Here is a 56,734-nt window from a genome sequence, read left to right on the forward strand (position 1 = left end):
TGAGGACGTCACCGGCGGCGACCGACGTTCCCCGTGCGGGGTCGACGGACTTCCGTTCGGTCACGTTCGGGAGCGGTGTGCTCGTGCAGTTCGGGTCGCCCTCGACGCACTCGGCCGGGGGTTCCTCACCGGGGTTGAGCAGGAAGTTGTCTGCGGTGTCGTCACCGCGAGCGTCCTCCGCGTTCACTGTCACCGTGTAGGTGACCGTGACCGTCTCGCCCGCCGCGACGACGCCCGTGATCGTGATCGTGCCGTCCGTCACCTCGGACGCGGTGACACTCGCGTCGGACGAGACCGGCTGTGCGGTGACCGCCGCATCGTCGAGAACACCCGAGAGGTCGTCGATCTTATCGACCGAGACATCGGTGGCGGTGTCGTTGATGAACGAGAGCGTGTACGTGAGCGTCGTTCCCGCGACGATCGGGTCCGAGGACGCCTCGACGGACTTCGTCGTGGTCAGCTTTCCGATCGGGGTGATCGTGCAGTCGGGCTCCTCCCGATCGATCGGCTCGCAGACGGGTTCCGTCGGTGGGGTGTCTTCGGGGTCGAGGAGGAAGTTCGCCGCAATGTCGTCACCGCGCTCGCCATCGGCCTTGAGCGTGACGACATACGTCACCGTGGTGCTCTCGCCCGGTTCGAGCGAACCGGTGATCGCGATGCGCGCGCCGTTCCGGACGACGGTGAGGTCGTCGGAGGACGGCTCGACGGTCACGTCGGCGTCGTCGAGCACGTGGCTCAGGTCATCGACCCGGTCCACGTCGATCGCACCCTCGCCGCGGTTCTCGAAGTGCAACGTGTAGGTCAGCTCCGTGCCGGCGCCCACGGGCGTCTCCGACGCCTCGACCGTTTTCCAGTCGTGGAGTTCGCCGACGGGGTTCTCCGTGCAGAGGACGCTGCCCTCGATGCACTCGGTCGGTGGCTCGTCGCCGTCGACGACGAGGAAGTTGCCGAGTCGGTTGTCTCCGCGGTCGCCGTCGGCCCTGACCGTGACCTGGTAGGTGACCGTGACGGTCGCCCCGGCCGCGATCGGGCCCGAGACCGTGATCGTCTCGCCGTCGAGGACGGCGGCGACGTCGGGCGACGAGCTCGCCGGCTCCACCGTGATGTCCGCGTCGTCGAGCACCCGCTCGAGGACGTCGACGTGGTTCACGACACCGGCGGCGTCACCCTCGTTGACGAACGTCAGCGTGTAGGTGAGTATCTCGCCGGCGGCGACGGGCGTGCCGGATGACGGGTCGACGGACTTCGACGGGACGATGGAGGGGAGCTCCGTGACCGTGCAGACGTCGACCTCGGGGTCGCACTCGGCTGGCGGCTCCTCCCCGGGGGTCAGCACGAAGTTGAGGGCCTGGTTGTCGCCGCGATCGGCGTCCGGCCTCACGATGACCGTGTAGGTGATCGTGGCCGACTCTCCGGCCGCCAGCTCACCTCCGAGGCTGATGACGCCGTCGACGACGGGGGAAGCCGTCACGGTGGATGCCCCCGTGACGAACGGGACTTCGGTGACATCGGCGTCATCGAGCACGCCGGTCAGGTCGTCGATCCGGACGACGTCACCGGTGGCCGTTCCCACGTTCTCGGCGGTCACCGTGTACGTGAGTTCCGTGCCGGCCGCGATCGGATCGGTCGACGCCTCCACGGACTTCTCGTACACGATCTCCGGGATGAGGTTCACCGTGCAGTCGGCCTCCTCCCCGTCCGCAGGGTCGCACTCCGGGATGACGGGCGGTGGGACGTTCGGCGGCAGCAGGAAGTTGGCTGCGACGTTGTCTCCACGCTGGCTATCCGCCCGGACGGTGACCGTGTAGCTGACGGTGTAGGTCTCACCGACGGGAACGGATCCCGAGATCGCGATGCGGGCACCGGTCCGTTCGACAGTAAGCCCGTCGGAGGACGAGGGCTCGACGGTCACGTCGGCGTCGTCCAGGACGTGAGTGAGATCGTCGATGACGTCGACCGCCGCCGCGGTCTGTCCGTCGTTCTCGAAGTACAGCGTGTAATCGATCGTCGAGCCGGGGACGAGCGGATCGGAAGACGGTGTGGCCGTCTTCCAGTCCGACAGTCGTGCACCGGGAATCTCGTTGCTGTCGCAGGGGAGGTCGGGGGCCATGACCTCGTCGGCAGGAAGGCACGCGACGTTCGTGAGGACGTTGTCACCCTCGCCCGTGTAGCGCACCGAGTAGGAGACCCTCACCGACTGCCCCGGACCGACCGGGCCCGACCAAGACAGGGTGTTGCCCGTCACGGTCGCCTCGCCGGCGGAACTCGTGATGGACCCCTCGACCACGGTGGCGTCGTCGAGGACCTCGGAGAGGTCGTCCGAGAACGATCCCGGGAAGGCCGCGGTGTATGCGGCGTCCGACGGGTTCGTGACGGTCACCGTGTAGGTGACCTCCTCGCCGACCGCCGGCAGGTCCGTTCGGTCGGCCGACTTCGCGATCTGCAGGCGCGGCAGGTCGAACTCGACCTCGGCGCACTGCAGCCCCGTTTCGGGGTCGGCGCCGTCGACGGGCGGATCACATGCGGGCGGGTCGCCCGGATCGTGCGGGTCGGAGGGAGGACCTGGCGGCACCCACGCGACGTTCCGCGCATGTCCATCACCCGTCTCGGCGAGCTCCTCCGTGAACGTCACCGAATAGGTCAGGGTGACCGACTCCCCCGCGGGCAGCGCTCCGCCCCACGCGAGGATCGGTGCGTTGTAGACGATCTCTCCCGGACGGCTCGAGACCGCGTCATTGTTGTAGACGGCATCGTCGAGGACGCCGGTGATGTCGTCGGCGAAGACGGCGGGCACCAACTCCGTGTAGTCGCCCGTGCCCACGTTCGTTGCGGTCACCGTGTACGTGACCGTGTCGCCGACGCGCGTCGCCGTCGTGCGATCGGACGTCTTGTCGATGTCGAGGCACTGTCCGCCGAACGACACTTCCTCCGAGTCGTAGTCGACCGGGAGGTAGGCCCAGTCGTCGATGACGCGATTATTGCCCCAGCCGGTGGTTCCGCCGTAGGGCCAGCCGTGGACGCCATTGGTTACGTTGCTGTTGACACCGCCCGTGCCGTTGACGTTCGGGGTGAGCGTCATACCGGCCGTCGACAGTCCGCGGTCGTCCCAGTAAATCGTGTCCCGCCCCGCTGCGGCGCCGTCGAGGCGGCGGATGGAGATACCCTCGCGGCCTTCGACGTCGCCCTGCAGGATGTGGATCTCACCCAGTCGGTCGATGGAGACCCTCGCGTTCTGAGCGGCGCACGACGACACGGGGTTGCCGAGACCGTCGGTCCCGTCGTACTCGTACTCGTAGGAGCCGCTACCATCGGCCGTCCGCCGGATGGAGCGGTCCACGTCTTCGCCGTACACACCGTTGCCGTTCGTGTCGATCTCGAGCCGATATTCCCCGGTGAACCGCTCGTCGAGCGAGTAACGGAGTTCACCCGTCACCCCTCCCGGTTCGTCCGCGAGGAAGCGCAGGTCGTCGATTCGGATGTCCGTCGTGTTCAAGGGTGCCGGATTGACGGTCAGCATGCCGTCGGGCGAGGTGGTCCGTGCGGGCAACGCAGGGCTCGGTTCTTCGAAGAAGACCCGGTAAGTGGAGCCGCATCCGGTGCCGCCGACACCCTGCACGGAGCGGTAGGACGGAAGGCACTCGCCGTCGACCGTTGTCGTGGTGCCGAGCTCATTGGCCGTGATGTTCGAATTGATGCCGTTGTAGCCGAACAGCCGGACATCGTAGGTGTAGCCGCTGTCGTTGAGCATCCAGTAACGGAGGTCGCCCGTTGAAGCGACACCGTTTTGGAAGATCGCGTGCTTCGGGGTCCAGACCCGTCCGGGCTGTCGGATGCCTGCATCGAAGACGCTGACCGCCCAGTTGAGAGGGGAGTGTCCGGTCGCACTGTTGCTCGTCTGCACAACGTCGATCTTCCACGCGCCCTCGACCGCGCTCGTCAAACCCACCGGAGCGGTACACGCGGTTCCGGGCGGAGCGGCCGCCGCGATGGAGCACGTCCAACGCTGGGCGCCGGTCGGGTCCTGCATGACGATCGACGTGGCGATTCCTGTCGTGAGGAGAAGATCTTTCACGAAGCTCGTCCGGACCTCCTCACCCGCTTTCGCGAACGCGTAGAAGGTCTGGCTGCCCTCGATCGGGGCGATGGCGACATTCGACTCTGCGTTCGCCGGCTGCGCGACGAACGTACTCGTCATCGTGAGGAACGTCGCGACGAGGAGGAGGACGAGGGCAGCGGCCGTCGGACGCTGACCAGGACGTGTGAGCCCGTGTCGGCGGACCGACAGGCGCGTCACCATGTCCGTCCAGGTCAACGACGTTCTCCGATGGACGTGGTCCTGGCGGTCTGCACGCATCCCCATGGCGTTCATTGCGGTCCTCTCACCGATCGACGGGTAGTGGACGGCCGTTCCTCGCGAAGAATCGGGGCATCCGGTCTCACCCTGATGAAGAAGCGCGTCCGTTCCCCGGTCCGGGAGGCGGATTGGTCCGCGCACGTCGTCCCCCCTTTTTGTGGGGCACACGCTGCACGCATCCACGAGGATCACCGCAGAATCGGGTCAGTTCTCGGTACCCGGTGCGATCCTGGCGCGTCGGTGACGTCTCCCACGTGAGATACCCCGGTCGCCGCGTCGCCCCCGAACGGGGCACATGTCATCGTGACCACCGGTCGTCGCCACCGGATGACCGTGCGGCCCCGACGCGCGCCGAGCGCGTCGGGGCCGCACGGTCAGGCGTTTCCGCCTCCACATCCCGTGTCAGTGAGTCTCAGGGCTTCTCGCTCACGACGTAGTCGTCGAACTGCACGGTCGACGGACCCGCCGAAGACGCCGAGATGTAGAAGCCGAGGCCCACGGAGCCAGGCGCTTGCAGCGCCTCGGTCGTGTCCGTGGCAACGACATCCCATTGATCGGGTTGATCACCGGTCGTCCAGGCGACAGCGGACAACGTCGTCGTCCCCGACCCCTCGACACGCAGCCGCACATGCACCGCTTGTCCAGGCGCATAGGACAGGTCCGTGAGAGCGATGGACTTGAGAACCGTCGTCGATCGTCGGATCTCGAGGACGAGCGTCCCATTCGGCCGCACCACGATTCGAGCGTCATACGCGTCGGGGCCCACCTTTCGGCCGGTCACCATGACGAACTGGCCGTTGGCGGTCGGAGCTTCACTGATCGTGAACGACACGGTCGTGTCGGCTATCGCGGCAGCGGCATCCGGCAGCATCACCGTCCTGGTCCTCCCGGGCTCGTTGGTGATCCGTCCGTGCCCCTGTGAGACGGAGAAACCGGACGTGCCTCCTGACGTGATCCACGCACCGCCGACGTCCGCACTGCCCCACCCGGACGAGGCATTTCGGTCGAACGCGTCGGCACCACGCAGCCCCGCCGGGGGTGCGATGATCTCTACGACCGCCACCGACCGATGCAGCGCACCGCGATCGTCGGTCACCGTTAAGGCGACCGTGTAGCTCCCCGACGACTCGTAGCGGTGCGTTGCGGAGACCCCCGACCCGGTCGCGCCGTCGCCGAAATCCCATGCGTAGTTCGCGATCCGCCCATCAGCATCGAATGACGACGAGCCGCTCACCGAGAGATCAACCCCATGCACGGTGGCCGACAATGCCGCCGTGGGCGGGGCGTTGACCGGCGAGACGCCCTGCTTGTAGTGCGCGACGATGACGTCCGTCGAGATGACGCGTGAGTAGAGGGCGACGTTGGAGATGCGACCGGCGATGAAATCGCTCGACCCGCTGTGCCCCCACGCATGAACATGACCGCCGACGTTCCAATAGCCGTTCAGGATCCTGGCGGTGCCCGACGTGACAGCGGAGGACACGACCGGGCGCGCTCCGTCGACGAACAGTTCTATGCCGTTCGCTCCGAGACGTGTGACCACGTGGTGCCACTTGCCGTCGTTGAAGCCGGCCTTCGATGTGACGTATTTCACGCCGGTGGAGGCATGCCCGACGGCGTAGGTGATGCGGCCGGCATCGTCCATGGTGATCTGCCGGTCTACCGGGCCGGACGTCGGCTCGACGCCCCCCGCAAATCCGAACAGTCTGCCGCCCTTCGTCGACGTCGTCGTAAACCAGAGCTCAGACGAGAAGACGCGCGCCACGCCTGCGGGCGCCCGCGTGGTGGCGCGGCTCGACGTCGCCCCGTTGAAACGAGTGGAGCCATGTCCACTCTGCACGCCGATCGCGCCTCGGGCGGCGTTCGACAGAGTCATGTCATTTCCCCCTGCGAGGTCGATTGCCTTCCCTCCCCCCTTCTCCCCCAGCGGCCAGTACGCGGTTGGGTTGTCCTGAAGGATCCGCTTGTCGTACGCCGTGGTGGCGAGAAGTGGTTGGCCGACCGCCACCGCAGCGACCTCGGCGCCCCAGCTCGAGTTGCCGTAAGGGTCGACGGTCCGGATACGGTACGAGTAGGTCGCCCCAGCAACGAGCTCGGTATCGACGAACGTGAGCACCGGACGGCTCCAGAAGCGGCTCTCCCGGGTAAGCCGCCCGACGATCGTGGTCGTACCGCGCCCGCTGCGTTCGATCTCGTAAGTCAATCGGGCATTGTCCCGATCGTAGTTCGCGGTCCACTGCACCCGGACCGCACCGTAATCGAGCGGTGTCGCGGTCGGCTTCATGGCCTCACCATCGAGCTGGGGACCATCGTCATTGGGGGCGACCGCCGCGACGGCGAATCGAGCCAGCCCGCTGTGAGGCACACCGTTGACCGCCGGGAACTCGCCTCCGTAGAGGACGTAGTCGTCGGCCGCCGTGACGTCCCACGCCGCTTGAGTCATCCCCGTGAATGCTCCAGGGGTCAAGGAGGGGTACCAGTCGAGCAACGTGGGTGATGGCTGACCGCCGAAATCCGCCCGAGTGTCCGTCGGCCACGGGAGGAGCTTGTGTGTCGCCGCGCCGGAGAATGCGAGGGCGCGGTAGTACCCATCGGATCCGACGCTCTTGACGCCTTCACCGAACGCGCCGATGTTCCGGCAGGAGTGAGCGTGACTCGCCGTATAGGCCACCCCGCGGAACGGCACGATCGAATAGGAGTCCCCGTGGCAGTCGGCGAGCCACTCCAGGGTGCCGTCTTTCCACGATGCCTTGAATGTCCCTTCCGTCCACTTCGCGCCCCGGAGAGGCCCCGTCTTGTACGCGGCGCCGTAAACGGACGAGCCATCGCTCGTGAGATCCATGATCGTCGTCTCATCCGACCCGTTCTGGATGATCGAATTGACCTTCCATGGCAGAGACTTCGCGGTCACGGCGTCGAGAGCGGCCATTCCCCGGCCGGGGGTGCTCGAACCGTTCATCGATTCGAACCGACCGGCGACGACGATCTTGTCTCCCGAGGGCGACAAGACGAGCGACTTCCCCTCGAGCTTGGTCGTCCGGCCACCGATCGCCGGTTGCGGTGCCCACGGGAGCGTCTTTCCGGCCACCGGCTCGAAAGCAGCGAAACTCCGCCGCACCTCGTCGTTCGCCGCAGCGAAGATCCCCGCGACGTAGACGGCCGATCCCGACACGGCGACATCGCTGACTCGCGCGTTGATATACGGAGCAAAACCGGCGACGACCTTCTCGGTCGCGATGTCGATCGCGACCAGTCGGAAACGTGAGAGGCCGTCGACCTTCGTGAAATTACCGGCCGCGTACAGCGTCTTCTGATCAGGCGAGACGGCGAGGGATCGGATCTGAGCATTGAAACTGATCGCGGTATCACGGAGCTCACCGGTTCGCAGATCGTATGCGAGGAAGTTGGCCCGGTCGACCACGCTCTGCCCCGGTTTGGCCCCCGCGGGCCGCGCACGGGAGAAGTCGCCACCGACATACACGGTGTCGCCGACGACGAGCTGGTCCCAGACGACTCCGGTTCCTTCGATGTCCCCTCGCCCCTTCGACAACCCCGTACCGAGTTGCGGCACGGGAAGCGGGTCACTCGATACCGTCGGTGATATCGGCGATGTCGGCGCACTCGGCGGGCTCGTGTCCGCGTTGGCCGGAGCCGCAAGAACGAGCCCGCCGGACGCGATGGCGCCCACCAGCCCGATCGCGGAAATGATTGTTCGCATCCGTGAGTACGCGCCGAGACGTCGGCTCTCCTCCGGAGGCACAGCGAGTGTAGCCATGATCTTCTCTCTTGTCCGGATCGATGGGTCCGGACGTCCCCCTGTTGTCAGCGCGATTCCCCCGCACTTCGGCCCAGTGTGACAAATGCTCACTTTTGCATTCCAGACCTCGCGCCACCCCAGTTCGCGCATTCGTCTGGAGGGGGGTGACGGCCGCCGGCTCTGATCACTGACGCGATACGCGGCGACGACACCCGAGCCTGACCCCGGGCCGGGGATCAGGTCGTTGCTCGGCGCATTGCCGCTGCGACCGCGAACTCGCCTGACGAGTCCGCGGTCGCAGCGTGCCGTTATCCCGCGGATCCGGCCGAGAAGTCGCGGACGATGACCGTCGACGCCAGGGCGCTCGCCGAGAGATAGAACCGCACTCCCACGCTGCCCGCTTGCTGCAGCGTCGCCGTCGAGTCCGTCACGGACAGTTGCCACGACGACGGTTCCGTCGCCCCCGTCCATGCCATCGCGGACACCGTGGATGTTCCCGTCCCGGTGACCTGCACGCGCACGTTCACGACCTCACCCGGTTTGTACGCCGCCCCGGTCAGGGTGACCGTTTTGATGGTCGTTCCGCTGCGCAGGATCTGCAACTGCGGGTCGCCGGTGGCGCGCACGAGTACCCGTGCAGCGTAGTAGTCGGCACCCACCTGGCGACCGACGACGGACACCGATTGACCGCCACCCGACGGCGCTTCAGCGATCGAGAACGACGATCGAACATCGACCGCTGTCGAGGACACACCGGAGAGCACAGCGGATCTCGTTTGCCCGGGCCCTGCGGTCATGGTCCCCGACCCGTCGATTACGGAGAGTCCAGACGCCCCGTGGGCCGCCACCCAGTCGCCGCCGAACGGCGTGGAGCCCCACCCGACGTCAACGGAGCGCGCGAACAAGTCCTCGGCAAGGATTCCTGGCCTCGTCACCGTGATGGGTCGGGTGGTGGTGGCGGTCGCCCCTCGATCATCCGTTACCCTCAACGCCACCGTGTAGACGCCCGAGCCCGCGTAGTCGTGTGACACCTTCACTCCGCTGCCAGTGGTCCCGTCCCCGAAATCCCACTCGTACGACGTGATCGCTCCGTCCGGATCCACCGAAGCAGACGCGTCGACGGCCGCGGACAGGTTCGACAGGGATGGCGCGAATGAGGCAGTCGGACGCGCGTTGGGCGCAGGGGCGGTTCCCGCTTGGTAGTGGGCCTTCACCTCAGCCGCCGTGAGGGGACGGTCATACGCAGCGACATTGTCGATGGTGCCCGCGAAGTAGATGCTCGCTGGAATCGCCGGTCGCCCCGTGAGCTGGTGAGCACCGACGTGCCAGTAGGCGCCGGCGACGAGCGGAGCGCCGGTCCGCTGATCCGTCCGTGAGGACTGAAGCGCGCCGTCCACGTACAACCGGGCTCCCGCCGCACCGACCGTGGCCACGACGTGATGCCACTTGCCGTCGTTGAGACGCGACGTCGAGTTGACGGTCTTCACCGCGCCCGAATCGATGCTCGCGAAGTACACCTGACCGGTGTTGGCCATGTAGAGCTGCCGGTCGAAGGAGTCATTGGCCGTCGTGCGTGATGTCGACATCCCCATGAGGACTCCACCTCGCTTCGTGGTGGTCTTGATCCACGCCTCCTGGGAGAACGTCGGCTTCGCGGCGAGACGGACCGACGAAGCGGCATAGGTGTTCACGCCGTTGAACGAACCGGCACGTGCAGCCGGACTCGCTTCCACCCCGGCCACTCGCGGCGTGGTGATACTCGTCAGGTGGCTCGAGCCTGCCCAGTCGTAGGCGGCCTTCCCGGCTTCGTTCATGGGCCAGTACGCCGACGGCTGATCCTGCAGGACCGCTCGGTCGTATGGTGTCCACGCGAGCGGAACCGCCCCTGTCACCGTGTACGCCGCCGGCTCGCTTACCGTGGAATTCCCGAAGGGGTCGACCGTCCGAATCCGGTAGGTGTGCGTCGTACCGGGCGCCAACCGACCGTCGTTACCGTGCAGAGTGGTGCGCTCCCAGAACCTCGACGATCGGGTCGTCTCGAAGACGGGGTTCTCGAAGTCGTCGTCACGGATGACCTGGTACGTGAGGTACTCGTTGTCCCGGTCGTAGTTGCTCGGCCACGTGAGTTTGATGTGTGTCCCGAGGAAGCTCGTGAGCGTCGGCTTCATGTCCGCACCGCTCAACGCAGGGCCGTTCTTGTTGGGCGCCACGGCGGCTGTCGCGAATCGCGTGAGCCCCTGCTGCTTCGTTGACCCGATCTTTCGGAACTCACCGCCATACAGCACGAAACCCTGAGCAGAGGTGATCGTCCAGGGGCCCTGGCCGGAGAGGGGACCGATGTCGAAGTCCGGATACCAGTTCAGCAGCGTCGGAGCAGGGAGACCCTCGTAGTTCTGATAGCCCGCGGTCTCCTTGCGCGTCTTCTGCGTCGCGGCATCCGTGAAGGCGAGCGCTCGATACCACTTGGAGGGGGCGACGTAGTCCTCGAAACCACGGACGTTGCCGCAGTCGTGCGCGTGGCTCGCGGTGTAGACGACGTCACCGACCGGCTCGACATCGTAGGTGTCCCCATGGCAATCCGCGATCCAGCCGGGCGCGAGCGCCCCGTCGGTCCAGCTCGCCTTGAACGTGCCTTCGAACGCGGCGGGCCCCATGACGCCGTAGACGAATTCCCCGTCCGACTTGAGCGAGTACACCGAGACGTCGTACTTTTCCACGTGCGACCGTTTCGGGATGGCCCCGTTGACGTTCCATTTCAGCACCGTCGTACCGGTGATCGTGTCGGTCGCGCCCATGGTGTAGCCGGGATTCGACGACCCGTTCAGATTGCGGAATGCTCCGCCGAGCACGATCTTGGTCTCGTCGGGCGAAATGACCATCGACTCGACCTGCGCTTCACCGACGATGCGCGGGGACCACGGCAGGACGGTCGCGTCGGATGTCGTGAAAGCCGCGGCATAGGTCCGAGCTACCGCGGGAACGGGACCGCCCGTGCGCTGAGCGACGGTCTTGAAATTGCCCCCGACGAACACCGTCGTGTCGGTGACCACGAGTGTCTTGACGTAGGAGTTCACGTACGGACGGAATTCGGGAACGAGCGCTCCGCTCGCGACGTCGAACGCCGCGACCCGATAGCGGGAGACGCCGTCGACTTTCTGGAACAAGCCGCCGACGTAGAGGCGCGTGCCGTCGGGCGACACCGCGAGCGTACGGACCTGTGCATCGAACGAGGGCGCGAATGGCAGCAACTCACCCGAGTGCAGATCGTAGGCGAGGAAATTCGCTCGGGGCCGCTCGCCCTCACCCTTCGGCGCTCCGAAGGGTCGCGCCGACGAGAAGTTCCCCCCGACGTACACCGTGTTCCCGATGACGAGTTGTTCCCAGGCGACCCCGTCGATCTGCGGGGTGGGCAGTGGATCAACGGACACGGTCTCCGGTACTCCTGGAGCGACCGTGTCCGGTATCGCCGTGTCAGCGGTGGCCGCCGGTGCCGACTCGAGCGTCGCCACGCCCATTGAAGCCGCCACGATGGCGACAAAGGCGATGGTCGACCACCGACGACGGCGGCGACCCAGAGGTGGGCTGCCGGATGGCGCGACAAAGGTATTCACAGCGACTCTTTTCTGCCCGGTTCATCGGGCCCGGGCACCCCCCTTGAACGCGATTCCCCCGCGTTCTGGCCCAGTGTGACAGATGCTCACTTTCCGCTTCCACCCCCAGTTCGCGACTCAATCGGGAGGGGGTGACGAGGCCCGCCGCAAGAGAGAAGCTCGCAACGCGGGCGCCGAGGTGAGACGAATCCCGTGTCCTGGCGCGTCGTCGGCGGATCAGCGCCGACGCAGCATGGTGAAATGGGCGCATGTCCATCGAGACCGATTTGAGGGCCGCCGTGGCGGCCGAAGAGTGGGAGCGCGTTCACGAGATCATCGGCGCGAATTGGAGCGACCTCACCAACCACCACCGGGGGACGTTGGTCGCCGCCATGTCTTCCCTCCCACCGGACCTGCGCGCGTCGATGCCGCGATATGCGGCGTCCAAGGCCTATGGGGAGTTCATCCCCGTCGGCGGCCAGACCCGGTCGAGCCGGTTCACGTCGCCCGAGGCGGCTCCACGCGCGCTCATCGATTACCTCTCCATCCTCACCGCACGATCGGCCGCCGCCCGCATGCGTGGTCGCCACGCTCTCGCCGTCTCGGCGGCCCGGGAGGCTCGAGAGATGCTCGACGATGCGACCCCGGCGGCTCGAGCCGAGATCGCGAGTGTGCTCGCCGACCTGAAAGTGCAGTGGGGGATCGCGCTCCTCCTCGCGGGTGATCTCGAACGTGCACTCGGCGAGTTCTCTGCCGCGTACGATTCGGCGATCGCCGCAGAGAATCGACGCATGGCGGTGGAGTCGGCGGGTGACTGCGCGCTCGTCCTCGCTCTACAGGGGCTCGCGCCCGCTGCATCGGGCTGGATCGCGCGCATCCCCGAGGTCGACGACCCGACCGACACGGTGGCGGACTCCGGACATATCGCGACCGCACTCGTCGCGATCGACGCCGGCGATCGAGACAGAGCGGCACTCGCCATCTCACGCTTCCGGTCATCCTCCGACGAGGTGGACCACTGGGCGATCAGGCGATTCGCGGTCTCTCGTTTCACCACGACCTTCGGCTCGGATCCGGTCGCCGCCCTGTCGGCGCTGGCGGCGACGCGCGCCGAATACCCCGAACGCGAACGCACGACAGGCATCAATGGCGCCCTACTCGTGCTCGCCGAAGCGGAACTCCGCCTCCTGACCGGCGACCTCGACGCCGCGGAGGCCGTGTTGGAACTCAACCGGCGCACCGTCGTCCCCGCTTTCGCCAATGCCTTCACGGTCATGACGGCGCGTGTCGCCGCGTCGAGCGGCCACCGGGATCGCGCGCGACGACTTGCGGGTGCGGTCATCGCCAACGATCCCCTGCCTCGAGACGGTGCGGCGGCGCTCCTGCTGTCAGCGTCGCTCGACCCCTCGGCGGCGGAAGCCCCGACCCTCGCGTCCGCGCTCCGGCTCATGACGGAGTTCGGTCTCACGACGGTGGCGACGACCGTCCCCCTCGACGTCTGGACATCGCTTTCCTCTCAGAAGGCCTCACCGATCGACGTGCCGCTGGCGGTCGTCTTCGGCGCCCGCCACCCGGCATCCACCCCGACGCTGTCACGTCGGGAGGCGATCGTCCTCCGGGCCGCGAGCGCCGGCATGACGGTGCCCGAGATCGCCGCCGCCGAGCGGGTCTCCCCGCACACCGCGAAGAAGCAATTGCTCAGCGCCTATCACAAGCTCGGGGTCAGCAACCGGGCCGACGCCATCACCGCGCTCGCCGCGAGCCCATGGATCCTCGCAGCGGCCCCTCACGTCGACGAAGCCGTCGGCTGACCCCCTTCCCCCGTGTCGAGACCCGACGCTGGGCGTCTCACGGCGTCACTCCAGCCTCTCGCCGATCTGCTCGATCCATCGGAAGAAGGCGGCGCCTCCCGTCGTGGTCGTGTCGTACCGCCCGGAGAGCTCACGGAAGTGCGCCCCGCGCGCTCGCACTCGACGCATCACCTCCACGAGAGCGGGGATGCCGCGGGGTAGACGCTCGATCGCGGTGACGGTGAGGATATCGCCGATGCCGAGGTTCCCGATGCACTCGCCGAGCGCCGGATACCCCTCGCGACCCGCGCGCAGCCGATCGACGAAGACCCGGTCGACGCCGGCCTCCTCGAGTCGGGCGACCTGCTCGTCCAGGCTCGTCACGCTTCCCACCGCGCGTGCATAACCGATGACGGCCAACGATCCTCCTCGGATAGTCGTCGCAGCGTCCCGAGCATAGGCAGAGCGGACGGTATCCGGCTGGGGAGCGTCCGTCCCCTGTGGACAAATGTGGAGAGCGCCCGACGACGGTACGCGGACTCCAATACGCTGGCGCCATGCAGATCGCTCGCGTTCAGGATTTCCGCATCGCCGCGGGCGCGGTGCGTGCCGAACTCGCTCGCCGCAGCATCCCGCGCCGTGAGGCCGTGGCGGCACTCCAGGCAGGGACGTCCGGCCTGGGGCGCACGGCCGCCTACGAACGCATTGCGGGCCTCGTCCCATTCTCCTGGACGGAACTCGCGCTGCTCTCGGCGGCATTCGGCATCCCCGTCGAGGTCCTCTCCGGATCGCGCGCCCCAGACCCGGCCGCCGTCGAGATCTGATCGTACGACTCGTCGCAGGAGCCGCCGAGGGACCATGCCCCCGCACGACGAAGAAGGGCCCCGCCTGCCGGCGGGGCCCTTCTCACAGTGGTGCTACGTCTGTCGGACGACCGATCAGAGCGCGTTGACGTCGAGCGGGATGCCCGGGCCGAAGGTCGTCGAGACGGCGCCCTTCTGGATGTAGCGGCCCTTCGAGCTCGACGGCTTGAGGCGCTGGACCTCGTCGAGCGCCGCCGCGAGGTTCTGCTCGAGCTGCTCGGCCGTGAACTGCGCCTTGCCGACGACGAAGTGCACGTTGGCGTGCTTGTCGACGCGGAACTCGATCTTTCCGCCCTTGATCTCGGTGACGGCGCGTGCGACGTCGGGAGTCACAGTGCCGGTCTTCGGGTTGGGCATGAGGCCACGCGGGCCGAGCACCTTACCGAGTCGACCGACCTTGCCCATGAGCTCGGGCGTCGAGACGGCGGAATCGAACGACGTGTAGCCGCCCGCGACCTTCTCGATGAGCTCGTCGCCGCCGACCTCGTCGGCACCAGCGGCGATCGCGGCCTCGGCGGCCGGTCCCGTCGCGAACACGATGACGCGAGCGGTCTTACCCGTGCCGTGCGGCAGGATGACCGTTCCGCGGACCATCTGGTCAGCCTTGCGGGGGTCGACACCGAGCTTGAGGGCGACCTCGACGGTGCTGTTGAACTTGGACGAACCGGTCTCCTGGGCGAGAGCGACAGCCTCGGAGGGCGAGTAGAACTTGCCCTCTTCGATCTTCTCGGCCGCAGCCCGGTAGGCCTTTGACTTCTGTGCCATTTTTTTCTCCTGTGAGAATGTGGTCATCTGCGCCTGGCCGGCGCTGCCACGAATTTGCATACCCGGTCCGACAGGGACCGGGCGGGGATGTCTGGTGAGCGTCAGGCCTCGACGGTGATACCCATGGAGCGGGCGGTACCGGCGATGATCTTCGCCGCAGCGTCGATGTCGTTGGCGTTGAGGTCGGGCTGCTTGGTCTCGGCGATCTCGCGGACCTGAGCCTGCGTGAGCTTCGCGACCTTGACGGTGTGCGGCGTGGACGAACCCTTGCCGACGCCCGCAGCCTTCTTGATGAGCTCGGCGGCCGGCGGGGTCTTGAGGATGAACGTGAACGAGCGGTCCTCGTAGACGGTGATCTCGACCGGGATGACGTTTCCGCGCTGGGCTTCCGTCGCAGCGTTGTACGCCTTGCAGAACTCCATGATGTTGACGCCGTGCTGACCGAGCGCCGGTCCGATCGGCGGTGCGGGGTTGGCGGCGCCGGCCTTGATCTGAAGCTTAATCAGACCCGTGACCTTCTTCTTCGGTGCCATGTTTCTTCCTTCTTCGGTGGTTCGAACGCCATCGGATGATGTGCGCTCTCCCGCATGCCTCTGGGGCAGCGGTGGCTAGGGAACTAGAGCTTCGACACCTGGTCGAAGCTGAGCTCGACCGGCGTCTCGCGCTCGAACAGGGAGACGAGCACGGTGAGCTTTCCGCTCTCCGGCTTGATCTCGCTGATCGACCCGGGGAGACCCGCGAACGAGCCCTCCTTGATCGTGATCGTCTCGCCGATCTCGAAGTCGACCTCGGCGGGGATGGCACGCGACGTGGTCGCCGACCCCTTCTGGCCGCCCGACTTCGCCGGAGCGGTCTCCTGGATCTCGACGAGGCTCTTCAGCATGTTGAAGGCCTCCTCGAAACGGAGCGGCGTGGGGTTGTGCGAGTTGCCGACGAAGCCCGTGACGCCGGGCGTGTGACGCACGACGGACCACGAGTCCTCGTTGAGGTCCATGCGGACGAGCACGTAGCCGGGGATCCGGACGCGCGTGACCATCTTGCGCTGCCCGTTCTTGATCTCGACGACGTCCTCCATGGGGACCTCGACCTGGTAGATGTACTCCTCGACCTCGAGCGATCCCTTGCGCTGCTCGATGTTGGCCTTCACGCGACGCTCGAAGCCCGCGTAGGAGTGGATGACGTACCACTTGCCCGGAAGCGAACGCAGCTCCGCGCGGAACGCGTCGTAGGGGTCGACCTCGGCCGCATCCTCGTCCGCCGTGTCGATGTCGACACCCGTGTCATCGGGACGCTCGACGTCGACCCCGCCCTCATCCTCGGCCTCGATGATGTCGTCGAGGGCGGCGGAGACGTCCGCGACCTCGGCGTCGACATCGGGAACCGGACGGACGTCGTCACCGTCGTCGTCACCGTCCACGGGCTCGCCCGTGTAGGGGGAGTCGTCGTACTCGGAGGAATCGGCGGCCTCATCGGCCAGCTCGACCTCTTCCTCGTCCTCGATGGCCTCGGCCGCCGCCTCGACCTCGGCGGCCTCATCGATCTCGAGGGCGTCGTCGACGATCGCGTCGGCCTCGGGGTCGGGCGCCTCGGCGACCGCGTCGATGTCGTCGAACGCGGCGCTCGACTCGTCGTCGGTCTCGTCGTCGGGGACGACGTGGATGGCGTTGTGCTCTGCGCCGTCGACGGAGTGGATCTCGGCGTCGGCGACGTTGCCCTCCTGGGCCTCATCGACCTCGCTCGACTGCTCGGCAGCCGTCGACAGGTCGATGTCGTCGCGGTTTCTTTCAGACACTGGATCTCTTCCTTCGATTTCGTCGGAGGGCGCGGGGGCGCTCTCCGATACGTCGTTGCGTTCTACGCTTCGTCGTTCAGCCGGATGGTCGGGCTCGAGGTCCGATCCGGCGACGAGCGGGCTAACCGCCGGCCGGTGTCCCGAACACGAAGATCACGATGAAGCTGAACAACTGGTCCAGTCCGTAGACGAGGGCCATCATGATCACCACGAACACGAGCACGACGCCCGTGTAGCTCAGCAGCTCCTTGCGGGTCGGCGTGACGACCTTCTTGAGCTCGTTCACGACCTGCTTCAGGAACAGGATGAGCCCGGCGAACGGACCACGCCGCGCGGCGCGCTCCTTCTTCGCGTTCGCGACGATCTCTTCGCTCGGCTCGTCGATAACTTTTCGGGCCACCTCGTTACACCTTTCCCGTGTCGGACCCGATGGGCCGACGCGCAGGGCGGACAGGACTCGAACCTGCAACCTGCGGTTTTGGAGACCGCTGCTCTACCAATTGAGCCACCGCCCTTCGGCCTCGGGGTTCCGAAGCCGGATCCCGGGGGTCCGGGATCAATGGTATGAAATCCAGGGCTCCACTGCTCTCACCTTGCGGAAACACACGTGCCGACGCATCGAGGATGCTCATGCCGGTTGGGGTTCCCATGAAAATGGGCGCAGAAAAGCTTGGCGGATTTCACCACCACGCTCCAGTGTAGACGACGCCCGGCGGCCGGTAAAGCCGAGGGCCCTCCGGCGCCTGCACCACCGGGCCGTGACCCGGATCCCTCGTCGAGACGTCGCCGGCGGATGGTGGTACTGGGGGGACCATATCGGCCGACCCGGGCACGACGTCCGCCGGGCCGGTCGTAGTGTCCGTTGAGTGATGACGGTGGAGGGCTGCGCGTGTCTGGCGTGACGCCTGGGCCTCTGGACCCGCCGCGACGGGAATTGCGTCAGCTCACCGGCCTGCGCATCATCGCCGCGCTGTGGGTCGTCCTCTTCCACTTCGAAGGTCAGTACGCCCGGCTCCTCCCGGAGATCGGCGGCGTCGTCTGGGCAACCGGGTCGCGCGGATTTCTCGCCGTCGACCTGTTCTTCGTCCTGAGCGGCTACATCCTCGCCTACCAGCACCTCCGGACCTTCTCCGAGGGACGCGGACGGTTCGGGAGGTTCCTTCTCAAGAGGCTGGCGCGGATCTATCCCGTACATCTGGCCACCCTCGTCTTCCTGGTCCTCGTCGTCCTCGTCGGCGCGCGCATCGGCGTCACCCTCGGCAGGGCCGAGCACTTCACGGTGGAGGGCGCCGTCCAGGATCTCCTCCTCGTCCGTGGCTGGTTCTGGCCGTCGCAGGGGTGGAACTACCCGGCATGGTCGCTGAGCGCCGAGTGGCTCGCCTACCTGTTGTTCCCGGTGATCTGCCTCGTGATCGCTCGCGTCGCCCATCCTCGTCGGAGCGCGCTCGTGGTCGTCATGCTGGCCCTCGTCGCCGTGGAGGGCGTTGGCGCGGCTGCGCTCCCCTGGGCGGACCAAGATGCCCGTCGCACCCCTCCGCGTCCTCACGGCGTTCTCCTGCGGGGTGGCACTGTTCCGGTTCACCGAGAACGCTCGCGCCACCACGGGGAGGGGCTGGAGCGGTCTCCTGATCCTCGTGGCGTTCGTCGTCGGGACACCGTTCCTCCCCGAGGGCCCCTTCCTCGCAGCGATCAGCCTCGGGGTCTCCGTCGTCATCATCGGAGCGCTCGCGACGGGCACAGGCCGGGCCGTGGACATCCTCGGATCCCGGCCCATGGAATACGGCGGCCGGATATCGTTCAGCGTGTACATGACGCACGGCATCGTGCTTCTGCTGTCACCCGTGCGGTTCCTCGGCATCGACGAGGTGGAGGCCTGGCCGCTCCCGGAACGAGTCGGAGTCGCCCTCGCCCAGCTTCTCGTCGTGCTGGGGGCCGGGGCCCTTCTCTACCACCTCGTGGAGCGACCGGGCCAGCGTGCCGTCATGTCCTCGACGAGCCGGCGCACGGCTCGGCGCGCATGACCGTGCGGCCGCGGAGCGGCCGCACCGCGGCCGAGCACCGTGCTCTCAGGCCATGACGGCGACGACGATCGCGCTCGCGATGACGAGCCAGACCGGGGTGACCAGCACGAGACCGTGCACGATGCCCGCGACAGCGGACGTCCCGGCGGGATGCTGAGCGAAATCGAACCGGGTGTTGCCGTCCATGGCGACCATGTGGGCTCCTTCCCGACGGACGATACGAGTCAACAATGATCGCTCGGGAGCCTGACGGCCAGCCGGAAGTACCGGAAACGGGCAGAGTTCACCCGCTGTTCCCCGTTGTGCCGACGCGGGGGGGGGGGGGATGATTCGGCGACGACCCGGTGGAGGCGCCTGGAGACGGAGGGCCCTAGAGGGAGAGCAGCGCGACGACGCCGATGCCCGCGCCGATCCAGATCGGCGCGACGATCGCGAGGCCGAAGAGGATCCCGCGGATGGGGGCGGAGTCGCGGCGGGCGGACGCCAGCTCCCGACCCTCGAGGGGTGTCGGCTCCCCGAAAGGACGACTCGAGACGTCGTACGTGGTCATGCTGGCCCCCCGGGTGGTTCCCGTCACCCCTCCGCGTGCGACGGAGGAGCGCACCCACCGTGTGCGTCGGTGGATGGGCTCATTCTGACTGCTGCGACCGTCCTGGTCGATACCCGTTTCCGGGCGATCCCCGTTCGGGGGTCACGATACGCGGTGCACCGCACGCGGCTGCGGCTGCGGCTGCGGCTGCGGCGCCGAGGGAAACACCTCCCGTTCTAGGGTGCCGGTCCGGTCGCGGGATACTGTGGGACGGTGACGTCGCGACTCTCCTCCAAGATCTCCGCCATCGCCGAATCGGCGACCCTCAAGGTCGACGCGAAGGCCAAGGCGCTCCAGGCCGCGGGGCGACCCGTCATCAGCTACGCCGCGGGCGAGCCGGACTTCCCGACACCCGCGCACATCGTCGAGGCGGCGCTCTCCGCCGTGAGCGATCCACGGAACCACCGGTACACGCCCGCGGCCGGCCTTCCCGACCTCCGTGAGGCCGTCGCGGCGAAGACCCTGCGCGATTCGGGAACCGCCGTCGACCCCTCGCAGGTCATCGTGACCAACGGCGGCAAGCAGTCCGTCTACGAGGCCTTCCAGGTCCTTCTCGATCCGGGCGACGAGGTCATCGTGCCCTCCCCCTTCTGGACCACCTACCCCGAAGCGATCGCCCTGGCCGACGGCGTCACCGTGCCCGTCTTCGCCGACGCTGACGCGGGTTACCTCGTCTCGGTCGAGCAGCTCGAGGCCGCGCGGACCGACCGCACCAAGGCCCTCCTGTTCGTCTCGCCGTCGAACCCGACGGGAGCGGTCTACTCGGCCGAGCAGACGCAGGCGATCGGCGAGTGGGCGCTCGAACACGGCATCTGGGTCATCAGCGACGAGATCTACCAGAACCTCACCTACGGCGAGCGGGCCGTCTCGATCCTCGAGGCCGTTCCCGACCTCGCATCGCAGACGCTGCTCGTGAACGGAGTCGCGAAGACCTACGCGATGACCGGCTGGCGCGTGGGCTGGACGGTCGGCCCCGTCGACGCGGTGAAGGCCCTCGGCAACCTGCAGTCGCACCTCTCCGGAAACGTCAACAACGTCGCGCAGCGCGCGGCGATCGCAGCCCTCACCGGACCGCAGGACGCGGCGGACGAGATGCGAGCGGCCTTCGACAGGCGGCGTCACCTCATCCTGGAGGAATTCGCGCAGGTCCCGGGCTTCCGCACGCCCACCCCGGACGGCGCGTTCTACGTGTACCCGGACGTGTCGGAACTGCTCGGGCGCGAGTGGGGTGGCCGCACCATTTCGACGTCGCTCGAACTCGCCGACTACATCCTCGACGAGGCCGAGGTCGCCGCGGTCCCCGGCGAGGCCTTCGGCCCGTCCGGTTACTTGCGGTTCAGCTACGCGCTCGGCGACGAGCAGCTCGTGGAGGGCGCTCGTCGCCTGGCGCGCCTCTTCGCCTGACGCGAGGCGGGATCCGCCTCAGCCGGAGGTCGGATAGGACGGCGGGCCGTTCGGCGCGCTCGGGGCTCCCGGCGGGCTGAAGGGCGTCGGCGGGACGCTCGGCGCGGCGGGCACGCTCGGGGGTCCCGGGAATCCGGGCGGCGGGGTGTGGTCGGGCTCGGGGACGGACCAGGGCTCGGGGGCGGGCTCCGGTGCGGGTTCAGGCGCCGGTTCAGGGGTGGGCTCGGGAGCCGGTTCGGGCACCGTCTCCGGCGTGGGCTCGGGAGCCGGTTCCGCCGGGAGGGATCCTCTTTGCCCGGACCGCTCCGGATGGCCGGGAGGCGACGGGAGCGGCGGCGGAACGGGCGGTGTCCCGCTCGGCTCGCCGGGAAGCGGGGTCTGCGGTGTCGTCGGTTCTTCAGACATGGTCTCCTCCTCGAGTTGACACCGAGCCTAGGCGAGCGACCACCCTGCACCAGGGGGTCGCGCGGCGACGCCGGCTCGTCGAGGATGACCGATCACCGCGGATCGGAGGGGGAACGTCAGATGTCGAGCCCGACGACGACCGGTTCCGGAAGCAGGAGGACGCCGAACTCGGACTGCACGCGGGCCTGCACGTAGCGTGCGAGCGCCGCGATGTCCTCCCCCGAGGCGTTGCCGCGGTTCGTCAGAGCGAGAGTGTGCTTCGAAGAGATGGCCGCGTTCGACCCCGGGAGGGCGAAACCTCGTCCGATGCCGGCGTTCTCGATGAGCCACGCGGCGCTGAGCTTCACCCGGCGCTCGTCCTCCACGAGAGGCGAGAGGATCGGCAGGTCGAACCCGGCGGATCCGTCGAGCGGCAGCACCGTGACGGGCTCCTCGACATCGTCGACGGGCCACCGTGGCGCATCGGCCGGGAGTTCGGCGGCGAACCGCTCCGAGACGATCGGATTGGTGAAGAAGGACCCGGCGCTCCAGGAGTCCCGGTCGTCGGGGTCGAGGACCATTCCCTTCGAGCTTCGCAGTGCGAGGACGGCCCGCCGCACCTCGGCGAGGGCCACGCGATCGCCGAGCTCGACACCGAGTGCCTTCGCGAGCTGCGGGTATGCGATCGGTGCACCGAGACCGTCGACGGACCGCGTGAGGTCGAGGTCGATCGACACGACGACCGCCTCGCGTTCCGCCGGCCCTCCTCCGTGCCGCTTGAGCACGGAGGTGCGGTACCCGAGACCGAGCTCGTCCGCTCGCACCCTCTCGAGGCGCCCGCTCTCCCGGTCGTAGAGCTCCACGGAGGAGAGGACGTCGCCGATCTCCGCCCCGTACGCTCCGATGTTCTGGATGGGCGCGGCTCCCGACGATCCGGGGATGCCGGAGAGCGCCTCGATGCCGCTCAGCCCGGCGTCGACGGCGAAGGCGACGACGTCCTCCCAGGACTCGCCGGCCTGGATGCGCACACGGACCGTGCCATCGGGAACCTCGGGAACATCGACACGTTCGATGCCCCGCGTGCGGACCGCGATCGCGATGCCCGGGAAGCCGTCGGAACCGACGAGGAGGTTCGAGCCGCCACCGACGACCATCCAGTCGTCGTATCGGCGCCATCCCTCATCGAGCAGAGCCGTCAACTCGCGGACCGACGTCGCCTCCGCGTACTCCGCGGGCTCGCCACCCACGCGGAACGTCGTGAGCGAGGAGAAGGGCACCACCGCCGTCGTGCGAGGGTTCGTCGTCATGTGAGCGCCACCGTCATGCGAGGTCGACGCGGACCTGCGCCTTGCCGAGCACGGTCGTGCCGCCCACCGTGACCGTGAGGTCGACGCGCGCGGACGACTCGTCGGGGAAGAGGGCACCCACCTTCGCGGAGACGGTCACGGAGACTCCCTCGGCGGGGTCGACGACGACGGGGCGCGTGAAGCGGACCTGGTAGTCGGTCACCCGGCCGGGGTCGCCGACGGCCTCGACGACCGGCTGCACGGCGAGGCCCATGGTGAGCATGCCGTGAGCGAGCACGCCCGGAAGCCCGACGCTCGCGGCGACGTCGTCGCGGTAGTGGATCGGGTTGAAGTCACCGGAGGCACCGGCGTAACGCACGAGGGTGTCGCGCGTCAGGCGGTAGTCCTTCTCCACGACGACGTCACCGACGGCGAGCGCGTCGAGATCCAGTCCGGTCGGCCGTGCGGTCATTCGTCTCCCCTGACGACGAGAGTGGAGACGGCCGTCACGACGTGCGCACCATCCGGGTCCGTCACGGTCGTCTCCGCCGTGACCATCGAGTGGGCGCCGAGCGACTTGACGCTCGCGACCCGCAGGGTCGCGGTGAGCTCGTCGCCCGCCACGATCGGGCGACCGAACGTGAAGCGCTGATCGCCGTGCACGACGCGTGAGAAGTCGATGCCCGCGTCGGGCTCCGCGAGCAGTTGCGCGAGCGTCGCCTCCTGGATCACGACGGCGAACGTCGGCGGAGCGACGACGTCGGCGTAGCCGGCGGCGCGGGCCGCCTCGGGGTCGAGATGCAGCGGAGAGGTCGCGAGGACGGCACGCGCGAACTCGCGCACCTTCTCCCGCCCGACCAGGTAGGGGGCGACGGGAGGGAACTCCCTGCCCTCGATCGCGGGGTTCACAGTCACCCCTCGAGTCTACCGTGGCGCCTCCGCCGGGTCCTGCTAGCGTTCTGGCCATGCTGCCCGACGACCTGTTCCGGACGGTGCCCGCCCTGCGCACCGACCGACTCGATCTCGTTCCGCTCGGCCCCGAGCATCTCGAAGGCACGCTCGCCCTCCTGAGCGACCCCGAGGCCCTGCGCCTGACGGGCACCCGTCAGTCATTCTCGCGCGAGGCGGTCATCGCGTGGCTCGGCTCGCTCTCCGCGCAGCACGACCGGGCCGATTGGGCCGTGATCCGCCGAGAGGACGGCGCCCACATCGGCGAGGTCGTCCTCAACGACGTCTCGCCGGAGGACGAGACGACGGGCTTCCGGATCGCGCTCTCGATCGAGCACGCCGGGAAGGGATACGGCACGGAGACGACGCGTGCCGTCGTCGCCTTCGCTCTCGAGGCGGGGCTCCACCGCGTGGAGCTCGAGGTGTACGCCTTCAACCCGCGTGCCGTCCGCGCGTATGAGAAGGCCGGCTTCGTCGTGGAGGGGCGCCGTCGCGACGCGCTGCTCTGGGAGGGCGAGCGGGTCGACGCGATCATGATGGCTGTCGTCGCCGACGGCTGACCCGACGGCCACGGTCGGACCGCACGCCCGACGGCCTCAGTGCGCGGTCGTGTGACCGATCCGCGTGGCCGCCTCGACGCCCTCGACGCTCAGCTCGGCGTGCACGAGGACCCACTCGTCGCCCTCGCGGTCGAGCTCGACGATGGCGGTGTTCGGGATCGGCGTGATCGGGTTTCCCGTCACGGCGCCGACAGTGAGCCGGATGAGGGTGCCATGGCTGACCGCGAGGACGTTTCGCCCCGGGAACTGCTCGACGATGGCGGCGAGAGCAGCGGCGCCGCGTGCCTCCACCTCGCGCTCCGGCTCCATGCCGGGGTACTGACGGTCCGGCCAGTTGGCGCGCACGTCCTCGGCGGTCGCCCCTTCCGCTTGGCCGTAGCCGCGTTCGCGGAGGTCCGGGATGGCCGGTCCGAGTTCGATACCGAGTCCGTCCGCGAGGATCTGAGCGGTCTCCCGCGCTCGGGACAGCGGCGAACTCACCACGACGTCCCACCGTGACGCGTCGAGTCTCCCGACGATCCCGCGTGCCTGCTCGCGACCCGTGTCGTTGAGCGGGACGTCGGTCGACCCCTGGATGCGGAGAGCGAGATTCCAGTCGGTCTGGCCATGACGGATGAGGGCGATCGGCATGCATCGAGCCTAGGCGACGAGCGCGGGAGGCCTCGACCCCGAGGGCCGGACCGTGGAGCGCAGGAACCGGTGCGTACGCGGGCGGCCGCGACGTCACCTCGTCGCGACCGGCGATACCCTGGCGGGATGCGCCCGTTCCTCCTGCTCACGACGCGCGTCGAGGACGACGCGGCCTCGCACGAGTACGGGCTCTTCGTGTCCCTCACCGGTCTGCCGCCGAGCCGCCTCGCTCACCACCGGCTCGACGTCGCGCCTCTTCCCACCGGCCTCGACCTCCGCGACTACTCCGGCGTCTTCCTCGCCGGCAGCCCCTTCACCTCGACGGACCCCGTCGAGTCGAAGTCGAACGTCCAGCTCCGCGTCGAGCGCGAACTCGACGAACTGCTCGACCGCATCGAGGCGGACGACGTACCCTTCTTCGGCGCCTGCTACGGCATCGGCACCCTGGGCCGTCACGCCGGAGCGGTCATCGATCGGCGGTACGGCGAGCGCTCGGGCGCCGTCGCCGTCACGCTCACCCCCGAGGGTGTCAGCGACCCGGTGTTCGGGGTGCTTCCGCCGCGTTTCGACGCCTTCGTGGGGCACAAGGAGGCGATCGCCGAGCTGCCAGACGGCGCCGTGCTCCTCGCCACCGGGGCGACGTGCCCCGTGCAGGCGTTCCGGATCGGGCGCAACCGCTACGCGACGCAGTTCCACCCGGAGCTCACCGTCGACGCGATGGTCGCGCGCGTCCGCACCTATTCGCGGCACGGCTACTTCGATCCGGCGGACACGGCGGCCGTCGCCGATCGCGTCGCGGCGGCCGATGTGAGCGCGTCACACCGTGTCCTGCGCTCGTTCGCGGAGCGCTACTCGCACTGACCGTCGCTCTCGTCGTTCTCGTCCCTCTCTCGATGACAGAGAGGATTGCCGGCGGGATCCGTGAACCGCGTGATCGCCGGTCCGCCCACCGCGCATGATGCCGCGGTCGTCGGCGCCTTCGTAGCGCTCGGATTCGACGCCGCGGCCGTCGAGCCCGTCGACCGCTGCTCCCCCGCGACGCATCTCGCGAGGGTCGCCGCGACGTCAGACGCGCGTGATCGGCAGGCCCGCCGTGTCGAGCTCGGCGAGGGCGGCGGCGGGGGCCGATGCTCCGGTCACGAGCGCGTCGACCTCCGCCAGAGTGGCGATACGGCCGAGATGCACGTTCCCGAGCTTCGATCCGTCGGCGACGACGACGGTGCGCCCCGCTCGCTCGACCATCGCCCGCTTCACCTCGGCCTCCGGCAGGTTGACGTTCGTGACGCCGGCGTCGGGATGGACGCCGTTGCAGCCGATGACGGCGAGATCGGCGTGCAGCCCGTCGAACAGGCGCAGGGCCATCGGGTTCACGAGGGAGTGCTGGAGCGGTCTCAGCGCACCGCCCGTCACGATGACGGTGAAGCGGGGGATCGCGCTCTCGAGCGCGAGCGCGATCGTGAGGCCGTTGGTCATGACGACGACGTCCTCGAGATCGTCGCGCGCCGCGAGGGCGATCGCGACGGCGTTCGTCGTCGTCCCCACGTCGAGGAAGACGCTCTGCCCCGAGGAGACGAGTCCCGCCGTGTGGTGGCCGATCGCCGCCTTCTCCGCGGCGAACGAGTCGGAGGCCTGCTCGAACGACGGCTCGGCGAGCGGCGCGACCGTGGCGACCGCTCCGCCGTGCACCCGCCGCACCGATCCGGCCGCTGCGAGCGCGTCGAGGTCTCCGCGGATCGTCACGTCCGACACCCCGAAGGCGGAGCCGAGATCGCCGACGCGGACGAAGCCGCGCTCCACGACGAGGTCGAGGACGCGTGCTCTCCGCACTTCGGCGGGAGGCGCTGCTCCCTCGACTCCGCTCATGTGTTGAACCTTGCTTTACTTGCGTTTACTTGTCAACATGAAACCATGCCAGCCCTCCCCTCCTCGACCCTGACGGACGGCGTCGTCCGGCGGGACGACACGCTCGCCGACGGCCGTCGGCTCTACTACTACGACGACCGCGGCTCCACGCTTCCGCCGGAGCGCGCCGCCGATGCCCGCACGCTCGATCCGCGTCCCGACACGGCGACGATGCGGCGCGATCCCCTCACCGACGAGTGGATCTCGATCGCGGCCGCACGCCAGAACCGCGTCTTCCTCCCCCCAGCCGACCTCGATCCCCTCGCACCGGCGAGCGCGACGAACCCCTCGGAGGTCCCCGACCGGTACGACGTCGCGGTCTTCGAGAACCGCTCCCCCTCTTTCGGTCCCGCAACCGCCGACGACGTGCACGACGAGGACCCGGCGACCGGGGTCGTCGGCCATTCGCGCACCTCGGTCGGCCGCTGCGAGGTCGTGTGCTTCAGTCCCGAGCACGAAGGGTCGCTCGGCAGCCAGAGCCCGGCCCGACTCCGGACGGTCGTCGAGGCGTGGGCCGACCGAACCGCCGCACTGTCCGAGATCCCCGGGGTCGAGCAGGTCTTCCCCTTCGAGAACCGCGGTGAGGCGATCGGAGTGACGCTCCACCACCCGCACGGTCAGATCTACGGGTACCCGTACGTCACGCCGCGCACCCGGCGACTCGTCGAGCAGGTCGAACGGCACGGTTCCGGACTCTTCGACGAGATCCTCGCGTTCGAGAGCACGTCCGAGCGACTCGTCGTCCGCGGGGAGCACTGGAGCGCGTTCGTGCCCTTCGCGGCGCGTTGGCCGCTCGAACTCCACGTCATGCCGCATCGCCACGTCGCCGACCTCGCCGAGACGGACTCGGCGGAGCGCGCAGAACTCGCCGACCTCCTCCCACGACTGCTGCAGGGCATCGACGCCGTCTACGGCGACCCGACGCCCTACATCGCCGCGTGGCACCAGGCGCCCGTGCGCGACCACCGCGACATCCGGCTCACGCTCCAGATCACATCGCCGCGGCGGGCTCCCGCGCGGCTCAAGTACCTGGCAGGATCCGAGAGCGCGATGGGCGCATTCATCGGCGACGTGCTGCCCGAGGCGCAAGCCGCCGCGTGGAAGGAGGCGGTCCGATGACGGGATCGCGTGAGGACGAGATCACGGGCCTTTTCGAGGAGCGCTTCGGGCGTCGGCCCGATGGGATCTGGTCGGCGCCCGGCCGGGTCAATCTCATCGGCGAGCACACCGACTACAACGACGGCTTCGCACTGCCCTTCGCGATCGGCGACCGTGCCGTCGTCGCCGTCCGTCTCCGCGACGATGACACCGTGCTCGTCGCGACGACCGCGGCAGGCGACCCGGTCGAGACGACCATCGCGGCGCTCACGGGCGAGCGGATCGCGTCGTGGGCGGCCTACCCGCTCGGCGTGGCCTGGGCGCTCGGTGAGTCCGCAGGCCGTGACCGGTTGACGGGCTTCGAGCTCGTCGTGCACTCCGACGTCCCGATCGGCGCGGGGCTCTCCTCGTCCGCCGCGATCGAGTGCGCGACCGCGATCGCCCTCGACGAGTTGTGGGGTCTCCGCTCGGGTCGTGCCGCACTCGCCCTCGCCGGGCAACGGGCCGAGAACACCGTCGTCGGGGCGCCGACCGGGATCATGGATCAGACGGCCTCGCTCTTCGGCGACGCCGACTCGGCGGTGTTCCTCGACTGCCGCTCCCTCGAGGCGGAGGCCGTACGGCTCGGATTCTCGGAGGCCGGCCTCGAGATCCTCATCGTCAACACCCACGTCTCCCACGACCACGCGACCGGCGGTTACGCGAGCCGCCGTGCGGCGTGCGAGCGGGCGGCTGACGCACTCGGTGTCCGGGCTCTCCGCGACGCGAGCCTCGCCGATCTGCAGGCCGCGCTCGACGACGGCCGTTTCGACGAGGAGACGTTCCGGCGTGCGCGACACATCGTCACCGAGAACGCCCGCGTTCTCGACACCGTCGCGACGCTCCAGGACGTCGGAGCCACGGCCATCGGACCCCTTCTCGACGCGTCGCACGCCTCCATGCGCGACGACTTCGAGATCTCCGTGCCCGAGATCGATGCGGCTGTCGAGGCCATGAGGTCGGCCGGGGCCCTCGGCGCCCGATTGACGGGCGGAGGCTTCGGCGGCTCCGCGATCGGGCTCGTGCCCGTCGAGCTCGTGGGCGCGGCTCAGGAGGCCGTCGTGAAGGCCTTCGCATCCGCCGGGTTCCGCGAGCCGACCCTCTCGACGGTGTCGCCCTCCGCGGGTGCACGGCGGGAGGATTGACGTGGACGACGGGGCGCGAGCGACGAGCCGCGGAGACGCCGCCCGCTGCACGGCGGCGCGCTGGATGAGATCGTGCTGACGACACCGTGCTGGACGAACCCCTGCTGGACGAGACGAACGAGGACGACATGACGTGGTTGATCACCGGCGGAGCCGGGTACATCGGTTCGCACGTCGTGAGGGCGTTCGCGGCAGCAGACATCCCCACGGTCGTGCTCGACGACCTCTCGAGCGGCCACCACTCGTTCGTCGATCCCGAGCAGGACTTCGTCGAGGGCACCCTCCTCGACGTCGCCCTCCTCGACCGCGTCTTCTCCGAGTACCGCTTCGCGGGCGTCGTACACATCGCGGGGTACAAGTACGCGGGCGAGTCGGTCGCGAAGCCCGTTCACACGTACGAGCAGAACGTGACGGCGACGACGAACCTCCTCGCCGCGGCGGAACGCGCGGGGGTCACACGCGTCGTGTTCTCGTCGAGCGCCGCCGTCTACGGAACGCCCGACGTCGAGCTCGTGACCGAGGGGACGCCGACGCACCCGGAGTCCCCCTACGGCGAGTCGAAGCTCATCGGCGAGTGGCTCCTGCGCGACCAGGGCCGTGCGACGGGCCTCCAGCACACGAGTCTCCGGTACTTCAACGTGGTCGGGTCCGCGACGCCGTCGCTCCGGGATACGAGCCCGCACAACCTCTTTCCGCTGGTCTTCGCGGCCCTCGCCGACGGCCGCACCCCGCGCATCAACGGCGTCGACTATCCGACGCCGGACGGCACGTGCGTGCGCGACTACGTCCACGTCGCCGACATCGCCGAGGCGCACGTGCGCGCGGCCGAGCGGCTCACCGCCGGGGATGCGATCGAGCCCATCTACAACCTGGGCAGCGGCGACGGCGTCTCCGTCCGGCAGATCATGGACGGCGTTGCTCGCGTGACCGGCGTGGACTTCGAGCCGGAGATCCACGACCGGCGGCCCGGCGACCCTGCCCGCATCGTCGCGAGCGGCGAGCTCGCCGCTCGAGACCTGGACTGGCGCATGCGCCACTCCCTCGACGAGATGATCGCGAGCGCCTGGGAAGCCGCCCGCGCCCCCGCCTGACCCCCCTGAAAATCCCGCATGTGCACGAAAACGCGTGCACAGAAGGGATTTTCAGGGGGTGGAGGGTCAGCGCGTCCGGCCGTACATGCCGAAAGCGGCATGACCCGTGACGACGGTCGCCGGGTCGGGGATATCGAAGCGCACCGCGGCGTTGGCCTCACCGAGCGACGCGAAATAGCCGACGAGGAGCCGGTCGGCCGAGTCGGGCGCCCACGTCACCACTCGGTACCGCTCGCACGGCACGCCCTCGTGATCGCCGACACGCGGCCGCACCGTCACGAGCCGGATGACGGCCTTCGGGAGCACGGGGTCGTTGCGCATGCACACCCATTCGACCCGCGAGATGCGGATGGGTCTCGGCAAGGACATGCGGTGCTCCTAGGTGGTGAGGAGCGCTCCGGCCTGCGCGTGCTCGATCCTAGGAAGACCCCACCGACACTCACCCCCTGAGCACTTCCTTGTGCGCGAGTTTTCGTGCACAAAAGACGTGTTCAGGGGGTGATGCGGACGGCAGTGCCCGCAGGGACCTGCGTGAGGAGCGAGATCGCCTCCGCGTCGACGCGGAGGCAGCCGTTCGAGATCGGCCCGGAATGGACGTCGTGGTAGTGGAACGCAGTGATCGCGACGTCGATGCCGCCGAAGCCGTCGAGCGTCGGCGACTGGACCGCGAGGTAGACGATCGGGTGCCCGCGCGTGTAGGCGAGCGAGGACGCCGTGCGCACGCTCATCACGAAGGTCCGACCGATCGGCGTCGGCGTCGCGTCCGTCCCCCACGCGAACTCGCCGGGGACCCGCTCGCGCGCCCCACCCCTCACGAGGTCGATGGTGCCGGCCGAGAGGCTCACTTCGATCGAGGTGTCCATCGCGCTGATCTCGACGTCGGCGGTTCGCAACCAGCCCGTGAGCTGACCGGAGACGCCGGCCGAGGGGACCCCCGCACGACCGACGAGCAGGACGCGCACCCAGTGCTGCTCCCGTTCGATGATCGGCACGATGCTGCCTTCGTACGGCAGCTCCCGGGGCAGCGCGGCGACGGGTGCCGTTCCGGGCTCCGCGAACACGGGAGCGCCGGCGGGAAGCGGACGGGCGACCTCCCCCGTCGTTCCCTGCTCGGGCGCGTCGTCGACGGGGAGGGAGGGGATGACCGCGAAGACGTCGACCGTCGGCAGGCCGGCGAGGTCGTAGGGCCGGTCGTCCTGCGGGTGGCCCGTCGGCGTAGGAGTCGGGGTCGGGGTCGGCGTGGGGGTGGGCGTCGGCGACTGCGCTGCTGCGACCGGCGGCGGCGCCGGTTCGGTGAGGTGCCGGACGACCACGACGCCGACCACGAGGAGGACGACCGCGACGACGGCGATGAGCGCGACGACGAGACGCCGACGCGGGCGTCGCGACACCGAACCCGCCTCGACCGCCGATTCGGCCCCCGCGCCGACCGTGACCCCGCCTTCGTCCGTTCCGCCCCCGCTCACGGTTCCATGCTGCGGCGGCGAACCCCGCGATGCAAGCCGACGAGTGAGATCGGCATCCGAGATCACCACCGCTTCCGAACGGGTAGCGTTGTCGACGGAGGACCTCGCCCATCATGCACTCGCGCACTCATCGCCTGGCCCGCGGCACCGCCGCAGCGGCCATCGCGACGCTCGTGGCCGCGTTGTCGCACACGGCGGGCGGCGGGGCCTTCCCGTCGGCGCCCCTCCTCGCACTCGCCTTCGTCGTGAGCGTCGGGTGGTGCACCGCCGTCGTCGGACGACGGTTCTCCTGGACGCGCGTCTCTGCAGCGGTCGTCGCCTCGCAAGCGCTCTTCCACGGCACCTTCGCCCTCGTCGGCGCCGGGGGCGCCCGGGTCGTCGCCGAGACGGCCGGTCACTCGGCCCATGCCGGCTCGACGACCCTCACGGTCCTCGCTAACGGGTCGGGTCACGCGCACGACGGTGTCGGCATGCTCGCGGCCCACGGCGTGGCCGCCGCCGTCACGATCGTCGCGCTCCGGATCGCCGACCGCTCCTCGCTCGCGACCGCCGCGCTCTCGCACGTCGTCCGATCGCTGTTCCCCGCACTGACGGCCGTGCCCGTCGCCATCGGTTCGCACCTCGCGCGCGTCCGCCCGAACGGCACGGGGTTCCGCCCGTCGCCGATCGCCGTAATCCTCACCGGCCTCCGCCGCCGCGGCCCTCCCGTCCTGATCACCGCCGCGTAGCACGGTCCCCGCTCCCGCTCGAACACCGGAGCGGTGGCCGACCGCTGTGCCTTCAGCGCCGTCGTCGCGCCGCGACCGACGGCCATCCACCCAGGACCCGCCGCGATCCGCGGCCTCTCGATCAAGGACCCACCATGACCACCCCCACCACCCGTTCCCGCTCCGTCCGGCGCCTCGCGCTCGGTGCCACCGCCGGCGTCGCACTCGTCTTCGCCGCTCCCCTCGCCGCGAGCGCGCACGTCGGCGTCACCCCCGACACGACGGCGGCCGGCTCGTACGCCAACCTCACCTTCGCCGTCCCCCACGGGTGCGACGGCTCCTCGACGACCGAGGTCCGCATCACCATCCCTGAAGACGTCATCACGGTGACGCCGACGGTCAATCCGAACTGGGACGTCGTCGAAGTGCCGTCGGAGACCGACCCCGACTACACGTCGGCCGTCGTCTACACGGCGAAGACCCCGCTCGCCGATGGCCTGCGCGACACGTTCACGCTCTCCGTCCCGCTGCCCGACGGCGCGGCCGGCGACGTGCTCGCGTTCCCCGTGCTCCAGACGTGCGAGGTCGGCTCGACGTCGTGGGACGAGGAGACCGTCGAGGGCGAGGACGAGCCCGAGCATCCCGCTCCCGTCATCACTCTGACGGAAGCGTCCGACGACGCTCACGGCCACGGCGCCTCAGACACCGAGGACGCGGCCGGCTCCGACGCGTCAGGGGCTGGGGAGTCGGGCGGCACCGCGTCGCCGACATCGGACCCGGCGACGGGAACGGCCATCGGCCTCGGCGTCGCGGGACTTGTCGTCGGGCTCGCCGGCGTCGTGCTCGCCCTCTGGGCGCTCCGTCGCCGCAACTCCTGAGCGGTGACCTGGGGCCCTCCTGCGAGCGATCGCGGGAGGGCCCTTTCGCGCCGTCGGCACGTTATTTGCACTGGCGGTCCTGAAGTGCAAAACTGCACTCATGACCGAAAGTGCAATGGGCGTCCGCGAGCGTCGGCGGACGGAGACCTCCTCGCGCCTCGTGGCGGGGGCGCGACGACTCTTCACGGAACGGGGTCTCACCGGCTTCACGGTCGAGGAGCTGTGCGACGAGGTCGGGGTCTCCCGCCGCACCTTCTTCAACTACTTCGCCTCGAAGGACGACGCCGTCCTCGGCGTCGCCGGGCGCGACACCGACGACGAACTCGACGACGCCTTCCTCGCCGGTGGCGACCCTGCATCGGACGACCTCTCACCGACCCTCTTCGAGGACTTCGTGCGCCTCCTGCTCGAGCGGTGGGAGCGCGCCGAGATCGACGCCGACGGCATCCGCGGGGTCGCCGAAGCCCTCAAACAGGAGCCCAGACTCCTCGCCCGCATGATGGAGCTCGCGATGCGCGACGAGGCGATCGACACGGCCCTCGTCGAGCGTCGCGAGGGACTCCCGCCCGGCGACCTCCGAGCGGCGGCCGTCGTGCAGCTCGTCGGCGCCTTCGCGCGCCCGAGCGCGATGGCTTTCCTCGATCCGGACAACACCGAGTCCATCGCGGAGCTCTTCGGCCGGCGCCTCGACGCCGCGCGATCCGTTCTCCGCTGAGACCTGAGCCCTCCCCCCACACCCCGGCACCGACGCCGCCCGCGCCCACCCGGCCGCGGCACCGGCGGCCTCGCCGCGCCCCCTCACGCCCTCGACATCCCGAACGGACACGACATGACCTCCCCCGTCGCCACCCCCGCACCGTTCCTCCTCACCAAGAGGCGGATCTGGATCATCTTCAGCGCCCTCATCGCGGGCATGCTGCTCTCGAGCCTCGACCAGACGATCGTCTCCACGGCGATGCCGACGATCGTGGGAGAGCTCGGCGGCGTCGACCACCAGGTGTGGATCACGACGGCCTACCTGCTTGCGACAACGATCGTCATGCCGATCTACGGCAAGTTCGGCGACGTGCTCGGGCGCCGGAACCTCTTCCTCCTCGCGATCGCGATCTTCACGCTCGCCTCCGTCGGATGCGCGTTCGCCGGCGACTTCTGGTCGTTCGTGGTCTTCCGCGCCATGCAAGGGCTCGGCGGCGGCGGACTCATGATCCTCTCGCAAGCGATCATCGCCGACATCGTGCCGGCGAGTGAGCGCGGCAAATACCTCGGCCCCCTCGGCGCGATCTTCGGCCTGTCCGCGGTCGGCGGTCCGCTCCTCGGCGGCTACTTCGTCGACCACCTCACGTGGCAGTGGGCGTTCTACATCAACATCCCCGTCGGTATCGCGGCCTTCGTCATCGCACTCGTGGCGCTCACCCTCCCGAGCAAGAAGGCGACGAAGCGCATCGACGTCCTCGGCGTCGTCTTCCTGTCGATCGCGACGACGTGCCTCATCTTCTTCACCGACTTCGGCGGCGACACCGCCTACGGGTGGGACTCGCTCGCGACGTGGGCGTGGGGCGTCGGCCTCCTCGTCGCCGTCGCCGCATTCATCGTGAACGAAGCACGTGCCGAGGACCCCGTGATCCCGCTCGGGCTGTTCCGGAACCCCATCTTCGTCAACGCCACGGCCATCGGACTGACCCTCGGTCTCGGCATGTTCGCGGCGATCGGCTTCGTCCCGACCTTCCTGCAGATGTCCTCCGGTACGTCCGCTGCGGAGTCCGGACTGCTCATGCTCCCGATGATGGCGGGCCTCATGCTCACGTCGATCACCTCCGGCATCCTCATCTCGAAGACGGGTCGCTACAGGCTGTTCCCGATCGTCGGAACGCTCGTCACGGGAGTCGCCATGGTCGCGATGACGACGCTGTCCGCCGACACCCCGGTGTGGCTCATCTGCGTCTTCCTGTTCTTCTTCGGCGCTGGGCTCGGCCTCATCATGCAGGTCGTGGTGCTCGTGGTGCAGAACGCGGTCCCGGCTTCGCAGATCGGCACGGCGACGAGCACCAACAACTACTTCCGGGAGGTGGGGGCGAGCCTCGGCACCGCTGTCTTCGGGACGCTCTTCACGACGCGGCTGACGGAGAACCTGACGCGCGTCTTCAGCGACGCGGGCGCTGATCCCGAGGCCGCCGCCAACGCGACCTCGACGCTCGACCCGCAGACGCTCGCGCAGCTCCCGGACTCGGTACGGGACGGCATCGTCACCGCCTACGCGGATGCCCTCGCTCCCGTGTTCTGGTATCTCGTGCCCTTCATCGGCCTCGCATTCCTGCTCTCCCTCTTCCTCAAGCAGATCCCGCTCTCCGACGTCGCGGGCCTCGTGGCGCGCGGTGAGGCCGTGGGCGGTACCGAGGCCGAGGAGCTTGAGAAGGCCCAGCGGAGCGAGGTGCGTTAGCACCCCGCGTTCGTCAACCACCTTGCGAGGGTGGGGGCCGACGCGGCTACGATCGGGCCTTGCCAGAATGGCCGAGCGACGGCCGGGTCGGAGCACAGTGGACCTCAACCTCCCCCTCGCACTCTTCGCCGGGATCGTCCTCGCGTTGTCGGCGTGCTCGAGCGTGCTGCAGCGGGCGAGTCTGCCCGGCCCCGTCATGGCACTCGGGTTGGGCGTCCTCGTCGGGCCGTTCGCTCTCGGCGTCGTGCAGCTCGAGGAGTTCGGCATCCCCACGGGAACCCTCCTCGAGGAGTCGGCGCGGCTGACCCTCGGCATCGGACTCGCGGGCGTCGCTCTCCGATTGCCGCACGGCTACTGGCATTCCAACCCTCGTTGGCTGCTCGTCATCCTCGGGCTCGGGATGCCGCTCATGCTCGCCGTCGCGACGGGGGTCCTCTGGGCGGGACTCGGCCTCCCATTACTCGTCGCCCTCCTGATCGGTGCGATCCTGACACCGACCGATCCGGTCGTGACGACACCCGTCGTCTCCGGTTCGCTCGCGACGCGACGGATCCCCGATCGTGTCCGCTTCAACCTCAGCTCGGAGAGCGGGGTGAACGACGGTCTCGGCTACGCGTTCGTGATGTTGCCGGTACTGCTTCTCACCGCACCCGACAACGCGTGGCAGGATTTCGCGCTCACCGTGCTCGTCCGGGAGGTCCTCGGCGCTGCGGTGTTCGGGCTCGTCGTGGGATACGGCGCCGGCAAGCTCTTCGTCGTCGCACGCAACCGGGGCCTCATGGAGGAGAGCTCGTACCTCGGGTTCATCGTTCCGCTCGGACTCGCCGTCCTTGGCGCTGGGAGACTCCTCGGCACGGACGCCATCCTCGCCGTCTTCATCGCCGCCGCGGTGTTCGGACAGATCATCCCGCAGACCGACGAGAAGCAGGAGGGCACGATCGACGACGTCGTCAACCGATTCTTCCTCCTGCCCATCTTCCTCCTCATAGGCCTCGCGCTTCCCATCGACGAATGGGTCGAGCGCGGGTGGATCGCCGTGGTCGTGGTGGTCGGTGCCGTCGTGTTGCGCCGGTTCATCGCGCTCTGGGTCGTCCGCCCGCTTCTGCGTCGGGTGCATTCGCGGCCCGAGACGCTGTTCCTCAGTTGGTTCGGGCCGATCGGCGTCTCGGCGCTCTTCTATGCGACCCTCGCGGAACGATTGACCGGCCTCCGGGACGTCTTCGTCTACACCCTGCTCGCCATCACGGTGTCGGTCGTGCTGCACGGTGTCTCGACCGCGCCCGCGAGTGCGTTGCTCGCTCGTCACCGACCCGGCCGCCGAGAGGGGAGCGACGAGTGACGCCGCCCTCGTCTCCCCGACAGGGATCGGATGACCGGACAGCGTCCGATCCGCTCGCTCCCGAGACGCCGGACGCCGACCGTCTCCGGGCGGCGGAGACGCTCGCCCAGCGTCTCGATCGTCCGATGGGTGTCCTCGGCGTCGTCTTCCTGTTCCTCGTCCTCGGACAACTACTCGTCAGCGATGCCCGATTGAGCCTGGGCTTGAACATCGCCGGGTGGGCCTTCTGGGCGGTGTTCGTCGCCGAGTTCCTCCTCCGTGCGTACATGGCCCGCTTCCAAGCGGCCTTCTGGCGTCGGAACTGGTGGCAGGTCCTCTTCCTCCTCGTGCCCTTCCTGCGATTCGTCCGCGCTCTCCAGGCTCTCCGATTCGTCCGCGTCGCCCGCCTCGGCCGATTGGCGCGCGCGGGCGGCATCCTCTCCGCCGGAGTGCGGGGTTCGCGCTCGGCCGGTCGGCTCCTGTCGACGCGAATCGGATGGCTGGCGGCCATGACCGTCGTCGTGGTCCTCGTAGCGAGCCAGTTGTTGTACGCGTTCGATGCGCAAACGGACTACCCGACGGCTCTGCATCAAGCGGCCCTCGCGACCGTCACCGGTGCCGGCATCACGACGGACGATGGCCTCTCCCGGCTCCTCCAGGTCGTGCTCGCCGTGTACTCCGTCGGGGTCTTCGCGACACTCGCCGGCACCGTCGGGGCGTACTTCCTGCGGGACCGTGTCGGATCGCCACCGCCGACGGCCGACGAATCGGACGACCGCCCCGACGACTGACGACCGTGACGTCGATCACGCGTGGCACCGCGTCTCGATGGTCGCGCCGTTGCTCGCGACCGCTCGGTGCTCGTGTGCACGCCCGGCACGTTCACGCGGACCGCCGCCTACCGTTTCGGTGAGGTACACGATCTCGACACCGTCATCACGACGACGGACGCCCCCGTCGACCTCGACGAGCTCTTGCGCCGTACGGGCATCGAGGTCCTGCTCGCCTGAGCGCGCCGGCGTGTCACTCCTCGACGGGGTCGAACTCCTCGACGTCGCGGTGGCGCCGCAGCGCGCGGATCAGCACGACCGGCGCCACGAGGGCGACGACGCCCGCGACGACGAGGGTCCATTGGGTGCCGACGACCTCGCCGAGCACGCCTCCGAGCAGCGCGCCCGCCGGGAAGAACGCCATGATGAGGAAGCGCATCGTCGCGTTGACACGACCGAGCAGGTGGTCGGGCGTCAGCCGCTGCCGCAGGCTCACGTTCGTGATCGAGTAGACGATCTGTCCGAGCTCGCCGGCCGCGAACCCGAGCAGTGCGAGGACGAGCCCCCACCCGGGCATCGCGGTGGGGACGAGCAGGACGAAGGGCGTCGTGACGGCGAGGGACACCCAGATGATCCGCGCGGTTCCGACGAGTCGTCCGAGCCGCGGCGTGAGCGCGGCTCCCAGCATCACCGCGACCGATCCGGCGGCCACGAGCAGACCGATGACCCAGGCGGGCTGACCGAGCTCGCGCGAGAGGAAGACGAACGTCACAGCCGAGGCGATCGCGAACGACAGATTGCTTGCCGCACTCGCGAGCGCCGTCGCCCGCAGGACTCGATGGTGCACGACGAAGCGGAAGCCCTCGCGGACGCGGTGCCACATCGTGCCCGAGTGGGCGCTCGGGTCGTGCGGGGTCTCCGTCGCGCGGATCCCGGCGAGCGTCACGGCCGAGACAACGAAACCGACGGCCTGCAGCACCACGACGTTCGCGGCGCCCACGAGGGAGACGAGCGCACCGCCGACGCCCGGCCCGGCGACCTGACCCCCTGAACGGAGGAACTCCATCGCCGAATTGCCGGCGAGAACGCGGTCGCGGCCCGTGACCGTCGGGACGTAGCTCTGGTATCCCACGTCGAAGAACACGCGCGCGGTGCCCACGAGGAACGAGACCACGAGCAGGTGCGCCATCGTGAGCCACCCGAACCACGCGGCGACGGGGATGGTCGCGAGGAGCACGGCGCGGACGAGGTCGCTCGCGACGAGGACGGGCCGCCTCAGCATCCGGTCGAGCCACGCGCCAGCGGGCAGTCCGATCACGGCGAACGCGATCGTCGATGCCGCACCGAGCAGACCCACCTCGAACGGGGACGCCTCGAGGGTCACGACCGCGAGGAGGGGGATGGCGACACCGGCGATCTGCGTGCCGAACTGGGCCGTGGTCTGCCCGGCGAGCAGGAGGCGGAAGTCGCGCGAGGAGCGGAGCGGTTCACGGGCGTCCGTCATCGCCGCTCCTCTCTGGCGCCCCCACCGGCGTCGACCGGTCGTCGAGCCTACGCGTCGCTTCTCGAACCCGCCACTCCCCGACGGTTGCGCGAACACCCCGGGGCCGAGGTCCCGGGGCGTCGAGCGCCGCAGCGTGAGATCAGTTGCAGAGCGTCGCGAGCTCCTGCGCCGACGTCTGGACGTCGGTCGCCGCGGTCGTGATGCCGGCGGCGGCCGACATGTCCTGCTCGACGAGCACCTTCGCCAGCAGGTCGCGCAGGGCGACGAAGTCCTCGTGGACGGCGGAGAGTGCGGTCTTCACCTCGGGGTTGTTGACCGACTCGACCGCGGCACCGACGCCGTCGACCGTCTCGGTGAACGCGTCGACCGTGCCCTGCGGGTCGCTCGACGCCGTCGACATGTCGATCCCCGCGACGGCCGTGCTGGCCTCCTGAATTTTCGCCTGCACCTCGGTGCACGCGTCGGCGACGGTCTGGTCACCGGAGCCCGTGTCCGTCTCCGGTGCTGCGGACGACGAGGGAGCGGCGGAGGAGGAGCTCTCCGCGCCGGCTCCCGTGCCCTCGCTCGGTTCCGAGCTCGAGCAGGCGGCGAGGCCGAGGACGGCCGCTGCCGCGATCGTCCACGCGGCGATGGTCTTTTTCATGTGGTTTCCCTTCGAGAGGGGCGCGAAAATCTCCCCCGCGCCCGAGGCTCCGTGCGATCGAACCCCCCGAGAGCACACGGTGCAGCGGCGGGCCGTCGTCGGCGCCTCCCCCACGCTACCGGTGGGACGCTGCGATGGTGATGGGGACCACTCCCCCTCTACGGTGGACGTATGGCCTCCTCCTCGACACGGCGGACGACGATCGCGTGGATCGCGGGCGTCCTCGCGGCCGCCGCGGGACTCGCCCTCGTCCTCGCCGGCACGGCCACGCCCGTCACGTTCGGGTGGTTCGCCTACACGCCGGAGTCGAACACCGAATCGTTCCCGGGGAATCTCGTGGTCCTGCGGCGCTCGACGGTTGCGGGAGCGATGCTCCTCACCGTCGGACTCGTCACGATCGCCGTGCTCGTAGGGATGCGCCTCGGTTCTCGGCGGTCACTGGACTGAGAACGAAAGAGGCCCGACGGATCGGGCCTTCGTGGTCGTGACGTGTTGTAGCAGGAGCGGGGCTCGAACCCGCGACCTCACGATTATGAGTCGTGCGCTCTTACCAGCTGAGCTACCCTGCCAGGCGATTCCCACGGTCGAGAGTGGAAAGCGAGCCCCGAGTCAGGATTGAACTGACGACCCCTTCCTTACCATGGAAGTGCTCTACCACTGAGCTATCGGGGCGTGACCATCGAAATGGCACCAGTCGAGGATAGCATCCGCCGCAGCCCTCCCCGAACACCCCAACTCTCCCCCCTGAAAATCCCTTCGGTGCTCGAAAATACGTGCACAGAAGGAATTTTCAGGCACCTAGCTGGGGGCCGGAAGACCGGCGATGAGGGTGCGGAGGATGGGGACCGTGGCGAGGTCGGACGGGGAGAGACGGGCTGGGTCGGCGGCGAGGACCACGAGGTCGGCGACGGCTCCCACGCGGATGACGCCGCGATCCGTCGCGCCGAGCGCGAGAGCGCCCGACCGCGTGTAAGCGGTGAGCGCCTCCTCCACCGAGACGCGCTCATGCGGTTCGAACACGGGACCGTCTCCCGATGGCGCCGAGCGCTCGGTCGCCCACACGAAGTTGGGGCGGGGATCCATCCCGGCGACCGGCCAGTCCGATCCGAAGACCGTGAGCACGCCGGCGTCGAGCACGTCGCGGGCCCGGAATCCCGTCGCGGCGCGCGCCTCCCCCAGCCGCGTCGCCCACGAGTCGGAGAGGTCCCCGTGCCGCCACTGCATGTGGAGCGGCTGCATCGAGGCGACGACACCGCTCCCCGCGAGCTTCCGGACGTCGGCGTCGGAGAGGATCTCGAGGTGTTCGATCCGCCGGGGGCGCGCGTCGTCGGCGGGAGGCAACTCGGCGTAGGCGTCGAGGACCGCGTCGACAGCCCGATCGCCGACGGCGTGGGTCGTGAGGTGCAGCCCGGCGGCGTCGTAGCGTCGGATGACCTCGCGGTAGCGATCCCAGTCGGGCCAGAAGCTCGCGAGACCGTCGCCGCTCGCGTCGGGCGCGTGCAACCACGCCGTCCCGGTGTCGATGACGCCGTCGCTGAAGAGCTTGACGCCCGCGACGCGCCAACGCCGGCCGCCGCGGCTCGCGAGATCGATACGTGCGGCCACGGCGGCATCGTCGTCGTCCGGGCGATGCCAAAGGAACACGTCGACGCGCACCGACAGCTCGCCGTCGCGCTCGATCGCCTCGAGCACGTCGAGCAGGCGCTCCGAGCCGTCCATCACGGCGCACCCGGTCAGGCCGACCGCGTTGAAGCGCGCGAACGTCGCGACGAGCAGATCCGCCTCCTCCGCCATCGTCGGTTGGGGAGCGGCCGAGCCGACGAGGTCGTACGCCGTGGGTTCGCGCAGCTCCCCGGTGGGGACGCCGTCGTCGCCCACGACGATCTCCGAGGCGTCGCCGAACTCCCGCGCCCCGGAGACGCCCGCCGCCTCGAGCGCCGCTCGCGTCGCGACTGCGGTGTGGAGGTCGTAGAACATCAGGAACGTGGGTGCTCCGCCCACCGCGTCCTCGAGGAGGTCGCCGCGCACCGCGGAGCCGCCGAACGCCGCGTACTCGAGGTTCCACCCGCGCACCCACGCGCCCGGACCGACGCGGCGGGACTCGGCCGCGAGAGCATGACGCACCGACTCGAGAGTCGTGAGGCCGCCGAGGTCGACGCCCGCCGAGAGTCGCGCTCCCCAGAGCGGATGCGAGTGCGAGTCGATGAACCCGGGGAGGACGGCGCCACCGTCCAGTTCGACGACCTCGGCATGCTCGGGGGTCGCCGCGAGGACCTCTGCCGTGGTTCCGACCGCCGCGATCCGCCCGTCGACCACCGCGACGGCCTCGGCGAGCGGCCGGTCCGCGTCCATGGTGCGGACGATCCCCGACACGAAACTGATGGCGGACATGCGCTCTCCCGTCGCTTACGACCCTCGCCGTCCATCCTGGCAGTACGCGGGCCGGTAGCGTGGACCGGTGACCGCCGAGCCCTCCGACCAGACACCGCTTCCCGCGTCTCCGGAGCCCTCTCCCCCGGAGCACGCCGTGGCTCCGCCGCACTCGCCCGCCGAAGACGTCTTCGCCTTCGTGATCGGTACGCTCATGGTCTCGTTCGGCGTCTCGCTCCTCTCGGCGTCCGGCGCCGTCACGGGCGGGGTCGCGGGCATCGCGATCCTCGCGAGCTACGCCTCGCAGTGGCCGTTCGGGGTGTGGTTCGTGCTGATCAACACGCCGTTCTTCGTGCTCGCCGTCCTCCGGATGGGTTGGGCCTTCACGCTCAAGACGATCGTCACGGTCGTCCTCGTGTCGCTCTTCTCGACACTCCACCCGGTCATGCTCGACCTCGACGGGGTGCAGCCCGTCTACGGCGTGCTCTTCGGAAGCGCCGTCACGGGTGTCGGCTTCATCGTCCTCTTCCGGCATCGGGCGAGCGTCGGCGGCATCTCGATCCTCTGCCTCTACCTGCAGGACCGCTTCGGTTGGCGGGCCGGTTACCTGCAGATGGGCTTCGACGCGGCGATCGTGCTGTCGTCCGTGCTCGTCGTGCCTCCGCACCTGCTCCCGCTGTCGATCGCCGGCGCCGTGGTCATGAACCTCGTCATCGCGCTCAACCACCGCCCGAACCGCTACACGGCCTGACGCCGACGTGCACCCCTCGGAGAGCGCCTCACCGGGGTCACGCCGCGCGGTCGTCTTGTCAACTGCGGCGGTGCACCGGCTCCTCGGCCCGTAAAATCGAGGCATGACGACGGCCGACGCTTCGACGACCACTCGGGACGGTTCCGCCGCTCCCTCCACGCCCGGCACCGAATGGTGGCGCACCGCCGTGATCTACCAGATCTACCCGCGGTCGTTCGCCGACGGCAACGGTGACGGCATCGGCGACCTCGCGGGGATCCGCTCGCGACTCGCGTCGCTCGCCGCTCTCGGCGTCGACGCCGTGTGGCTCTCGCCCTTCATGACGAGTCCGCAGAAGGACGCGGGCTACGACGTCGCCGACTACTGCGACGTCGACCCGCTCTTCGGGACGCTCGAGGACTTCGACCTCATGACCGCCGAGGCCCACCGTCTCGGCATCCGGATCATCGTCGACCTCGTGCCCAACCACTCGTCCGACGCACACCCCTGGTTCCAGGCCGCGCTCGCGGCGGCACCCGGTTCGCCCGAGCGCGCCCGGTACCTGTTCCGCGACGGCAAGGGTGACGACGGGTCGACTCCCCCGAACAACTGGCAGTCGGTCTTCGGCGGTCCCGCCTGGACGCGCACGACCGACCCCGATGGAACACCGGGCCAGTGGTACCTGCACCTCTTCGACACGAGCCAGCCCGACTTCGACTGGACCAACGACGAGGTCCGCGCCATGTTCCGCGACGTGCTGCGGTTCTGGCTCGACCGCGGGGCCGACGGCTTCCGCGTCGACGTCGCCCACGGCATGATCAAGGCCGAGGGACTGCCCGATTACACACCGCCTGCCGAGGGCGGCAGCATGGGCGGAGCCGGCGGCATCACGCTGGAACCGGGCATCTCGGACGACGTCGAGGACACGCCCGGCGCTCCCTACTGGGCGCAGGACGGCGTGCACGAGATCTTCCGCGACTGGCACGAGGTGCTCGCCGCGTACGACGGCGATCGTGTGCTGTGCGCGGAGGCATGGGTCGACCCGCTGTCGAAGATGGCCCTGTGGGTGCGGCCCGACGAGATGCAGCAGGCCTTCAACTTCCCGTATCTCGAGACGCCCTGGGCCGCCGCACCGCTCCGCGCGGTCATCGACGAGTCCATCGCGGCGTTCAGCGCCGTCGGCGCCCCGAGCACGTGGGTGCTCTCGAATCACGACGTCGTTCGGCACGCCTCGCGCCTCGCCCTCACTGCGGAGAACCCGCAGGGTCACGGCATCGGGCCGAAGTCGCCCGGCCAGCCGGACCCCGTCGTCGGTCTCGCCCGCGCCCGCGCCGCGTCGATGCTCATGCTCGCGCTCCCCGGTGGTGCGTACATCTACCAGGGCGAGGAACTCGGGCTGCCCGAAGTCGTCGATCTGCCGGACGACTCGCGCCAGGACCCGACGTGGTTCCGCTCGAACGGCGAGCGGTACGGCCGCGACGGCTGCCGCGTACCGATCCCGTGGGAGTCGGCGGCCCCGGCCTACGGGTTCAACGAGACGGGCGCATCGTGGCTGCCGCAGCCCGACGAGTGGGCGGACCTCGCGCGCGACGCTCAGGAGGGCGTGCCCGGCACCACCCTCGAGCTCTACCGGACGGCGCTCCGCCTCCGTCGCGAGCACGCCATGGGGCAGGGCCGACTGGAATGGGTCGAGGGGCTGCCCGCCGACGTGCTCGGCTTCGTCACGAGCGACGTCGTCGTGTTCGCGAATGTCGGGACGACGGACGTGCCGGTCCCGGAGGCGTTCGTCGACACGGAACTGTTCCTCGCGAGCGGGCCGTTCGACGGAACGACCCTCCCGGGCGACACGACCGTCTGGTTCCGTCTGGCCTGAACGGGGCCCGACTGGCCGTCGACACGGTCTCCGAGCCCGTCGACCCTTCGACGGGCTCGGAGACCGGAGCCGACCGCGCCTCAAGGATGACCCCGACGGTGTCTGAGCCCGTCGAAGCGTGCAGCCGAGGAGTGCGGTGCCGCGTCAGTTGGCGTTGGCGTAGAGCCACGCGAGCGGGTCGACGTGCTCCGTACCGTTCAGCATGATCTCGAAGTGGAGGTGCGGACCCGTCGAACGGCCCGTGTTGCCGGTCTGACCGATGACCTGGCCGACGGTCACGGGGTCGCCCACCTCGACGGTGCGGGAGCCGTTGATCATGTGGCCGTAGAGGCTGTGCACGATCTGACCGTCGATGACGTGCTCGATGACGATCTTGACGCCGAACGCCCCACCGGAGTCGGTGGACTCGATGACGACGCCATCGGCGATCGACTGGATGGGCGCGCCGTAGCCGGGGTTGAAGTCCTGGCCCTTGTGGTCGGTGCTGCAACCGATGGGGCACCCGGGGCGCGCGCCGTAGCCGCTGCCGATGTGGACGCCCACCGCGAAGGGCCACTGGATCGTGCCGTTCGGGTCGTTCGAGAACGTCGCCTCCGGCTGGATCCCGAGGGCCTTGGCCGCCTCGAGCGCGGACACGGCGCCGTACGAGTCGCGCTTGATCGTCTCGACGGGCGTCTCCCCCGACGCGGCGACCGTCTGCGTCTGGCCGAACGACGTGGTCGTCGTGTCGCCCTGCGTGACGAGCACCTTCTGCGCCGCGACATCGTCGGCGGAGAGCAAGGCGTTCGCGGGGAGCGACGTCGCGAGCGTGAGGAGCCCCGCGACACTGAAGGCGGCGAAGCTGAAGGACTTGGCGGCGACGCGTCCGGCGCGACTGCGGCGGGAGATCACCGGAGCGGGAGCGGCGGAGACGCTCGTGACGGCGGCGACCGGCGCGTCGAGCTCCGTGCGAGGCACGAAGACCGGTCGCTCGACCTGCTCTGTCACGTGGCCGACGGCGACGATCGAACTCGTCGTCTCCACGTCGATCGGCTCGACGGAGAGGGAGGAACCGAGGAGCGGGGCGGCGGAGAGCGCCTCCTCCGCGTCGAGGACGATGGTCGGAGAGATGCTCGCGATGACGGGTTCGACGGAAACGTCCTCGACCATGACGGCAACGGCCTCGCGCTCGTCGACGATCGCGTTGTGCGACGCGACGTCGGCCGGGTCGTCCTGCACGATCGTGAACGACTCGTGACTCACGTCCGCGTCGGTGGCGACGACGAGGTCCGTCGGGTTCGCCGCGACGGGGGCCGGCTCGAGCGTCGCGCGCGGCTCGACAGTGAGGAGCGGGAGGCGCTCGTCGGACGACACGCGGCTCGATCGACGCGAGCGGCGGGACACGACGGGGAGCGACTCGGCCTCGTCGAGGACGCTCGACTCGAGGGCGACGACCTGGCGGGCGCGACGCGCACGACGTGACGGCGCGGCCTCGTCGGCGGAGTCGACCGACGCCTCGGGGACGGCGGCGAGCGAAGCGGCCTGCGCGGCGATGCGTTGGACGTCGTGCTCCGTGTGCGTGCCCATCCAGTCGCTCACGATGCCGCCGGAAGCGACCTCGACCGCGGCTCGCGTGCGACGAGCGCGACGACCGAGCGACGCGTCGGGAACCTCGGCAGCCGATTCCGGGATCGGGGACGGAGCAGAATCCGCCACGCCGTCCGCGACGGTCACCATCCGACGGGCCCGGCGCTCCGAACGACGTGGGGAAGCCGTGGTCGCCTCGACGGAACGATCCTCCGCCGAGCGGATGAGCGTTGCAGCGTCGGTGATCGCTACGGATCCGTCGGGCTGCGGGGTCGCCTCGACCCGGTCGGCCGCAGGGGTGCGGCGGTTGCGAACGCGGCGGAGCGGCGCGTCGTCACCGGGGAGGCTGGCTGGCACGGAGCGATGGATCCTTTGGAACAGAGCGGACAGGCGTCATGGACAGCGCGAAGCGGGCTTTCGCGCGCGTTCCATAACCTGCTCGAGGCGGAGAAACAACGGGTCTTCGGGTCGTCTTACATCACCGATGTGTAACGAATTCATCAAGAATAACGGGGTTGCGCCGAGAAAGCCAATGCGAGATGCCCTCGTTTTCGGCCCCGGAAACGAGCCCGATACGCCCTTTCGGCCGGTCACCCGGCGTTTCCCTCCGTTTACCTCCTCGCAAGACTCATCCGACCCGTTCGAGGAGGAAGTCGAACAGCTCGGGAACGGCGGCGATGGTGAGCTCCCTGTCGCTCGGCGCTCCACCGCGCCCCTCGACGCGCGCTCCGGCCTCGCGCGCGATGAGCGCTCCGGCGGCCTGGTCCCACGGGTTCAGGCCCCACTCGTAATACCCGTCCAGGCGGCCGCACGCCACCGAACAGAGGTCGAGGGCCGCCGCTCCGATGCGTCGGATGTCGCGCACCTCGGCGATGAGCGAACCGACGACTGCAGCCTGCCTCACCCGCTTCTCGGCCGCGTAGCCGAAGCCCGTGCCGATGAGGGCGAGCTCGGCGCGTACGTCCGTGTTCACGGCGAGCCGCTCGTCGCCGCGGAAGGCGCCGGAACCGGCGGCTGCTCGGAAGAGTTCGCCCTTGGCGGGAGCGAAGACGACTCCGGCGATCGCCGACCACGTGAGCGGATCGGGTTCGCCCTCGACCACGGCGATGCTCACGCAGTAATCGGGGATGCCGTAGAGGTAGTTGACGGTTCCGTCGATGGGGTCGACCACCCACGTCAGTCCGCTCGAACCGCCCTCGGCTCCCGACTCCTCCCCGAGGAACGCGTCGTCCGGGCGCAGATCGGCGAGGCGCGCTCGGATGAGGGTCTCGACTTCGCGGTCGGCCTCGGTGACGACGTCTTCGAGCGATGACTTCGACGCCGCGATCGACACGCCCTCGGCTCGTCGCGCGAACGCGAGTTCGCCGGCCTCCCGGGCAATCGTCTCGGCGATGTCCCTCAACTCGAGCGCTCCGGTCACCACGGTCTCCTCACGTCTGATGGCGCCGAGGCGGGGCACGACGGCTGCGGTTCCAGGCTAGTGGGGAGGCCGAAGCGGACGGCGCCCTCCCTCTCCGACGTGGTGCGGCGGAGAGGGAGGGCGTGATCACGCGGCGCGGTATCAGCCGGCTGCGACGGCCAGTTCGTTCGGGGTGACCTCGAGCTCCGTCGACGCGACGACCTCTCCCGTCGTCAGGTCGACGGCATGGACCCGCTGCGACGCGGGCTCCGTGACGTAGGCGACGTCGCCGGCGACCTGGATGGCGGGGTGGGGGTCCTGCCACTCGACCGGGCCTTCCCACGCCTCGACGACGGGCCACGACTCGGTGATCTCGCCGGTCTCGGGATCGAGGACGTGGATCGAGCCGTCGCTCGCGAGGATGTATGCAAGGTCCTCGGGCCCGCGGGCAACGTCACGGAAGGTGTACTCGACACCCTCCGGCAGGTCCACGACGCGCTGCGTCTTCGCCTCGGTGTCGATGAGGGTGACGGCTGAGAGGAGGTAGCCCTCGGCGTCGACGTCGTTCTTGTAGTCGCCGACCACGATGGGGCTGGACTCGCTCACGTAGGCGTTGCCCATCCGGCCGTACGGCTGGTCGGGAGCGTCGAGCTTCGTGAACTCCCCGTCCGCGTACAGGAGGGCGCCGTTCTCGCACCCGAAGACGACCGCTTCGTGCTCCGCGGTACCCTCGCCGTGCAGGCCCGGACACTCCTCGCTCTGCGCGATGGTCTCGCCGTCGGCGTCCTGGGCCACGACGCCGTTGCGACCGTCGGCGTTGCCCACGGTCGTGAGGAACGTGCCGTCCTCGAGCATGATCGAGACGCCGTGGTGCGCTTCGACGCCCGGGATCGTCTCCGTCGCGGGGAGTTCCTCGGCCTCGGCGAGTTCGGTGGGGTCGAAGACCGTGGTGTCGCTCGTTCCGTCGGCGTAGAGGAGCGTCTTCCCGCCATGGCGGACGACGTGGCCCGGGGTGTCGGCTTCGAAGACGAGGTCGGTCAGCTCCGGCTCGTCGCTCGAGCCGGCGCCCGTGTCGAGGACCTGGAACCCCTCGCTCATCGTCACCATGACGTGGCGCTCGTCGCCGGCCGGATTGAGACGGGTGAACTCCTCGGACGAGGTGTCAGCGACCGTCTCGAGAGTGTCGCCGTCGAGCACGAGGATGCCGCCATCGTAGGCGACCGCGAGGCGGGCACCTGCCTCGGTGCCGGACGCCGATGCCGACGGCTCGTCGCTCGGGGTCGCGGTGGACGAGCAGGCCGCCAGTGCCGCGACGGCGCCCGCCGCGAGGACGAGCAGTCCGGCGCGCCGTGATCTTGCTGTGCGCATTGTTCCTCTTTCTTCTCTTTCAGGGGGTCGGGCGCTACGAGGAGAGCCCGGAGGTGATGCGCTCCGTGTTGACGCGCATCATGGTCAGGTAGTCGGGGGCTCCACCGTCCGGAGCGGTGAGCGATTCGGTGAAGAGCTCGACCACGTCGATGTGGACATCGGCCTCGCTCGCGAGAGCCTGCACGAGCCGATCCGGCGATGACGACTCGGCGAAGATCGTGGGGACGTCGGTCTCCTCGATCGCGTCGACCAGATCGGCGAGATCCGACGCGCTCGGAGCCGCGAGCGTCGTGCCGCCCGGGATGACCGCTCCGACGACCTCGAAGTCGTAGCGCTCGGCGAGGTACCCGAACACGTGGTGGTTCGTCACGAGGGCGCGTCGGTCGTCCGGGATGGCGCTGAAGCTCGCCGTCATCTCTGCGTCCAAGGCCTCGAGCTCGGACCGGTACGACGCCGTCGCCGCGTCGACCGCGTCGCGGTCGACGCCGGGAAGGGCCCCGAGCGGTTCCTGGAGCGCGTCGACGACGTCGACCATGCGCGCGGGATCCGTCCAGAAGTGCGAGTCGGGCATGCCGGCGGCGTCCCCCTCGCGGTAGTCGAGGACGTCGATCGACTCCCCCGCGACGAAGGTCTCGACCCCGTCGACCGCCGCCGCGTCGAGGTGCTGCTGGAGCCCCTCCTCGAGACCGAGCCCGTTCGAGACGACGAGGTCCGCGGAGCGCAATCGCGCAGCCTCCTGCGCGGAGATCTCGAACGAGTGGGGATCGGCATCGGGCTTCATGAGCGTGACGACCTCGGCCTCGTCCCCGACGAGTTCCCCGACGACGTCACCGAGGATGTTGGTCGACACGACGACGAGCGGCCGATCGTCGGCTGCCGGAGCGCACCCGACGAGCGTTCCGGCTACGAGGGCCGCGAGTCTGACCGCGGTGAGGCCGAGGCGCCGCTTCTGCCCGCCCCTCATCGGCCCGTCTCCGCGAGGAAGGACGCGTCCGCGGCCGTCTCGAACGTGCGCGCGATCCGGGCGCCGTCCGCGAAATCGATCTCGTACAGCTTCCGTTCGAGCGGAGCGTTGACGTAGGCGCGTTGCTGGTCCGCGATGAGCTCGACACCGGCGAGCGCCTCGGGAGAGCGGAGTGTGGCGTCGAGGAGTGGAACCGTCTCGGCGCGCACGGCCCCAGTCGCCGCATCGAGCACGAGGACGCGACCGTCGGCGCCGAGGGCGAGCAGGTGGCCGTCCTCGTCGTCGACCGCCGTGACGCTCACGAGTGGGGCGGGGGCGGGGAGGAGCGTCCAGGAACGCTCACGCGTGTCGAGCAGCCAGATGCCCTGGTCGCCCGCGAGCGCGGCGACGGTCGGCCTGCCCTCGCGGGCGGCGAAGGCCGTGGCCGGCGGTGCCGTCGCGTCGGCGGGGTAGGCGATCTTCTCGAGGGACAGGGAACCGTCCTCGGCCGTCGCGAGGACCGCACCGTCTCGACAGCCGACCACCGCGCCGACGCGCGTCGTGATCGTCCCCGCCGGCGCGGCGCACTCGATCGTCCTGTCGGTCACCGGATCGCCGTCCGCCGTGTAGGCGCTCAGCGATCCGCCACCGCTCTGCGGGTCGCTCACGAGCGCGAACGACCCGACGGGCACGACGAGCCCGTCGTGCGGCTCGACGGAGAGCCGGAATCGGTCCACGAGTTCCCCGTGCGACAGTGCCTCGGTATCGAGGAGGACGGCGTCGCCCGACCCGGCGAAGAAGAGGCCGGTCCCGCCCGTCGTCGACGAGTTCGTGGTGGCGACGGCGACCGGGCCGGTGCCCGCGATCGCACCGACCGTGCGCGGCTCCGCGCGGTAGTAGTGGAAGTGGTCGACGTGGTCCCAGGTCCAGCGACCGCTGTCGACGATGGTGATCCCCGCGTCGCCCTCGCTGAAGAGGTAGCGACCGTCCGTCGTGAGAGCGCGCGGTCGCGGCACCTCCGCGATGTCGGCGACCGATCCGTCGAGGAGGTCGAGGTGTTGGACGACACCGTCCGGGCCGACGGTCGTGAGCCCGAGTCGCGGCTCCGCGACCTCGCTCGCACCCTCGACCCGGCCGTGCCCGTCGCCGGTCGAGGACGCCGTCGTATCCGTGTCGGACGGCGCCCCCGAGCACGCGGTGAGCGCGACGAGCCCGGCGGTCAGGAGGGCGAGGGTCGAGGAGCGGTGGATCACGGAGTCCTTTCGGTGGAGCGGGAGGTGGAGGGAGAGATCGTGGGAGAGGCGGAGCTGCGTCATACGGCGGCGGGAGCGACGACGTCCGTCGGGGCGACCGGGCGAGCCGTCCTCGTCGCCGCCCGGAGCGACCAGGAGGAGGCCGCCAGCGCGATGGCGACCGCGGCGATCGACGCGCCGGCCGCCGTGCCCGCGTGCCACGAGAGCAGCAGCCCCGCGAACACCGCGCCCGCGCCGAACAGGGCGGCCAACAGCATGATGATCGGGATGCGGTGGGACCACTGGCCCGCCGCGACGGCGGGTGCGAGGAGCAACCCGACCACGAGGAGGGATCCGACCGCCTGGTACGAGGCGACGACGGCGAGTGTCACGAGCCCCACGAGCACCACGTGGGCGAGGCGGGGGCGCAGGCCCAGGGTCTCGGCGACGCGCGGGTCGAACGCTGCGGCGACGAGGGATCGGTGCGCGAGCACGGCCACGAGGACTCCCGCTGTGGCCGCGACGGCGAGCGCCAGGATGTCGGCACTCGTGATCGCGAGGACATCGCCGAAGAGGATCGTCGTGGCGTCGGTCGCGAAGCTGCCCGAGTGGGAGATCACGATGACGCCGAGCGCGAGCATGCCGACGAAGAGGAGCCCGATGCTCGTGTCGTACGAGAGGCGGCCGCGCCGCTGCAGCATCGAGATGCCGACGGTCATGCCCACGGCGCTCACGGCGGCACCGAGCAGCACGGGGACACCGAGCAACGTCGCGAGCGCGACTCCGGGCAGCATCCCGTGGGCGAGCGCCTCCCCGAGGAAGGCCATCCCCCGAATGACGACCCGGGTCCCCGCGACCGCGCACAGGACCGCCACGAGCACGCCGCCGACGAGGGCACGCAGCATGAAGTCCGCCTGGAACGGATCGGTCACGAAGGTCACCGCAGCGACGCTACAGTGTCATGAGAACGATTATCAACTTCAGAGAACGGGGCGATCGGATGACGGACGACATCACCGCAGCGGTCCGACTCGAGGGTGTCGGCGTACGCTTCGACGGCACTGTCGCCCTCGACGACGTCGACCTCGACGTCATCGCGGCGAGCCGCACGGCGATCGTCGGCCCCAACGGAGCCGGCAAGTCGACGATGCTCGAGGTCATCGCCGGCGTACGGCCACCGACGAGTGGCCGCGTTCTCCGTCGCACCCCGGCGGTCGCATTCGTCCCCCAACGCGCTGCCGTGCCCGACACTCTCCCGCTCTCGGTGCGCGACGTCGTGACGATCGGCGTGTGGGGACGATCGGGATCGTGGCGCCGGATCGGCCGGGCCGATCGATCACGCGTCGACGCGGCCCTCGAGAGGCTCGACATCGCCGCCCTCGCGACGGCGTCGTTCGCAGTACTCTCGGGTGGTCAGCGCCAGCGCGCGATCCTCGCCCAGGGACTCGCCAGAGGCGCGGACACCCTCCTGCTCGACGAGCCGACGACGGGCCTCGACGCGGCGAGCGCGGCGCGCATCCGGACCGTGCTCGAGGACGAAGCCAGACGAGGCGTGGCGGTCGTGTGCGTGAGCCACGACGAGACGCTCATCGCGGAAGCCGAGCGCGTCGTGCGGATGACCCGCGGCCGCATCGTCGAGGACGTCAGTGCGGCCGGTCCGGACTTCGTCAGGAAGAGCCTCGACAGCCCCCGGACATGACGACAGCCCCCGGACATGACGACGGCCCCCGTGCGTTCGGAGAACGCGCGGGGGCTGTCGGATGGTGGCGAGTGAGGGATTCGAACCCCCGAATGCTGAGCAGTCTGATTTACAGTCAGATCCCTTTGGCCGCTTGGGTAACTCGCCAGATGCGCTTCCGACCGTACTTGTTCAGCCAACCGAACGCGCCGCAGGAAATACTACCCCGGACCCCGGGAGGCTGCGAAATCCCCGCCGTTCGGCGACCGTCGGCGTGTCGCGCACCCTGCTACCGGTCGAGATCCTCGGGCGTCCGGAGCAGGGCTCCCTCGGAGCGGCACGTCGCCGCGGCCACGAGCATCGCACGATCGAGCACGCGCGACCAGCCGTTCGAGTCGGCCGGTCGGCCCTGTCGGACGACGTCGGCGACGACGGACGCGAGGGACGCGTCGCCGGCACCCATCGTGTCGACGATGGGCCCCGGAAGCGACGCGATGCCGCTCGACACCTCAACCTCCCCGTCGAGGATGCGCGCTCCCGCCTTGCCCTCGGTCGCGAGCACGACCTCCGCTCCCCCTCGCTGCAGATCGGGGACGAGGGCGGCGAGGCCGTCGGCCCCGAGGAAGGGAGCGTCGTCGTCACCCACCTTGACGAGCAGGCTGCTCCCCACGATCCTCAGCGCGTTCTCCTCGAAGCGGCCGCGGTCGGCCATCATCGCCTCGCGCGGGTTGGGGTCGACGATGAGGAGGGAGTCGGTCGTCGCCTCCTCGAGCGCGGCGGATTGCGCGTCGTCGTCGAACGGGAAGCAGCTCACGACGACGACGGGCGCCGCCGCGATCGCGCGTCGCTCGGCGGCGCCGAAGTCGACGTGCCGGTTCTGCGCGGCCGCGTTGAAGACGTAGTGCGGCTCGCCGTCCACGCGCTCGCTGATCGCGCGCGACGATCCGTGCTCCGACGCCGTCGCCACGAGTTCCACGCCGTGGTTCTGGAGGAGCTCGCGGATGATGCGGCCGTCCTCGTCGTCACCGACCATCGCGAGGAGCGTCGTCGGCACCCCGAGCCGCGCGAGGCCGACGGCCACGTTGAGCGCCGCTCCCCCGACGAACTCGCGCGTCCCGCGCTCGTCCCTCAACTCGTCGATGAGGGCGTCCCCGATGACGACGACCCGTCCGGATTCCGTGCTCGCGCCCTCGGCGACGCCGCGTTCTTCATTCATAGTTCGGAATGTACACGGACTGACGTCCGGGCGCTGCGGGCGGATACCGTGGAGTCATGACCGAGCCGTACCTCTCCATCCCCCTCGACGACCAGGCGGCGACGACGCTGCGAGACTCCGGCCTGCGACCCGCCATCGTCGACACCGCGGACGACGCGACGTTCGACGCGTGGCTGTCCGCCGAGGCCCGCGGTTTCCACGCGCGCCAGCCGAGCGCCGCCTCCCTCGCCCAGCAGCGGGAGCTGTTGCGGCACCGCCGGACGACGGGCGTCTACGACGACTCGATCCCCTCACCCGTCGCGCCCGTCGGAACCGTGAGCTCGTGGCCCGCACCTCTCACCGTCCCGGGTCCCCGCGCCGTCGAATCGTGGCTCATCAGCGCCGTCACGGTCGCGCCGACGCACCGCCGGCGCCGCATCGCATCGGCACTGCTGCCCGCGGAACTCCGAACGGCCGCCGCTCTCGGGATCCCCGTCGCCGCACTCACCGTCTCCGAGTCCACGATCTACGGCCGCTGGGGGTTCGGTCCGAGCGCGTTCTCGAGCGTGTGGACGATCGACACGCGCCGAGCCGGGTGGGTCGGGCCGACGACGCCTGGTCGGTTGTCGTTCACGACGCCGGCCGAGTTCGTCGAGACCGGTCGTTCGCTGCTCGCACGGCAGAACGCCGCTCGCGCCGGCGAAGTCGGGCTTTCCGACTACCTCTCCGACCGCACCATGACGCCGCTCGAGGGCGCACCGGACGCCGACAAGTACCGGCTGGTGCGCTACGACGGCCCGGACGGCGAACCCGAGGGATTCGTGACGTACACGATTACGGAGGACGACTCCGACTTCACGAACGCGACGCTCGACGTCGTCGCCCTCGTCGCGACGACAGCGGCGGCGAACGCCGCGCTCTGGCGTTACGTCATCGAGATGGACCTCGTCGCGACCGTGCGCGCCCACACCCGCGGCGTCGACGAACCGCTCCCGTGGCTCGTCCGCGACATCCGGGGCGCGAAGGTCACGAACGTGCAGGACCACTTGTGGACGCGCATCCTCGACGTGCCGGCCGCCCTCGAAGCCCGGGCGTACGAGACGGCAGGAAGCATCGTGCTCGAGGTCGACGACCCGCTCGGCTTCGCCGCCGGACGGTTCCGTCTCGAGGTGGGCGCCGACGGGACCGCACGCGTGCAGGAGACGACCGACGGCGCGGACGTCTCTCTCCCCGTCGGCGCGCTCGCGTCCGTCTACCTGGGTGCTCCCTCCGTCGCGGGGCTCGCGGCCGCCGGCCGTATCGAGGGAGACGCCCTCGCTCTCGACCGGCTCTTCCGCACGGCCGTCCCGCCGCGCCTCAGCAGCTGGTTCTGATCCGCCGCGGGTGGCCGCTCCGCTCGCGAGGGTGCTGAGCGGCCGCATACACTGGAGCGCATGGCAGATTCATCGTTCGACGTCGTCAGCAAGGTCGAGAAGATGGAGGCGGACAACGCCGTTCATCAGGCTTCGAAGGAGATCGAGCAGCGCTACGACTTTAAGGGCGTCGGCGCGTCGGTCGAGTGGAGCGGCGAGAAGATCATGCTCAAGGCCAACAGCGAGGAGCGCGTGAAGGCCGTGCTCGACGTGCTGCAGTCGAAGCTCATCAAGCGCGGCATCTCCCTCAAGAGCCTCGAGGCCGGCGAGCCGTACGCGAGCGGCAAGGAGTACCGCATCGAGGCGACGCTCAAGGACGGCATCTCGTCGGAGAACGCGAAGAAGATCGGCAAGATCATCCGCGACGAGGCGCCGAAGTCGGTCAAGAGCCAGATCCAGGGCGACGAGCTCCGTGTGCAGTCGAAGAGCCGCGACGACCTCCAGGAGACGATCGCCCTGCTCAAGGGCAAGGACCTCGACATCGACCTCCAGTTCGTCAACTTCCGCTGATCTCGCGGCAGGGTCACGTCATCGGGCGGCGGCCCGGACGGAAGCACTCCTCGTCAACCCTCCACTCGGGGGGAGCATTCCCCCTACGCTCGCGCCATGACCGCAATCGGGCGGACTCCGCTGGAGCCGCTCTCCGAACCCGTCGCGCCTGAACCCGACTCGCGACGCTCCCTCGTCTTCGCCGTGGGCATCGTCGCGATCGTCGCATTCGTGGTGCTCCGCATCGGGGTCGCCTTCGGGCGGCACCAGCCGCTTCCGGTCGACCTCTGGTGGAACGATCTCATGGTCACGATCCTCAACGACGCACTCGTCGTCGTCGCCTGGGTGCCCGCGATCGTCGGCGGCACGATCGGGATGTTCGTCGTCGGTTTGCTGCTCGTCCTCCTCCTCTTCTGGCGCGGACGGCGGTGGGACGCCGCGACCCTCGCCATCGCGATCGTCGCGGTCGTCGCGATCGGAGCACCCATGGCCGCCGTCATCGCTCGCGTCCGGCCCGCCGACTCGCTCGCCGAGAGCGTGGCGACCTCGTTCCCCTCAGGCCACACCGCCGTGGCGACCACGGCGGTCATCACCCTCGGCCTGCTGCTCCGACGACGGTGGATCTGGACGACGGGCATCGCCTGGGTCCTCATCATGATGTGGAGCCGGACCTATCTGCACGCGCACTGGCTGAGCGACGTCGTGGCGGGGATGCTCGAGGGAGTCGTCGTCGCGACGCTCGTCTGGT

General features: G+C 69.4%; 50 protein-coding genes, 4 tRNA genes and 1 pseudogene (2 of these 55 cut by a window edge). 24 read left to right on the plus strand and 31 right to left on the minus strand.

What is annotated here, in order from left to right:
* The 3 genes from ELQ90_RS08870 to ELQ90_RS08880 form a co-directional block, all read right to left on the minus strand.
* On the minus strand, positions 1 to 4,312 hold the 5' portion of the coding sequence (locus ELQ90_RS08870; protein ID WP_166408939.1) for a DUF7927 domain-containing protein. It extends 4,913 nt beyond the left edge of the window; 4,312 of the gene's 9,225 nt are visible here — the first part of the coding sequence; its start codon is at positions 4,310 to 4,312; its stop codon lies off the left edge, out of view.
* A gap of 454 nt (positions 4,313 to 4,766) precedes the next feature.
* On the minus strand, positions 4,767 to 7,925 hold the full coding sequence (locus ELQ90_RS08875) for a PKD domain-containing protein (RefSeq protein ID WP_166408941.1): 3,159 nt from the start codon (positions 7,923 to 7,925) through the stop codon (positions 4,767 to 4,769).
* Between the two features lie 494 nt (positions 7,926 to 8,419).
* Positions 8,420 to 11,539 (minus strand): LamG-like jellyroll fold domain-containing protein, encoded by a 3,120-nt coding sequence (locus tag ELQ90_RS08880; protein ID WP_166408943.1) that lies wholly within the window; start codon positions 11,537 to 11,539, stop codon positions 8,420 to 8,422.
* Positions 11,540 to 11,970: 431 nt separating this feature from the next.
* On the opposite strand from ELQ90_RS08880, the gene ELQ90_RS08885 reads away from it, so the two are divergent.
* Positions 11,971 to 13,512, plus strand: a complete 1,542-nt coding sequence (locus ELQ90_RS08885; RefSeq protein WP_128494924.1) for a helix-turn-helix transcriptional regulator — start codon at positions 11,971 to 11,973, stop codon at positions 13,510 to 13,512.
* 45 nt (positions 13,513 to 13,557) lie between these two features.
* Here ELQ90_RS08885 and ELQ90_RS17095 read toward each other — a convergent pair whose 3' ends face one another.
* The gene (locus tag ELQ90_RS17095) at positions 13,558 to 14,148 is read right to left on the minus strand and encodes a recombinase family protein (RefSeq protein WP_279432130.1); all 591 of its coding nucleotides are present in this window, start codon (positions 14,146 to 14,148) and stop codon (positions 13,558 to 13,560) included.
* On the opposite strand from ELQ90_RS17095, the gene ELQ90_RS16585 reads away from it, so the two are divergent.
* Complete coding sequence (locus ELQ90_RS16585; RefSeq protein WP_166408947.1) at positions 14,049 to 14,315, plus strand: hypothetical protein; 267 nt, start codon at positions 14,049 to 14,051, stop codon at positions 14,313 to 14,315. The two genes, ELQ90_RS17095 and ELQ90_RS16585, sit on opposite strands and share 100 nt — an antisense overlap.
* A 114-nt stretch (positions 14,316 to 14,429) precedes the next feature.
* On the opposite strand, the gene rplA is transcribed toward ELQ90_RS16585, so the two are convergent.
* The 5 genes from rplA to ELQ90_RS08915 all read right to left on the minus strand — a co-directional run bounded on the left by rplA (position 14,430) and on the right by ELQ90_RS08915 (position 17,426).
* Complete coding sequence (gene rplA, locus ELQ90_RS08895) at positions 14,430 to 15,119, minus strand: 50S ribosomal protein L1 (RefSeq protein WP_128494926.1); 690 nt, start codon at positions 15,117 to 15,119, stop codon at positions 14,430 to 14,432.
* 101 nt (positions 15,120 to 15,220) lie between these two features.
* On the minus strand, positions 15,221 to 15,652 hold the full coding sequence (rplK, locus tag ELQ90_RS08900) for a 50S ribosomal protein L11 (RefSeq protein WP_128494927.1): 432 nt from the start codon (positions 15,650 to 15,652) through the stop codon (positions 15,221 to 15,223).
* Positions 15,653 to 15,735: 83 nt separating this feature from the next.
* The gene (nusG, locus tag ELQ90_RS08905) at positions 15,736 to 16,911 is read right to left on the minus strand and encodes a transcription termination/antitermination protein NusG (protein ID WP_128494928.1); all 1,176 of its coding nucleotides are present in this window, start codon (positions 16,909 to 16,911) and stop codon (positions 15,736 to 15,738) included.
* 121 nt (positions 16,912 to 17,032) lie between these two features.
* Entirely contained in the window at positions 17,033 to 17,311 is a 279-nt protein-coding gene (gene secE / locus ELQ90_RS08910) for a preprotein translocase subunit SecE (protein WP_128494929.1), read from the minus strand.
* A 42-nt stretch (positions 17,312 to 17,353) separates the two neighbouring features.
* Positions 17,354 to 17,426, minus strand: a tRNA-Trp gene (locus ELQ90_RS08915).
* Between the two features lie 383 nt (positions 17,427 to 17,809).
* On the opposite strand from ELQ90_RS08915, the pseudogene ELQ90_RS17185 reads away from it, so the two are divergent.
* Both ELQ90_RS17185 and ELQ90_RS16975 read left to right on the plus strand, forming a co-directional pair.
* Positions 17,810 to 18,373, plus strand: a pseudogene (locus ELQ90_RS17185) (acyltransferase family protein); the annotation flags it as partial.
* A 55-nt stretch (positions 18,374 to 18,428) separates the two neighbouring features.
* Positions 18,429 to 18,932, plus strand: a complete 504-nt coding sequence (locus ELQ90_RS16975; RefSeq protein ID WP_243696087.1) for an acyltransferase family protein — start codon at positions 18,429 to 18,431, stop codon at positions 18,930 to 18,932.
* Between the two features lie 45 nt (positions 18,933 to 18,977).
* On the opposite strand, the gene ELQ90_RS16590 is transcribed toward ELQ90_RS16975, so the two are convergent.
* Both ELQ90_RS16590 and ELQ90_RS08925 read right to left on the minus strand, forming a co-directional pair.
* Positions 18,978 to 19,127 (minus strand): hypothetical protein, encoded by a 150-nt coding sequence (locus tag ELQ90_RS16590; RefSeq protein ID WP_166408951.1) that lies wholly within the window; start codon positions 19,125 to 19,127, stop codon positions 18,978 to 18,980.
* A 175-nt stretch (positions 19,128 to 19,302) separates the two neighbouring features.
* On the minus strand, positions 19,303 to 19,482 hold the full coding sequence (locus ELQ90_RS08925) for a hypothetical protein (RefSeq protein ID WP_128494931.1): 180 nt from the start codon (positions 19,480 to 19,482) through the stop codon (positions 19,303 to 19,305).
* A 252-nt stretch (positions 19,483 to 19,734) separates the two neighbouring features.
* Here ELQ90_RS08925 and ELQ90_RS08930 point away from each other — a divergent pair, with 252 nt between their 5' ends.
* Positions 19,735 to 20,925, plus strand: coding sequence for a pyridoxal phosphate-dependent aminotransferase (locus ELQ90_RS08930; protein WP_128494932.1), 1,191 nt, complete (start codon positions 19,735 to 19,737; stop codon positions 20,923 to 20,925).
* Positions 20,926 to 21,446: 521 nt separating this feature from the next.
* Here the strand turns inward: ELQ90_RS08930 and ELQ90_RS08940 are convergent.
* The 3 genes from ELQ90_RS08940 to ELQ90_RS08950 are packed head-to-tail and all read right to left on the minus strand — an operon-like array spanning position 21,447 to position 23,510.
* Complete coding sequence (locus ELQ90_RS08940; protein ID WP_128494934.1) at positions 21,447 to 22,616, minus strand: UDP-N-acetylmuramate dehydrogenase; 1,170 nt, start codon at positions 22,614 to 22,616, stop codon at positions 21,447 to 21,449.
* Positions 22,617 to 22,629: 13 nt separating this feature from the next.
* Positions 22,630 to 23,067, minus strand: coding sequence for a MaoC family dehydratase (locus ELQ90_RS08945; RefSeq protein ID WP_128494935.1), 438 nt, complete (start codon positions 23,065 to 23,067; stop codon positions 22,630 to 22,632).
* A complete protein-coding gene (locus ELQ90_RS08950) occupies positions 23,064 to 23,510 on the minus strand; it encodes a MaoC family dehydratase N-terminal domain-containing protein (protein ID WP_128494936.1) in 447 nt (148 codons plus the stop codon). The genes ELQ90_RS08945 and ELQ90_RS08950 overlap by 4 nt, the downstream gene beginning before the upstream one ends.
* 50 nt (positions 23,511 to 23,560) lie before the next feature.
* Between ELQ90_RS08950 and ELQ90_RS08955 the strand changes: the two genes are divergently transcribed.
* Complete coding sequence (locus ELQ90_RS08955) at positions 23,561 to 24,103, plus strand: GNAT family N-acetyltransferase (RefSeq protein WP_128494937.1); 543 nt, start codon at positions 23,561 to 23,563, stop codon at positions 24,101 to 24,103.
* A 36-nt stretch (positions 24,104 to 24,139) separates the two neighbouring features.
* Here ELQ90_RS08955 and ELQ90_RS08960 read toward each other — a convergent pair whose 3' ends face one another.
* Positions 24,140 to 24,733: a histidine phosphatase family protein gene (locus ELQ90_RS08960; protein WP_128494938.1), complete on the minus strand. Its 594-nt coding sequence runs from the start codon at positions 24,731 to 24,733 to the stop codon at positions 24,140 to 24,142.
* A gap of 126 nt (positions 24,734 to 24,859) precedes the next feature.
* On the opposite strand from ELQ90_RS08960, the gene ELQ90_RS08965 reads away from it, so the two are divergent.
* The gene (locus ELQ90_RS08965; protein ID WP_128494939.1) at positions 24,860 to 25,594 is read left to right on the plus strand and encodes a glutamine amidotransferase; all 735 of its coding nucleotides are present in this window, start codon (positions 24,860 to 24,862) and stop codon (positions 25,592 to 25,594) included.
* A gap of 204 nt (positions 25,595 to 25,798) precedes the next feature.
* On the opposite strand, the gene ELQ90_RS08970 is transcribed toward ELQ90_RS08965, so the two are convergent.
* A complete protein-coding gene (locus ELQ90_RS08970; RefSeq protein ID WP_128494940.1) occupies positions 25,799 to 26,596 on the minus strand; it encodes a DeoR/GlpR family DNA-binding transcription regulator in 798 nt (265 codons plus the stop codon).
* A 45-nt stretch (positions 26,597 to 26,641) separates the two neighbouring features.
* Between ELQ90_RS08970 and galT the strand changes: the two genes are divergently transcribed.
* The 3 genes from galT to galE all read left to right on the plus strand — a co-directional run bounded on the left by galT (position 26,642) and on the right by galE (position 30,008).
* The gene (galT, locus tag ELQ90_RS08975; RefSeq protein ID WP_128494941.1) at positions 26,642 to 27,754 is read left to right on the plus strand and encodes a galactose-1-phosphate uridylyltransferase; all 1,113 of its coding nucleotides are present in this window, start codon (positions 26,642 to 26,644) and stop codon (positions 27,752 to 27,754) included.
* The gene (galK, locus tag ELQ90_RS08980) at positions 27,751 to 28,917 is read left to right on the plus strand and encodes a galactokinase (RefSeq protein WP_128494942.1); all 1,167 of its coding nucleotides are present in this window, start codon (positions 27,751 to 27,753) and stop codon (positions 28,915 to 28,917) included. Before galT ends, galK begins: the two co-directional genes overlap by 4 nt.
* A gap of 128 nt (positions 28,918 to 29,045) precedes the next feature.
* Positions 29,046 to 30,008 carry a UDP-glucose 4-epimerase GalE gene (gene galE, locus ELQ90_RS08985; protein ID WP_128495197.1) on the plus strand — a complete coding sequence of 321 codons (963 nt, stop codon included), beginning with the start codon at positions 29,046 to 29,048 and terminating at the stop codon, positions 30,006 to 30,008.
* Between the two features lie 66 nt (positions 30,009 to 30,074).
* On the opposite strand, the gene ELQ90_RS08990 is transcribed toward galE, so the two are convergent.
* Positions 30,075 to 30,377: a hypothetical protein gene (locus tag ELQ90_RS08990; RefSeq protein ID WP_128494943.1), complete on the minus strand. Its 303-nt coding sequence runs from the start codon at positions 30,375 to 30,377 to the stop codon at positions 30,075 to 30,077.
* Positions 30,378 to 30,499: 122 nt separating this feature from the next.
* Complete coding sequence (locus tag ELQ90_RS08995; RefSeq protein WP_243696088.1) at positions 30,500 to 31,474, minus strand: L,D-transpeptidase; 975 nt, start codon at positions 31,472 to 31,474, stop codon at positions 30,500 to 30,502.
* Between the two features lie 113 nt (positions 31,475 to 31,587).
* Here ELQ90_RS08995 and ELQ90_RS09000 point away from each other — a divergent pair, with 113 nt between their 5' ends.
* From ELQ90_RS09000 to ELQ90_RS09030, 7 genes are all read left to right on the plus strand, one after another.
* Positions 31,588 to 32,202: a hypothetical protein gene (locus ELQ90_RS09000; RefSeq protein WP_128494944.1), complete on the plus strand. Its 615-nt coding sequence runs from the start codon at positions 31,588 to 31,590 to the stop codon at positions 32,200 to 32,202.
* Between the two features lie 134 nt (positions 32,203 to 32,336).
* Entirely contained in the window at positions 32,337 to 33,059 is a 723-nt protein-coding gene (locus ELQ90_RS09005; RefSeq protein WP_128494945.1) for a YcnI family copper-binding membrane protein, read from the plus strand.
* A gap of 100 nt (positions 33,060 to 33,159) precedes the next feature.
* Positions 33,160 to 33,774 (plus strand): TetR/AcrR family transcriptional regulator, encoded by a 615-nt coding sequence (locus tag ELQ90_RS09010; RefSeq protein ID WP_128494946.1) that lies wholly within the window; start codon positions 33,160 to 33,162, stop codon positions 33,772 to 33,774.
* A gap of 114 nt (positions 33,775 to 33,888) precedes the next feature.
* A complete protein-coding gene (locus ELQ90_RS09015; RefSeq protein ID WP_128494947.1) occupies positions 33,889 to 35,496 on the plus strand; it encodes an MDR family MFS transporter in 1,608 nt (535 codons plus the stop codon).
* 67 nt (positions 35,497 to 35,563) lie between these two features.
* Positions 35,564 to 36,835, plus strand: a complete 1,272-nt coding sequence (locus tag ELQ90_RS09020; protein WP_243696089.1) for a cation:proton antiporter domain-containing protein — start codon at positions 35,564 to 35,566, stop codon at positions 36,833 to 36,835.
* Positions 36,832 to 37,605, plus strand: coding sequence for a hypothetical protein (locus ELQ90_RS09025; RefSeq protein WP_243696090.1), 774 nt, complete (start codon positions 36,832 to 36,834; stop codon positions 37,603 to 37,605). Before ELQ90_RS09020 ends, ELQ90_RS09025 begins: the two co-directional genes overlap by 4 nt.
* 21 nt (positions 37,606 to 37,626) lie before the next feature.
* Positions 37,627 to 37,824, plus strand: a complete 198-nt coding sequence (locus tag ELQ90_RS09030; RefSeq protein WP_128494948.1) for a DeoR/GlpR family DNA-binding transcription regulator — start codon at positions 37,627 to 37,629, stop codon at positions 37,822 to 37,824.
* A 13-nt stretch (positions 37,825 to 37,837) separates the two neighbouring features.
* On the opposite strand, the gene ELQ90_RS09035 is transcribed toward ELQ90_RS09030, so the two are convergent.
* Together ELQ90_RS09035 and ELQ90_RS09040 are read right to left on the minus strand one after the other, a co-directional pair.
* A complete protein-coding gene (locus ELQ90_RS09035) occupies positions 37,838 to 39,088 on the minus strand; it encodes an MFS transporter (RefSeq protein ID WP_128494949.1) in 1,251 nt (416 codons plus the stop codon).
* 139 nt (positions 39,089 to 39,227) lie between these two features.
* Positions 39,228 to 39,731: a hypothetical protein gene (locus ELQ90_RS09040; protein WP_128494950.1), complete on the minus strand. Its 504-nt coding sequence runs from the start codon at positions 39,729 to 39,731 to the stop codon at positions 39,228 to 39,230.
* A gap of 171 nt (positions 39,732 to 39,902) precedes the next feature.
* Here ELQ90_RS09040 and ELQ90_RS09045 point away from each other — a divergent pair, with 171 nt between their 5' ends.
* Positions 39,903 to 40,178, plus strand: a complete 276-nt coding sequence (locus ELQ90_RS09045; protein WP_128494951.1) for a hypothetical protein — start codon at positions 39,903 to 39,905, stop codon at positions 40,176 to 40,178.
* Between the two features lie 48 nt (positions 40,179 to 40,226).
* On the opposite strand, the gene ELQ90_RS09050 is transcribed toward ELQ90_RS09045, so the two are convergent.
* The 3 genes from ELQ90_RS09050 to ELQ90_RS09060 all read right to left on the minus strand — a co-directional run bounded on the left by ELQ90_RS09050 (position 40,227) and on the right by ELQ90_RS09060 (position 42,122).
* Positions 40,227 to 40,300, minus strand: a tRNA-Met gene (locus tag ELQ90_RS09050).
* 31 nt (positions 40,301 to 40,331) lie between these two features.
* Positions 40,332 to 40,403: transfer RNA gene (locus tag ELQ90_RS09055), tRNA-Thr, on the minus strand.
* A 126-nt stretch (positions 40,404 to 40,529) separates the two neighbouring features.
* A complete protein-coding gene (locus ELQ90_RS09060) occupies positions 40,530 to 42,122 on the minus strand; it encodes an amidohydrolase (protein WP_128494952.1) in 1,593 nt (530 codons plus the stop codon).
* 67 nt (positions 42,123 to 42,189) lie between these two features.
* On the opposite strand from ELQ90_RS09060, the gene ELQ90_RS09065 reads away from it, so the two are divergent.
* Positions 42,190 to 42,852, plus strand: a complete 663-nt coding sequence (locus tag ELQ90_RS09065; protein ID WP_128494953.1) for a YitT family protein — start codon at positions 42,190 to 42,192, stop codon at positions 42,850 to 42,852.
* Positions 42,853 to 42,955: 103 nt separating this feature from the next.
* Positions 42,956 to 44,704 carry a glycoside hydrolase family 13 protein gene (locus tag ELQ90_RS09070; RefSeq protein WP_128494954.1) on the plus strand — a complete coding sequence of 583 codons (1,749 nt, stop codon included), beginning with the start codon at positions 42,956 to 42,958 and terminating at the stop codon, positions 44,702 to 44,704.
* Positions 44,705 to 44,848: 144 nt separating this feature from the next.
* Here ELQ90_RS09070 and ELQ90_RS09075 read toward each other — a convergent pair whose 3' ends face one another.
* The 6 genes from ELQ90_RS09075 to aztB form a co-directional block, all read right to left on the minus strand.
* Positions 44,849 to 46,627, minus strand: coding sequence for a M23 family metallopeptidase (locus tag ELQ90_RS09075; protein ID WP_128494955.1), 1,779 nt, complete (start codon positions 46,625 to 46,627; stop codon positions 44,849 to 44,851).
* 271 nt (positions 46,628 to 46,898) lie between these two features.
* On the minus strand, positions 46,899 to 47,690 hold the full coding sequence (locus ELQ90_RS09080; RefSeq protein ID WP_128494956.1) for an inositol monophosphatase family protein: 792 nt from the start codon (positions 47,688 to 47,690) through the stop codon (positions 46,899 to 46,901).
* Positions 47,691 to 47,831: 141 nt separating this feature from the next.
* Complete coding sequence (aztD, locus tag ELQ90_RS09085; protein WP_208020612.1) at positions 47,832 to 49,037, minus strand: zinc metallochaperone AztD; 1,206 nt, start codon at positions 49,035 to 49,037, stop codon at positions 47,832 to 47,834.
* Positions 49,038 to 49,071: 34 nt separating this feature from the next.
* A complete protein-coding gene (gene aztC, locus ELQ90_RS09090; protein ID WP_128494957.1) occupies positions 49,072 to 50,001 on the minus strand; it encodes a zinc ABC transporter substrate-binding protein AztC in 930 nt (309 codons plus the stop codon).
* The gene (locus tag ELQ90_RS09095) at positions 49,998 to 51,233 is read right to left on the minus strand and encodes an ABC transporter (protein ID WP_128495202.1); all 1,236 of its coding nucleotides are present in this window, start codon (positions 51,231 to 51,233) and stop codon (positions 49,998 to 50,000) included. Before ELQ90_RS09095 ends, aztC begins: the two co-directional genes overlap by 4 nt.
* A gap of 59 nt (positions 51,234 to 51,292) precedes the next feature.
* The gene (gene aztB, locus ELQ90_RS09100) at positions 51,293 to 52,153 is read right to left on the minus strand and encodes a zinc ABC transporter permease AztB (RefSeq protein ID WP_128494958.1); all 861 of its coding nucleotides are present in this window, start codon (positions 52,151 to 52,153) and stop codon (positions 51,293 to 51,295) included.
* Positions 52,154 to 52,173: 20 nt separating this feature from the next.
* Here aztB and aztA point away from each other — a divergent pair, with 20 nt between their 5' ends.
* Positions 52,174 to 52,911, plus strand: coding sequence for a zinc ABC transporter ATP-binding protein AztA (gene aztA, locus ELQ90_RS09105; RefSeq protein ID WP_243696091.1), 738 nt, complete (start codon positions 52,174 to 52,176; stop codon positions 52,909 to 52,911).
* Positions 52,912 to 52,973: 62 nt separating this feature from the next.
* On the opposite strand, the gene ELQ90_RS09110 is transcribed toward aztA, so the two are convergent.
* Together ELQ90_RS09110 and ELQ90_RS09115 are read right to left on the minus strand one after the other, a co-directional pair.
* Positions 52,974 to 53,058: transfer RNA gene (locus ELQ90_RS09110), tRNA-Tyr, on the minus strand.
* Positions 53,059 to 53,179: 121 nt separating this feature from the next.
* Positions 53,180 to 54,106 (minus strand): PfkB family carbohydrate kinase, encoded by a 927-nt coding sequence (locus ELQ90_RS09115; protein WP_128494960.1) that lies wholly within the window; start codon positions 54,104 to 54,106, stop codon positions 53,180 to 53,182.
* Positions 54,107 to 54,162: 56 nt separating this feature from the next.
* Between ELQ90_RS09115 and ELQ90_RS09120 the strand changes: the two genes are divergently transcribed.
* The 3 genes from ELQ90_RS09120 to ELQ90_RS09130 form a co-directional block, all read left to right on the plus strand.
* Positions 54,163 to 55,458, plus strand: a complete 1,296-nt coding sequence (locus ELQ90_RS09120; RefSeq protein WP_128494961.1) for a GNAT family N-acetyltransferase — start codon at positions 54,163 to 54,165, stop codon at positions 55,456 to 55,458.
* Positions 55,459 to 55,518: 60 nt separating this feature from the next.
* Complete coding sequence (locus ELQ90_RS09125; RefSeq protein WP_128494962.1) at positions 55,519 to 56,007, plus strand: YajQ family cyclic di-GMP-binding protein; 489 nt, start codon at positions 55,519 to 55,521, stop codon at positions 56,005 to 56,007.
* Between the two features lie 96 nt (positions 56,008 to 56,103).
* A protein-coding gene (locus ELQ90_RS09130) for a phosphatase PAP2 family protein (RefSeq protein ID WP_128494963.1) crosses the window boundary here: on the plus strand, positions 56,104 to 56,734 show its 5' portion. 98 nt of this gene lie beyond the right edge of the window; 631 of the gene's 729 nt are visible here — the first part of the coding sequence; the start codon lies at positions 56,104 to 56,106; its stop codon lies beyond the right edge, outside the window.

The sequence above is a fragment of the Labedella phragmitis genome, from assembly GCF_004078635.1.
Classification (GTDB): Bacteria; Actinomycetota; Actinomycetes; order Actinomycetales; family Microbacteriaceae; genus Labedella; species Labedella phragmitis.

What these genes read in the sequence shown, in the direction of transcription:
- aztC (WP_128494957.1), bottom strand. Translation starts at nt 50,001, where the DNA reads ATGAGGGGCGGGCAGAAGCGGCGCCTCGGCCTCACCGCGGTCAGACTC.
- ELQ90_RS09020 (WP_243696089.1), top strand. Translation starts at nt 35,564, where the DNA reads ATGGCCGAGCGACGGCCGGGTCGGAGCACAGTGGACCTCAACCTCCCC.
- galE (WP_128495197.1), top strand. Translation starts at nt 29,046, where the DNA reads ATGACGTGGTTGATCACCGGCGGAGCCGGGTACATCGGTTCGCACGTC.
- ELQ90_RS16590 (WP_166408951.1), bottom strand. Translation starts at nt 19,127, where the DNA reads ATGGTCGCCATGGACGGCAACACCCGGTTCGATTTCGCTCAGCATCCC.
- ELQ90_RS16585 (WP_166408947.1), top strand. Translation starts at nt 14,049, where the DNA reads ATGCAGATCGCTCGCGTTCAGGATTTCCGCATCGCCGCGGGCGCGGTG.
- ELQ90_RS09120 (WP_128494961.1), top strand. Translation starts at nt 54,163, where the DNA reads ATGACCGAGCCGTACCTCTCCATCCCCCTCGACGACCAGGCGGCGACG.
- ELQ90_RS09070 (WP_128494954.1), top strand. Translation starts at nt 42,956, where the DNA reads ATGACGACGGCCGACGCTTCGACGACCACTCGGGACGGTTCCGCCGCT.
- ELQ90_RS08990 (WP_128494943.1), bottom strand. Translation starts at nt 30,377, where the DNA reads ATGTCCTTGCCGAGACCCATCCGCATCTCGCGGGTCGAATGGGTGTGC.
- rplA (WP_128494926.1), bottom strand. Translation starts at nt 15,119, where the DNA reads ATGGCACAGAAGTCAAAGGCCTACCGGGCTGCGGCCGAGAAGATCGAA.
- ELQ90_RS09040 (WP_128494950.1), bottom strand. Translation starts at nt 39,731, where the DNA reads ATGAAAAAGACCATCGCCGCGTGGACGATCGCGGCAGCGGCCGTCCTC.
- ELQ90_RS09060 (WP_128494952.1), bottom strand. Translation starts at nt 42,122, where the DNA reads ATGTCCGCCATCAGTTTCGTGTCGGGGATCGTCCGCACCATGGACGCG.
- ELQ90_RS08955 (WP_128494937.1), top strand. Translation starts at nt 23,561, where the DNA reads ATGCTGCCCGACGACCTGTTCCGGACGGTGCCCGCCCTGCGCACCGAC.
- ELQ90_RS09010 (WP_128494946.1), top strand. Translation starts at nt 33,160, where the DNA reads ATGACCGAAAGTGCAATGGGCGTCCGCGAGCGTCGGCGGACGGAGACC.
- ELQ90_RS08960 (WP_128494938.1), bottom strand. Translation starts at nt 24,733, where the DNA reads ATGCCGATCGCCCTCATCCGTCATGGCCAGACCGACTGGAATCTCGCT.
- ELQ90_RS09125 (WP_128494962.1), top strand. Translation starts at nt 55,519, where the DNA reads ATGGCAGATTCATCGTTCGACGTCGTCAGCAAGGTCGAGAAGATGGAG.
- ELQ90_RS09035 (WP_128494949.1), bottom strand. Translation starts at nt 39,088, where the DNA reads ATGACGGACGCCCGTGAACCGCTCCGCTCCTCGCGCGACTTCCGCCTC.
- galK (WP_128494942.1), top strand. Translation starts at nt 27,751, where the DNA reads ATGACGGGATCGCGTGAGGACGAGATCACGGGCCTTTTCGAGGAGCGC.
- ELQ90_RS08940 (WP_128494934.1), bottom strand. Translation starts at nt 22,616, where the DNA reads ATGACGACGAACCCTCGCACGACGGCGGTGGTGCCCTTCTCCTCGCTC.
- galT (WP_128494941.1), top strand. Translation starts at nt 26,642, where the DNA reads ATGCCAGCCCTCCCCTCCTCGACCCTGACGGACGGCGTCGTCCGGCGG.
- rplK (WP_128494927.1), bottom strand. Translation starts at nt 15,652, where the DNA reads ATGGCACCGAAGAAGAAGGTCACGGGTCTGATTAAGCTTCAGATCAAG.
- aztA (WP_243696091.1), top strand. Translation starts at nt 52,174, where the DNA reads ATGAGAACGATTATCAACTTCAGAGAACGGGGCGATCGGATGACGGAC.
- ELQ90_RS08945 (WP_128494935.1), bottom strand. Translation starts at nt 23,067, where the DNA reads ATGACCGCACGGCCGACCGGACTGGATCTCGACGCGCTCGCCGTCGGT.
- ELQ90_RS16975 (WP_243696087.1), top strand. Translation starts at nt 18,429, where the DNA reads ATGCCCGTCGCACCCCTCCGCGTCCTCACGGCGTTCTCCTGCGGGGTG.
- ELQ90_RS09015 (WP_128494947.1), top strand. Translation starts at nt 33,889, where the DNA reads ATGACCTCCCCCGTCGCCACCCCCGCACCGTTCCTCCTCACCAAGAGG.
- ELQ90_RS09000 (WP_128494944.1), top strand. Translation starts at nt 31,588, where the DNA reads ATGCACTCGCGCACTCATCGCCTGGCCCGCGGCACCGCCGCAGCGGCC.
- ELQ90_RS09115 (WP_128494960.1), bottom strand. Translation starts at nt 54,106, where the DNA reads ATGAATGAAGAACGCGGCGTCGCCGAGGGCGCGAGCACGGAATCCGGA.
- ELQ90_RS08925 (WP_128494931.1), bottom strand. Translation starts at nt 19,482, where the DNA reads ATGACCACGTACGACGTCTCGAGTCGTCCTTTCGGGGAGCCGACACCC.
- ELQ90_RS08965 (WP_128494939.1), top strand. Translation starts at nt 24,860, where the DNA reads ATGCGCCCGTTCCTCCTGCTCACGACGCGCGTCGAGGACGACGCGGCC.
- aztD (WP_208020612.1), bottom strand. Translation starts at nt 49,037, where the DNA reads ATGCGCACAGCAAGATCACGGCGCGCCGGACTGCTCGTCCTCGCGGCG.
- ELQ90_RS08885 (WP_128494924.1), top strand. Translation starts at nt 11,971, where the DNA reads ATGTCCATCGAGACCGATTTGAGGGCCGCCGTGGCGGCCGAAGAGTGG.
- ELQ90_RS09045 (WP_128494951.1), top strand. Translation starts at nt 39,903, where the DNA reads ATGGCCTCCTCCTCGACACGGCGGACGACGATCGCGTGGATCGCGGGC.
- ELQ90_RS09005 (WP_128494945.1), top strand. Translation starts at nt 32,337, where the DNA reads ATGACCACCCCCACCACCCGTTCCCGCTCCGTCCGGCGCCTCGCGCTC.
- ELQ90_RS08970 (WP_128494940.1), bottom strand. Translation starts at nt 26,596, where the DNA reads ATGAGCGGAGTCGAGGGAGCAGCGCCTCCCGCCGAAGTGCGGAGAGCA.